The sequence below is a fragment of the Oceanibaculum pacificum genome (genome assembly GCF_001618175.1).
In the GTDB taxonomy this organism is placed as follows: domain Bacteria; phylum Pseudomonadota; class Alphaproteobacteria; order Oceanibaculales; family Oceanibaculaceae; genus Oceanibaculum; species Oceanibaculum pacificum.
Genome location: NZ_LPXN01000093.1, coordinates 1 through 49,215, shown reverse-complemented (window position 1 = coordinate 49,215; position 49,215 = coordinate 1). Strand labels below are relative to the sequence as shown.

Sequence of the window (49,215 nt, the reverse complement as noted above, 5' to 3'; positions counted from 1 at the left end):
CGGAGCTGGGTGAGGGGAGACTTGGCTCTGTCCCTCGCATTGTCCCCGTGACGATTCCGGGGTTGCTCCCGGCCCCAGGCGCGGCCGATAAGGGCTGATCAGATCCGATAGTCGAAAGCGTCTGGCCATGCAGCATTCCGATTCCTTGCCCGTGATCCGCCCGGATATCGTCCGGCTGGCCGATTCGCGGATTCGCGAAGTGGCGCATTTCGGCATGAAGCTGGGCGGGGTGACGCCGCTCTGGTTCGGCGAGCCGGATTTGCCGACGCCCGACTTCATCTGCGAGGCGGCGGCCGAGGCGCTGAAGGCCGGCCATGTGTTCTATACCGAGAGCGCCGGCGTGCCCGGCCTGCGCCAGGCGCTGGCAGACTATCTGACGCCGCTGAACGGCAGGCCGATCCATGCCGACCGCATCGTGGTCACCGCGTCGGGCATGAACGCCATCCAGATCGTCATGCAGTCGCTGGTCGATTATGGCACCAATGTCGTCACCACCAGCCCGCTCTGGCCGAATTGCGGGGAGACGGTGCGCATCATGGGCGGCGAGGTGCGGCCGGTCGAGCTGACCATGGGCAATGATGGCTGGCAGCTCGATATCGAAAAGCTGATGGCCGCGTGCGACGGCAATACCCGCGCGCTGTTCGTGAATTCGCCGAACAACCCGACCGGCTGGGTGATGCCGTCCGAGCAGCAGAAGCAGCTGCTGGATTTCGCCCGCGAGAAGGGCATCTGGATCGTCGCCGACGAGGTCTATGACCGCATGGTCTATGAGGGCAATCGCGCCCCCTCCTTCCTGGAAGTCGCGGGCGATGAGGACCCGGTTCTGGTGATTAACAGCTTCTCGAAATCCTGGAGCATGACCGGCTGGCGCATGGGCTGGATCACCGCCCCGCTCGGCATCATCCCCACGCTGCTGAAGATGAACGAGTTCAACACCGCCTCGGCCGCCACCTTCGCCCAGCATGCCGGTATCGTCGCGGTGCGGCAGGGCGAGGGTTTCATCGCCCAGTCGGTAGCAAGATACCGCGAGGGCCGCGACATCGTCTATGACCGGCTGTCGCAGCATCCGCGCATCCGCATGGTGCAGCCCAAGGGCGCCTTCTATCACTTCTTCGCGGTCGACGGCATGGACGACAGCATGGCGTTCGCCAAGCGCCTGGTGGCCGAGCAGCGCGTCGGCCTCGCCCCCGGCTCCGCCTTCGGGCCGGGCGGGGAAGGGCATCTGCGCCTGTGCTTCGCCAGTTCGCCGGCGACGCTGCATTCCTGCCTTGATCGCATCGAGGCGCTGCTGGGCTAGCGGCTATTCCGTTATCCGCAAGCCGTCGCGCTCGGCCTCGGCGAAGAGCCAGTCGCGGAAGGCGACCACCTTGGGCCGGTCGGCGGACGCCTCCGGACAGACGAAATAATAGGAATGGTGGGCGTTCAGCGAGAATTTGAACGGCTGCACCAGCTTGCCCTAGGCGATCGCCTCGCGCATCAGCGCGCTTCTTCCCAGCGCCACGCCCTGGCCGTCGATGGCGGCCTGCAGCACCATGCTGGAATGGCTGAAGGTGGGGCCGCGCGTCGGGTCGACAGTATCGACCCCGGCGGCCATCAGCCACATGCGCCAATCCTCGTGCATATGGTCGTGCAGCAGTGTGTGGCGCACCAGATCCTCCGGCGCGCGCAACGGATGCGCGCCATGCAGCAGCTTCGGGCTACAGACCGGGAAGATGCTCTCGGTCATGAAGCGCACCGAGCGCACGCCGGGCCAGCGGCCGGTGCCGTAGCGGATGCCGCAATCGATGTCCTCCTGCGTAAAATCGACTACGATGTCGTTCGCCGCGACCCACACGTCGATCTCTGGGTTCAGCGCGCGGAACCGCCCCAGTCGCGGCACCAGCCACACGGCGGCGAAGGATTGGAAGGTGGAGACAGTCAGCCGCCCGGCCTTGTCGCGCGCCTGCAGGCGCTGCGTGCCCTCGGCCAGCTTGTCCAGGCACTCGCGCACCACTGCCAGATAAGTCTGTCCCTCGTCGGTCAGGAACAGCGCGCGGCTGCCGCGCCGGAACAGCGGCAGCCCCAGCCAGCCCTCCAGACCCTTCACCTGATGGCTGATTGCCGCCTGGGTAACGTTCAGCTCGTTCGCGGCCCTGGTGAAGCTCAAATGCCGGGCGGCGGCCTCGAAGGCCCGGATCGCGGTCAAGGGCGGCAGGCGGCGGCTCATGGCGATACCTTAGAAAAACTTATCACGATCATAAAAAACTATCGTTTGTGAAATTGGTTTGAAAGGCCGATTTCTAGTGTCCAACAAAGGGTTGGTGTCACTGGATTGTCATTAGGACAATTCATTTGAATCAGGAGGCACCGATGTCGGTCCTGTCTTCGCTTACGCATTACCCCCGGATTCCCCGCTTCGGCCGTCTTTCCGCCGGCCGCCTCACCGCGCTGGTCGATCTGCTCCTGCTGTGGCAGGAGCGCGCCGGGCAGCGCCATCACCTCGCCTCGCTGGATGACCGGGCTTTGCGCGACGTTGCGCTCAGCCGGTCGGACATCCAGGGCGAGATCCGGAAGCCGTTCTGGCGCGGTTGAGACGCCCGCCCCCACGGTTTCAACCCTGTTCCCTCGAAGCCTCCGGCCAATCCCCCTCATCCCCTGCGGCCGGAGGCCCTTTTTCATCCATTGCAGCATTAGTTTATTTTGCTCATGCATGAAAAAGGATCGTTTGTGGATAAGTCAGGAAACAGGCATTTTTCAAGCGTAGACGGCAGATGCCGATCCTGGATTGTCATTAGGACAATTCAGTTAGTTAAGGGAGATGACGATGTATACCGAGACTTCCAGCCGCCTGTCCGACGTCCTGCCGGCCCTGCGGCCTGTGCGCCGCGTCGCTACGGTGCGCGGGATTCTCTTTGCCGGCTTCGCGCTGCTGATGAAATGGCAGGAGCGGGCGGAGCAGCGCTACAGCCTCGCCGATATGGACGAGCGCCAGCTGCGCGATGTCGGGCTGACCCGCCTCGACCTTCATAACGAGATCAACAAGCCGTTCTGGCAGGGCTGATCCGCATTCTGCCCCCTGACTGGACGGGCCGGACCGCCTTATGGTGGCGGCCGGCCTGTCCCGCAGCCTGAAGGGGCCCGCGTTCCGTATGACCACGAAGCCTGTTTCCGCCGGCACTCCCGATCTCGCGGCCGCGCGCCGCGAGAGCATGATGGGCGTGGGCTTCGGCCTCTCGGCCTTTCTGTTCTGGGGCATCGCGCCGCTCTACTTCAAGCTGGTCCAGCATGTCGCGCCGGTCGAGATATTGGCGCACCGCATCGTCTGGTCGGCCGGGCTGCTGGCCCTGCTGGTCTGGGTGATGGGCCGCTGGCGGGAAGTGGCGACGGTGCTGACCAGCCGCCGGCTTCTGCTGCCGCTGATCGGCTCGGCCACCATCCTGGCGGGCAATTGGTTCGTCTATATCGTGGCGGTCAATGAGGGCCATGTGCTACAGGCCAGCCTGGGCTATTACATCAACCCGCTGGTCAATGTGCTGCTGGGCATGCTGTTCCTGAAGGAACGGCTGCGCCTGCCCCAATCCATCGCCGTGGGTCTGGCGACGACCGGCGTGCTGGTCATGGTCGCGGCCGCCGGGGAGGCGCCCTGGGTGGCGCTGTTCCTGGGATTCAGCTTCGGCTTCTATGGGCTGATCCGCAAGCTGGTGCGCGTCGAATCCATGGTTGCCGTTTTTATCGAGGCGGCGGTTCTGGTGCCGCCGGCGCTGATATTCCTGGTCTATCGCGGGCAAACGGGCGGCGGCAGCTTCGGCGCGGTCGATCTGAGGACCGATCTGCTGCTGATCGCGGCCGGGCTGGTGACGCTGCTGCCGCTGGTCTGGTTCGGCGCGGCGGCCCGGCGGCTGTCGCTATCGACGCTGGGCATTCTGCAATATATTGCGCCGACCGGGCAGTTCCTGCTGGCGGTGCTGCTGTTCGGCGAAATCTTCACGCCGGTGCATATGGTCACCTTCGCCTGTATCTGGGCGGGGCTGGCGATCTACACCATCGATGCGTTGCGGCGAAGCTGACGGAGGAAGGCATGAGCGATCCCGCCTATTTCCAGACCCTGGCCGATTACAATCGCTGGGCCAATGCCCTGCTCTACGGTGCGGTGGCGCAGCTCAGCGATCATGCCCGCAAGGCCAACCGGCAGGGCTTCTTCGGTTCGATCCACAATACGCTGAACCATATCCTGGTCGGCGACCGGCTCTGGATGTCGCGCTTTCCCGGCCAGGCCGCCTATAGCTACAAGCTGGACGACGTGCCGTTCGAGGATTTCGAGGATCTGGCCAAGGCCCGGCGCGCGCAGGATGCGCTGATCGTGGCCTTCGTCGCGGCGATGGATGGCTCCACGCTGGCCGACACGCTCACCTACACCAATACGCGTGGCGAGACTTTCAGCATGCAGCGGGCGCTGATCCTGGGGCATTTCTTCAATCATCAGACCCACCATCGCGGCCAGGCGCACCATATGCTGGGCACCGCCGGGGCGGAGCCGCCGCCGCTGGATCTGATGTATTACCTGCGCGAAAAGGCGCTGGCCTAGCTAGCGCACCACGCCCACGCCGGCCAGAAAGTCGGTGAAGGTGAACAGCATCCAGATCACGCCGATGCCGGCGACCAGGATGATGAACAGCCAGATGATCGAGCGCAGGAAGATCGACATCTCGGCCTGTGCCGATCCCTGCCGCTTCTTATTCTTGAAATCGACGTCCTTTTTGGCGGCGGCGGCCGGCCTCGGCGCTTCCTTGCCCGGCGGCCGGCGCTCGGTGACGGGGCGGGTGGTGTCGTAGATGACGATCTCTTTGCTCTGGTTCGCCGCCTCGTCGTAATTGTCCTTGACGACCTTTACGCCCTCGAACTGCTTTTCCGCATAGAGCTGCTTGGCGGTGTCGAGCGCCTTATCCCGGTCGGGATAGGTCGAATCGATCATCCAGTTACCGCCTTTTAGGGTGTGCACTTCATAGAGCGTCGGCATATAGGCTTCCAAATAAACGTCCGGCGTGTGGGGCAAAGGCCGTGCCGGATTTTCATCGCATTGTCTGCAATTTACCGACGCGATCAAGTGCTGTCCCTGCTAGGCTTGTCCGTCACTGGTTAAATTGCCGTTACGATCGTTGCGACAGCCGGTTTCCGCTCCCACATCGGACGGGAAACCGCCGCCCAGAATACGAGGTTCAGCCGTGTCCCAGCAGCTCGTCGTCACCAACGCCACGCCGCCCAGCCTGTTCGACCGGGCGCTGCTGAATCTGAAGGCGGCCTGGCGCGATATCGCCGGCGGCAAGGGGGAGGCGCCGCCGGCGCTGGACGACAATGCTGTCGCCAAGCTGCGCGAGCAGATCGCCGAATGCATCGAGGCGCGCGGCGGCGAGGTTTCCGCCCGGGCGCGGGCGGCCAGCATCGGGCAAATCTATCTCAGCCTGAAGCCGGAAGGGCGCGAACGCTATCTGCGCGTTCTGGCCGAGGATTTCGACGTGGCGGAAACCGCGCTGGACGAGGCGATCGCGACCTATCGCAAGACCCGCGACGTCGCCGGGCGCCTGGCGGCGGAGGCGGCGCTGCGCGAGGTACTGGTGTCGCCGCGGATGAAGCTGCTGACCCAGTTCAACGCCCTGCCGCAGGGGGTGAAGTTCCTGGTCGACATGCGCGCCGACCTGCTGAAGCTGGATTTGAAGAATCCGCATCTGGCCGGGCTGGACCGCGATATGAAGGAGTTGCTGGCCGCCTGGTTCGATATCGGTTTCCTCGACATGAAGGTGATCAGCTGGGAATCGCCGGCCGCCTTGCTGGAGAAGCTGATCGCTTACGAATCGGTGCATGAAATCCGCTCCTGGGCCGATCTGCGCAACCGGCTGGACCGCGACCGGCGCTGCTATGCCTTCTTCCATCCGCGCATGCCGTCGGAGCCGCTGATCTTCGTCGAGGTGGCGCTGGTGAAGGGCCTTTCCGGCTCGGTGCAGACCCTGCTCGACGAGAGTGCCCCGGCGCAGGATCCAAAGCAGGCCGACACGGCGATCTTCTATTCCATCTCCAACACCCAGGACGGCCTGCGCGGCATCAGCTTCGGAAGCTTCCTGATCAAGCGCGTGGTCGACGATCTGGCCGACGATCTGCCGCAGATCAAGACCTTCTCCACCCTGTCGCCGATCCCCGGGTTCCGGCGCTGGCTGGATGCCGGCCTGGATGCGCCCGAGGAACTGATTCCCGCCGATGACCGCGCCGCCCTGGCCGAGGCGGATGAGCGCCTGGCCGATCCGGCGGCGCTGAAGGCGCTGCTCGCCGAGGGCGAATGGCAGCAGGACGAGGCCTTGACCGATGCGTTGGAGCAGCCGCTGGTCCGGCTTTGCGCGCGCTATCTGACCGGCCGCAAGAACGGCCGCGCGCTCGATCCGGTCGCCCGCTTCCATCTCGGCAATGGCGCGCGCGTCGAGCGCATCAACTGGCTGGGCGATGTCTCGGCCAAGGGGCTGCGGGAATCTTACGGGCTGATGGTGAACTATCTCTATCGCCGCGAGGATATCGAGGATAATCACGAGCTGTTCGCCCGCGACGGTACGGTTGCGGTGTCGGCGGACGTTGCCGATCTCCTCGCTCCGTGGAAATCCGCCAAGGAGAACGCCCCGAAAATCCGTGTCCGCGGCAGCCGCAACCCGCTGCGCCGCATAGCCAGCTAGAAATCCGGCCTAGCGGTTCACGAAGGGCAGCCGCCACAGCGTGTGGTCGCCATCGGCGATGCAGTCGATGCGGGTGATGCGGAGCGGGTCGATCTGGAAACGCAGCGCCTGGTCCGGCGTCAAATCGAGCGCCTGGGCGAGGGCGGCGCGGATGGTGCCGGCATGGGCGATGGCGATGACGCTGCGGCCCGGCAGGCGGGCACTTCTGGCCGCCACGCAGTGGGCGACGCGCGGCATCATGTCGGCAAAGCTCTCGCCGCCCGGCGGTCGGATGGTGCCGGGCGATTCCCAGCCCTCAGGGCCGGTTTCGGCATAGACCGAATCATAGTCCCGCCCCTGCCATTGGCCGAAATCCTGCTCGATCAGCGCCGTCTCCACGATAACGGCGGTGCGCGGTACGCCGCAGGCGGCGGCCAGGGCGTCGGCGGTCTGGTGCGCGCGCGCCAGCGGCGTCGTCATCCACACTGCCTCCGCCGGCAGCAGCGGGACCAGCCGTTCCAGGCCTTCCCGGTGCGTCAGGTTGGCCGGCGAGTTCAGCCGGCCGAGATAGACACCTTCATGCCCCTGAACCGGGGCGTGGCGAATCCACCACCAGGCGGTCACGGACGTCTCAAGCGCTGTCATGATGCCGATATTCCTTTATGCGCCCTTTGTTGCCGAGACAATCGCTTGAAACACGGTCCCATGGTCGCAAAACTGTCGTATGCTGCTACAGCACAACCGGTAGCACGAAGCGCCGGAATAAATGATGACAGGGTTGCGCGATTTCGCGGGGGCTTGAGAAAGCATGGAATATTTCGTCCAGCAATTGATCAACGGGGTCACCCTCGGATCGATCTACGGGCTGATCGCCATCGGCTATACGATGGTCTACGGCATTATCGGGATGATTAACTTCGCCCATGGCGACGTGTTCATGATCGGGGCGTTCATCGCGCTGATCTCGCTGCTGATTCTGGGCAGCCTGGGATTGACCTTCATTCCGCTGGCGCTGCTGATCGTGCTGATCGTCTCGATGCTGCTCTCCTCGGTCTATGGCTGGACGGTGGAGCGGGTGGCCTACCGGCCGCTGCGCGGCTCGTTCCGGCTGGCGCCGCTGATCTCGGCCATCGGCATGTCGATCTTCCTGCAGAATTACGTGCAGATCGCGCAGGGCGCGCGGGTGAAGCCGATCCAGCCGGTGGTGAATGGCGGCATCGTGGTGATGGAAAGCCCGAATTTCGTCGTCACGCTCAGCTACATGCAGATTCTGATCGTGCTGACCACGCTGGCGCTGATGGCCGGTTTCTCCTATCTCATCGCCAAGACGGCGCTGGGCCGCCAGCAGCGCGCCTGCGAACAGGATCGCCGCATGGCCTCGCTGCTCGGCATCAATGTCGACCGCACCATCTCGCTTACCTTCGTGATGGGGGCAGCGCTGGCTTCGGTCGCCGGCATGATGTTCGTGCTGTATTACGGCGTGATCGATTTCTTCATCGGCTTCCTGGCCGGGGTCAAGGCATTCACCGCCGCCGTGCTGGGCGGCATCGGCTCGATGCCGGGCGCGATGCTGGGCGGGCTGCTGATCGGCCTGATCGAAACCTTCTGGTCGGCCTATTTCACCATTGAATACAAGGATGTGGCCGCCTTCTCCATCCTGGTGCTGGTGCTGATATTCCTGCCGACGGGCCTGCTCGGCAAACCTGAAATCGAGAAGGTTTGAGGCGATGGCCACACATGTCCGCACGGCGGAAGGTTCCCTGGACCTGCCCGCGATCCTGAAGGATTGCCTGATGACCGGCCTGGTGGTGTTCGCGCTGGCGGCGCCGATCATCGGGTTGCGCACCATCGACACGCCCGGCGGCCTGGGCATCGATTATCGCTTCGACGATGTCGCCTTCGCCGTGCTGGCCGGCATTGTCGGCCGGTTCCTGCTGAATCTTTACTGGGCCTATGGCGGCCGGCGGCGGCCGAAGGCCAAGACCGAGGAAATCGCCGGCGGCCGAGCCGGGGCCTTCATGAAGAAGGTCGGGCTCTATGGCGGGCCGGCGGCGATCCTCTTCGCCATCGCCATGCCGATGCTGCCCTTCGCCGACCGCTACACGCTGGACGTGGCGATCCTGGTGCTGACCTACATCATGCTGGGCTGGGGCTTGAACATCGTGGTCGGGCTGGCCGGGCTGCTCGACCTGGGCTATGTCGCCTTCTATGCGGTGGGGGCCTATTCCTACGCGCTGATCGCCGCGCATTTCGACTGGTCCTTCTGGGTCTGCCTGCCGCTGGCCGGCCTGTTCGCCGCCTTCTTCGGCGTGATCCTCGGTTTCCCGGTTCTGCGGCTGCGCGGCGATTATCTCGCCATCGTCACGCTGGGCTTCGGTGAGATCATCCGCGTGGTGCTGCTGAACTGGTACGAATTCACCGGCGGGCCGGACGGCGTCTCCGGCGTGCCCCGGCCCAGCCTGTTCGGGCTGGAATTCGCCCGAAGTTCGAGCGACGGGCCGACCTTTCACCAATTCTTCGGGCTGGAATTCTCCTCCCTGCACCGCATCGTCTTTCTTTATTACGTGATCCTGGCGCTGGCGCTGATCACCAATTTCGTGACGCTGCGGCTGCGCAAGCTGCCGATCGGCCGCGCCTGGGAGGCGCTGCGCGAGGATGAGATCGCCTGCCGGTCGCTCGGCATCAACCCGACCAACACCAAGCTGACGGCCTTCGCCATCGGCGCCATGTTCGGCGGTTTCGCCGGCTCCTTCTTCGCCACCCGGCAGGGCTTCATCAGCCCGGAGAGCTTCACCTTTATTGAATCGGCGGTGATCCTGGCCATCGTCGTGCTGGGCGGCATGGGCAGCCAGATCGGCGTGGTCATCGCCGCCATCTTCCTGATCGGCGGCACCGAGGTGTTCCGCGATCTGGAGCAGTACCGCATGCTGGCCTTCGGCGGCGCCATGGTGCTGATCATGATCTGGAAGCCGCGCGGCCTGCTGGCGCATCGCGAGCCGACCCTGAGGCTGCCGCCGAGCCGAAAACCGGAGGCCGCGCCGCTGGCGGGAGGCGCGTCATGATCGGGCTGTTCGCCGACCCCCGCGTCGCGACCGCCGCCGCCGCCGCCGATGCGGCGCTGCTGTCGGTCGAGCATCTGACCATGCGCTTCGGCGGGCTGGTCGCCATCGACGATGTGTCGTTTCACGCCGCCAGGCGCGAGATCACCGCCATCATCGGCCCGAACGGGGCCGGCAAGACCACGGTGTTCAATTGCCTGACCGGCTTTTACAAGCCGACCGTCGGAAGGCTGACGCTGAATCGCGAGGGCACGCTGTTCTATCTGGAGCGGATGGAGGATTTCCGCATCGCCCAGGAGGCGCATGTCGCCCGCACCTTCCAGAATATCCGGCTGTTTCCGGCGATGAGCGTGTTGGAGAATCTGGTGGTCGCCCAGCATAACGCGCTGATGCGCGCCTCGGTCATGACGTTTGCCGGTCTCTTCGGCCTGAAGCGTTACCGCGACGCCGAGAAGGCCGCGGTGGAGAAGGCCCGCTATTGGCTGGAGCGCATCAACCTGGCCGACCGGGCGGATTGGAATGCCGGCAATCTGCCCTATGGCGACCAGCGAAGGCTGGAGATCGCGCGCGCCATGTGCACCGAGCCGGTGCTGCTGTGCCTGGACGAGCCGGCGGCCGGCCTGAACCCGCGCGAATCGGCGGAGCTGAACGAGCTGCTGCGCTTCATCCGCGACGAGCACGGCATCGGGGTATTGCTGATCGAGCACGATATGAGCGTGGTGATGGAAATCTCCGACCATGTGATCGTGCTGGATTACGGCCGCAAGATCGCCGACGGCTCGCCGGAGGCGGTGCGCAGCGATCCGAACGTCATCAAGGCCTATCTCGGCGAGGATGAGGCGGACGAGTTGCCGCCCGAGATCGTCGCCGATCTGGAGCAGAAGACGGGAGGCGAGGCATGAGCGCGCTGCTGGAGATCGCCGGCGTCGAAACCTTCTACGGCAACATCCAGGCGCTGCGCGGCGTCGACGTTTCCGTGGAGAAGGGCGAGATCGTCACGCTGATTGGCGCCAACGGCGCCGGCAAGTCGACCCTGCTGATGACGCTGTGCGGCAGCCCGCAGGCGCGCAGCGGCCAGATCACCTTCGATGGGGTTGATATCACCCGCAAGCCGACCTTCGAGATCATCCGCATGGGCATCGCGCAGTCGCCGGAAGGCCGGCGCATCTTCGCGCGCATGACGGTGATGGAAAATCTGATGATGGGCGGCACCACAGCCGATCCGGCGCATTTCGACGCCGATCTGGAGAAGGTGTTCACCCTGTTCCCGCGACTGAAGGAGCGGCAGGGCCAGCGCGGCGGCACGCTGTCGGGCGGCGAGCAGCAGATGCTGGCGATCGGCCGCGCCCTGATGAGCCGGCCGCGCCTGCTGCTGCTCGACGAGCCGTCGCTGGGCCTGGCCCCGCTGGTGGTGAAGCAGATTTTCGAGGCGATCAAGCAGATCAACCAGGAAGAGGGCATGAGCATCCTGCTGGTCGAGCAGAACGCCTTCCACGCACTGCGCCTGGCGGATCGGGGCTATGTGCTGGTGAACGGGGCGATCACCCTGGCCGGCACCGGGCGCGAGCTGCTGGCCCGGCCGGAAGTGCGCGCCGCCTATCTCGAAGGCGGTCATTAGAGGGAATCGCGATGGAACAGATACTCGGCAACGACATCCCCACCTTCATCGGCGTTACCCTGGTGCTGGCCGGCGGGGCCGCGATGCTGATGGGCAGCGCGCTGGCGCGCACCTGGCGGCCTTTCGGCCAGGGCGTGTTCTACGGCCTGCTGCTGGGCCTGGTGTCCCGCTTCATCAGCTTCAGCCTGTTCGGCGGCGAGCTGTTGTCGCTGAGCGGCTATATCGTCGACAGCATCGTCATCATCCTGCTGGCGGCGCTGGTCTATCGCGCCACCCTGGCGCGCAGGATGGTCGCGCAATACCCCTGGCTTTACGAGAGGGCGTCGCTGTTCGGCTGGCGTCTGAAGGCAGGGTGACAGCGGCCGCGCGGACGGCGGGATTCCGTTGCCAGCGGTCGTGGCCGGTCCTAGTCTGGTTGTAGTTGCAGACAGGACTGCGGCTCGGGAGAGGACCGGTTCTTCTAATCGAGTGAATTAGCAGGGAGACTGAACAATGAAAAAACTTTCTTCGCTGATCGTCGCAGCCGCCGCGCTGACGATGATCGGGGGTCAGGCACGGGCGGATATCGCCGTGGCGACCGCCGGCCCGATGACGGGCCAATATGCCAGCTTCGGCGCGCAGATGAAGGCCGGCGCCGAGATGGCCGTCGCCGACATCAACGCCGCGGGCGGCGTGCTGGGCCAGAAGCTTGCCCTGGAAGTGGGCGACGATGCCTGCGATCCGAAGCAGGCGGTGAACGTCGCCAACGACATGGTGCGCAAGAATGTCGTCATGATGGCCGGGCATTTCTGCTCCGGCTCCTCCATCCCGGCCTCCAAGGTCTATGAGGAGGAGGGGATAATCCAGATTTCCCCGGCCTCGACCAATCCCAAGCTGACCGACGAAGGCGGCCCCAACGTGTTCCGCGTCTGCGGCCGCGACGACCAGCAGGGCATCGTGGCGGGCGAGTATCTGGCGAAGAACTTTGCCGGTAAGAAGGTGGCCTTCGCGCATGACAAGACCGCCTACGGCAAGGGTCTGGCGGACGAGACGCTGAAATCCTACAAGGCGGCCGGCGGCAAGGAAGTGCTGTACGAGGCCTATACAGCGGGCGAGAAGGATTATTCGGCCCTGGTCTCCAAGCTGAAGCAGACCGGCGTCGACGTGCTTTATGTCGGTGGTTACCACACCGAGGCGGGCCTGATCGTGCGCCAGATGCGCGACCAGGGCATGAGCACCGTGCTGATGTCGGGCGACGCGCTGGTCACCGACGAATATTGGTCGATCACCGGCCCGGCCGGCGAAGGCACGCTGATGACCTTCAGCCCCGACCCGCGCAAGAATGAGAAGGCCGCGCCGATCGTGAAGAAGTTCCGCGACAAGGGCATCGAGCCGGAGGGCTATGTGCTCTACACCTATGCGGTGTTCCAGATCTTCAAGCAGGCCGCCGAGAAGGCCGGCTCCGCCGATATGGAAAAGCTGCTGCCGGTGCTGAAAAGCACGAAGTTCGACACCGTGCTGGGCGAGCTGTCTTTCGACAAGAAGGGCGACGTGACCCTGCCGGGCTATGTCTTCTATGTCTGGAAGAACGGCAAGTACGACTATCTCTAACGGGCGTTTCACCGTCCGCGACAGGGCCCGGCCGGCAACGGCCGGGCCCTTTTGCCTTGGGAACAGGCTTAACGGACAATTAAACCACTGCGGATCAAGATGCAGCGGTGTCGAATTCGTCTAGAATGATGTGACGTGCCCGCCGGGCACACGCCGTTTCGGATCGAGTATGTCGTTCAAGGAAAACTTCATAGCCTGGTGGCACGGTACGCCGCTGCCCCGGGACCGTAACGACGGACCGACGGACGACGCGGCGGCCGACTCCGATTCTGCCGCGTCGGGGCCGCAAGCGGCCGCCCCCTCCGACCAGCTGGAAGCCAGCCGCATCGAGTTGCTGCAGAAGCTGTGGGGCGACGGGCTGGTCTTCCCCGGTGGCGACGAGCATCTGATGAAGCTGGTTGCCCCCTTCGGCCTAAACCCCGCCTTCTCGGTGGCGGAGTTCGGGGCTGGGCTGGGCGGCGGCGGGCAGCGCGTGGCCGATGAATATGGCGCCTGGGTGAATGGCTATGAATTCGATCCCGAATTAGCCTCGCACGCCGAGGAGCGTACAGAGCGGCTGGGGCTGCAGCGCAAGGCGCCGGTCAATTATGTCGATCCGGATAGCCTGTCGATCCGGGAGAATGCGTTCCACTGCGCCTATTCCATCGGCTGCTTCTTCACGCTGGCCAATAAGAGCCATGTGTTGCGGATGATCGAAAAGGGGCTGCATCCCGGCGGCCAGTTCGCCTTCACGGATTACGTCGTGGCCGAGGAAGGGCGCGACGATCCCGCCCTGGCGCTGTGGCGGGAAGCGGAGCTGCCGACCCCGCACCCCTGGTCGCCCAAGCGGTACGATGCGGAGCTGACCAATATGAACCTCGATGTCCGCATCGCCGAGGATGCCAGCGAGGCGCATCAGCGCGCCATCCTGGCCGGCTGGGCGGCGCTGGTGGAAGAGCTGCGCCCCGGCGGCGTGTCGCGCCGGACCACGCTGCTGATGATCGAGGAAACCGAGAAATGGGTGCGCCGGGTAGCGGCGCTGCGCGCCGGCGGGCTGCGCTATTACCGCTTCTACGTCACCAAGCCGACGCAGTGACGACAGGCACCCGAACAGTCGTTGACAGAAGGCGGGCGGGTCCGTATGGTCCCGGCCTCTTTCAATTCGACACACAAGGATTGCCGCGATGAAGATCGTCAATTCGCTGAAGTCGATCAAGCAGCGCGACAAGAACTGCCGCATCGTGCGTCGTCGTGGTCGCCTGTACGTGATCAACAAGAAGAATCCGCGCTACAAGGCCCGCCAGGGTTAAGTGCGGTTTCGCACGGATTAGACGCGGGCCTCGGCCAGCGTTCACGACAGACCGCCGGTCCCGCAAGGGCCGGCGGTTTTCGTTTGGGGTGGCTTCGGTTCATTCCGTCCGCCGATATCCTTCGAGACGCCGCTTCGCGACTCCTCAGCATGAGGGGCGCTTTAGGACATGCCGTCGGCACCTCCTGGTGACCTCATGCGAGGAGCCCTCGCCGAAGCATCGGGCGGCTCCCTCCACCCTTCCCTCCACCTCCCCATTGCCCCCGGCCGCGCCTGCCTGTATGCAGGATGACAAATAAAAACCCAACTGGTATTACCAATCTGGGTTAAGGGAGGATGCGCCATGCAGATGCCGGAGCCGGACAAGGCCATGCTGGCCCGCCGGGCGGAGATCGTCGCCGCGCTGCGCGACATTGTGCCGGGCGAGGGGGTGATCGACGCGCCCGAGGAGATGAAGGCCTATGAGAGCGACGGGCTGACCGCCTATCGCACCCTGCCGATGATCGTGGTGCTGCCCTCGACGACCGCACAGGTGGCCGCCGTTCTGCGCTACTGCCACGAAAACAAGGTGAAGGTGGTGCCGCGCGGGGCCGGCACCTCGCTGTCTGGCGGGGCGCTGCCGCTGGCCGATGGCGTGTTGCTCGGCCTGGGCAAATTCAACCGCGTGCTGGAGATCGATTACGAGAATCGCTGCGCCGTGGTGCAGCCGGGCGTCACCAATCTGGGCATCACCAATGCCGTGCAGGATCGCGGCTTCTATTACGCGCCCGATCCGTCCAGCCAGATCGCCTGCACCATCGGCGGCAATGTGGCGGAGAATTCCGGCGGCGTGCATTGCCTGAAATACGGCCTCACCACCAATAATGTGCTGGGCGTGGAGATGGTGCTGATCGACGGCACGATCCTGCACATCGGCGGCAAGCATCTGGATGCCGAGGGCTATGACCTGCTGGGCATCATCATCGGCTCCGAGGGGCTGCTCGGCGTGGTGACGGAAGTGACCGTACGCATCCTGCAGAAGCCCGCCGTCGCCCGGGCCGTGCTGCTGGGCTTCCCGACCAGCGAGAGCGCCGGCAACTGCGTGGGGGCCATCATCGGCGCGGGCATCATCCCCGGCGGCATGGAGATGATGGACAGGCCGGCGATCCATGCGGCGGAGGATTTCGTCCATGCCGGATATCCGCGCGACGTCGAGGCACTGCTGATCGTCGAGCTGGACGGCCCGGCGGTCGAGGTCGATCACCTGATCGAGCGTGTCGCCGCCATCGCCGCCGATAATGGCGCGGTCTACAACCGGGTCAGTCAGAACGAGGCGGAGCGGCTTAATTTCTGGGCAGGTCGCAAGGCCGCCTTCCCGGCGGTCGGGCGCATCTCGCCGGATTATTTCTGCATGGACGGCACCATCCCGCGCCGTCGCCTGCCCGAAGTGCTGACCCGCATGACCGAGCTGTCGCAGCAATACGGCCTCGGCGTCGCCAATGTGTTCCATGCCGGCGACGGCAATCTGCATCCGCTGATCCTATACGACGCCAACAAGCCGGGCGAATTGCGGAAGGCGGAGGATTTCGGCGCCGATATCCTGCGGCTCTGCGTCGAGGTCGGCGGCGTGCTGACCGGCGAGCATGGCGTGGGCGTGGAGAAACGCGACCTGATGCCCGCCATGTTCACCGAGATCGACCTTGCGCAGCAGCAGCGGCTGAAATGCGCCTTCGATCCGGACGGGCTGCTGAATCCCGGCAAGGTGTTCCCGCAGCTGCATCGCTGCGCCGAGCTGGGTCGCATGCATATTCATCGCGGCCAGGTGCCGTTCCCCGACCTTCCGCGCTTCTGAGGCTGCCGTCATGAGCGATACGATGCGCCCCGAAACGCTGGATCAGCTGCGTGACGCCGTGGCCTGGGCGGTGGCCGAGGAAACCCCGCTGGAGATCGTCGCGCGCGGTACCAAGCGCACGCTGGGCCGCACCATGCAGACCGATCATACGCTGGACACCTCCGCTTTCTCCGGCATCAGCCTGTATGAGGCCGACGAGCTGGTGATGAGCGCCGGCCCGGGAACGACGCTGGCCGAGATCGAATCGGCGCTGGCCGAGCAGAACCAGCAACTCGCCTTCGAGCCGGGCGATTGGGGGCCGCTGCTGGGCCAGCCGGCGGGCATGGGCAGCATCGCCGGCACCTTCGCCTGCAACATCGCCGGCCCGCGTCGCCTGAAGGCCGGGGCGGCGCGCGACCATATACTGGGCTTCAAGGGCGTCAGCGGCCGGGGCGAGAGCTATAAATCCGGCAGCCGGGTGGTGAAGAACGTCACTGGCTACGATCTGCCGAAGCTGTTCTGCAGCGCCTACGGCACGCTTACCGTCGCCTCGGAGCTGACCTTCAAGGTGCTGCCCGCGCCGGAGAAGACCTATACCGTGCTGGTTCTGGGGCTGGACGATGAGGCCGCCGCCCGCGCCATGGCCCTGGCCATGACCAGCCCGCACGAGGTTTCCGCCGCCGCCCATCTGCCTTCCGGCATCGCCGCCGGTTCCGGCGTGTCCTATGTGCGCGAGGCGGGGGCGGGGGTTACCGCGATCCGCGTCGAAGGCCCCGGCCCCTCGGTCGAGCATCGCTGCCGCGCGCTGCGCGCCCTGCTGGCCGGCTTCGGCCAGGTGGAGGAGCTGCACACCCACAACTCGCTCCGCTTCTGGCGCGAACTGGCGGATGTCGTCCCCTTCGCCGCGCGGCCGGATCTGCAGATCTGGCGTATCTCCGTGGCGCCGCTCAGCGGGCCGGCGGTGGCGGCCGCCCTGCCGGATGCGGCCTATTACTTCGACTGGGCCGGCGGGCTGGTCTGGCTGGGATTGCCGCCTGCCCCCGACGCCCATGCCGATGCGGTGCGCGCCGCCGTGGCCGCGACCGGCGGTGGGCACGCGACGCTGATCCGGGCATCCGCCGATGTCCGCGCCGCCGTGCCGGTGTTCCAGCCTCAGCATGCGGCGCTGGCCGCCCTCAGCCGGCGGGTGAAGGAGGCCTTCGATCCGCGCGGCGTGCTGAACCCTGGCCGCCTCTATCCCGGAGCCTGACGGATGCAGACCAATTTCTCCCTGGCCCAGCTTGCCGATCCGGATATCGCGGTGGCCAACGACATCCTGCGGTCCTGCGTGCATTGCGGCTTCTGCACCGCCACCTGCCCGACCTACGCGCTGCTGGGAGACGAGCTGGACAGCCCGCGCGGCCGCATCTACCTGATCAAGGACATGCTGGAGGGCGACCGCCCCGCCACCGAAAAGGTGACCAAGCATATCGACCGGTGCCTGTCCTGCCTGTCCTGCATGACGACCTGCCCGTCCGGGGTGCATTACATGCATCTGGTCGATCATGCCCGCACTCATATCGAGCGGACCTACAAGCGGCCCTTCACGGATCGCCTGGTGCGCAATCTGCTGGCCGCCATACTGCCGCATCCCGGCCGCTTCCGCCTGGCGCTGCTGGGGGCGGTACTGGCGAAGCCTGTCGCCGGGCTGCTGCCGGCGCGGCTGCGCGCGATGGTGAAGCTGGCCCCGACCGCACCGCTCGGCCGCTCGCACACCGACCGGCCGCAGATTTTCCCGGCGGTGGGCGAACGCCGCCTGCGCGTCGCCCTGTTGAATGGCTGCGCCCAGCCGGTGCTCGCCCCCGGCATCAATGAAGCGACCATCCGCCTGCTGACACGCCATGGCTGCGAGGTGGTGGTGGCGAAGGGGGCCGGCTGCTGCGGGGCGCTGACCCATCACATGGGCAAGGAGGAGGCCGCCCACGCTTCCGCCAAGGCGACCATCGCCGCCTGGATACGGGAAGTCGAGGGTGAGGGGCTGGACGCCATAATCATCAACGCGTCGGGCTGCGGCACCACGGTGAAGGATTACGGCTTCATGTTCCGTGAGGATGCGGACTGGGCCGGCAAGGCCGCCACGATCTCGGCGCTCGCCAAGGATGTAACAGAGGTGATGGCGACCCTTGGCCTGTCTGCGCCGGTGACCGAAACCGGGCTCGATGTCGCCTACCATTCCGCCTGCTCCATGCAGCACGGCCAGAAGATCAGGACCGAGCCGCGCGCCCTACTGCAGGCGGCGGGCTTCACCGTGAAGGAGGTGCCGGAAGGCCATCTCTGCTGCGGCTCCGCCGGCACCTACAACATGCTGCAACCGGAACTGGCGACCCGCCTGCGCGACCGCAAGGTGGCGAATATCGAGGCCACGCAGCCCTCCCTCATCGCCACCGGCAATCTCGGCTGCATGACCCAGATCGGCAGCGGCACCGGCATCCCCATCGTCCACACGGTCGAACTGCTCGACTGGGCCACCGGCGGCCCGAAGCCGCAGGTGCTGGAGCCGCGGGTTTAGGCGCAAGCGGCCGTCTCAAAGGGTATCGCCGATTTTATGCTGCCCCCTTGGCGGCGCGGCGGCGGCATTCCATACTCTACTTATGAAGCGTGCTTCTCTTTTTCTCGCATTGTTGCTGGCCGCCATCCTCTGGGGCGGGGCGGCGCATGCGACGGGGGCGAACTCACGCAACGATGCGCGGCTGGAGCCGCTGTTCCAGCAATTGAAGAACGCCAAGGACCCGGCGGTCGCCAAGCTTCTGGAAGCGCAGATCTGGCATATCTGGACCTGGACCGATATCGAGGACGTGAATCTGCTGATGCGCATGGGCATCGGCGCGATGGAACGCGAGGATTACGAGGCCGCCCTGCTGCATTTCGGCGAGATGGTGCGCATCGCCCCGGATTTCGCCGAGGGCTGGAACAAGCGGGCCACCGTGTATTACCTGCAGGGCAATTACACCGCTTCGGTCATCGATATCGAGCGGGTGCTGGAGATCGAGCCGAAGCATTTCGGCGCGCTGGCCGGCCTGGGCCTGATCTATCTGCAACTCGACCGGAAGAAGCCGGCCTTGCGGGCCTTCCAGAAGGCGCTGGAAATCCATCCCAACATGCCGAACGCGCGCGATGCGGTGAAGGATCTGCAGCGCGCCGTGGAGGGCGAGCGGACGTAATAGCCTGTTATCCCTCCTGACAAGCCTTGACCCTGATGCCGACGCGCCGCATCGTGTCGCCAAATCAGAAACGGAGGACCCCAGATGAAGACCATGCCTGTTACGCCCGACGATCTGCGCCGTTCGGTGCTGGCCGTTCCGCCGCTTGCGCGCAATGCCGATCTCAGCCTGAACAAGGCGGCCAACCAGGCGCTGGTCAAGCATCTGGAGGCTGGCGGCGTCTCCACGCTGATGTATGGCGGCAATGCCAATTTCTACAATATCGGCGCCGGCGAATATCCCGCCGTGCTGGACATGCTGGAGGAGATCACCGGCGCGCAGACCTGGGTCATCCCCTCGGTCGGGCCGGATTTCGGCCGGGCGCTCGACCAGGCGAAGATCCTGCGCGATCGCGATTTCCCCACCGCGATGATGCTGCCGCTGCAATTCCCCGGCACGCCGGAAGGCTCCGAGAACGGCATCCGCCGCTTCGTCGATGCGTTCGGCAAGCCGGCGATCGTCTATGTGAAGAACGAAGGCGTGCTGAACCCGGAGAATGTCGCCCGGCTGGTCGATGACGGGCTGGTCGCCGGCATCAAATACGCCATCGTGCGCGAAGACCCGCGCAAGGATGCCTATCTGGAGGAATTGGTGAAGCTGGTCGACCGCAGCTACATCATCAGCGGCATCGGCGAGCGGCCGGCCATCGTGCATCTGCGCGATTGGGGGCTGAACGGCTTCACCTCCGGCTCGGTCTGCGTCGGCCCGGCCGGCTCGATGGCGCTGCTGCGCGCCTTGAAGGCCAAGGATTACGAGCAGGCGGAGAAAATCCGCGCCAATTACATCGCCCTGGAGGATCTGCGCGACGGGCTGTCGCCGATCCGCGTGCTGCACGAGGCGGTGACGCTGGGCGGCATCGGCGATATGGGGCCGATCCTGCCGATGCTCTCGAATATCGGCGCGGAACACCACGCGGCGATCCAGAAGGCGGCCAAGGAATTGCTCGCCTATAACGCGCAGATGCTCGCTGGGGCTGAAAAAGTACCGGCCTGACGCGATTCGACCCGGCGATATGTCGCACCCCTTCCTCCCGGCGGTATAGGGTAGAACGCAGCCCTGACTGGCTGAGAGGAAGGAAGCCGAGATTTCCGCCGAGACGTCATCGCCGCTTGATACAACCGGCTGGGATACCCGCATTCGCGCGCTCTACGATTACTGGCGCGCGCGATGCCGGGGTGACCGTCTGCCGGGCCGGGCGGATATCGACCCGTTGGATTTGCCGCGTCTGCTGCGCTGGCTCTGGCTGGTCGATATAGTTCGTGACCCGCTGCGCTTTCGCGCCCGGTTGATGGGCACGGAACATGTGATCGCCATGGGCCATGATCCGACGGGGGAATGGCTCGATATCGCCTTTCCGCATTTCCTGGGCAGCGCCAATTACCAGGATTACGTGACCGTGGCGGAAGGCCGGCCAAGCTATCGCAAAGGGCCGCCGACCTATCACATCGACAAGCAGCATGTGGTGCTGGAGCGCATCATGCTGCCGCTTGCGGCCGACGGAATTAGAGTCGACATGATCCTCGCGATCACGGTTTATTTGCGCTCCTCCGACGTATCTTCCGGAAAGGCCTGACCATGCAGGATAGTTTCGATCTTCTCGTCGCCGGCGGCATTGCCGTCACCCCGAACGGACGGGAGCGCGTCGATATCGGCATTCGCGGCGGCCGCATCGCGGCGCTGGGCGATCTGCGCAACGCCAAGGCGGCGGAGGTTTTCGACGCTTCCGGCCTGATCGTGCTGCCCGGCGTGATCGACACACAGGTGCATTTCCGCGAGCCCGGCAACGAGCATAAGGAAGATCTGGAATCCGGCACGCGCGGCGCGATCCTTGGCGGCGTCACGGCGATCTTCGAGATGCCGAACACCAAGCCATCCACCACCGACGAGGATGCGCTGGCCGACAAGCTGAACCGCGCGCGGGGCCGCGCCTGGTGCGACCATGCCTTCTTCATGGGGGCTGCGCCCGAGAATATCGGCAATCTGGTCAGCTTGGAGCGGCTGCCGGGCTGCTGCGGCGTGAAAGTGTTCATGGGGTCCTCCACCGGCTCGCTGCTGGTCGAGGATGATGCGACGCTGGAGGCGCTGCTGCTGGACGGCGTGCGACGCGTCGCCGTGCATGCCGAGGACGAGATGCGGCTGCGCGCCCGCGCGCATGTCGCCAAGGAGGCGGGGCACCCCCGCGCCCATCCCGACTGGCGCGATGTCGAAACCGCGCTGAACGCCACCCGCCGGGTCTGCAACCTTGCGCGCAAGACCGGCCGGCGCGTGCATGTGCTGCATATCACCACCGCGGACGAGATCGACTATTTGGCCGAGTACAAGGATTTCGTCACCGTCGAGACCACGCCGCAGCATCTGACGCTGGAAGCGCCGGATTGTTATGACCGGCTCGGCAGCTTCGCGCAGATGAACCCGCCGATCCGCGACGCTGCACACCGCGCCGGCCTGTGGCGGGGCATCGCCACCGGCGTGGTCGACGTGCTGGGCTCCGACCATGCGCCGCACACCCGCGATGAGAAGGCTAAGCCCTATCCCGAAAGCCCGTCCGGCATGCCCGGCGTGCAGACGCTGCTGCCGGTCATGCTGGACCATGTGAATGCGGGAAGGCTGACGCTGGAACGGCTGGTCGATCTCGTCTGCGCCGGTCCGCAGCGGCTATACGGCATCGCCGGCAAGGGCCGCATCGCGCTGGGCTATGACGGCGATCTGACGCTGGTCGACATGAACGCCAAAAGAACCATCACCCACGCCATGATGGCCAACAAATCCGGCTGGACCCCGTTCGACGGCATGGAAGTCACCGGCTGGCCGATGGCCACCATCATCCGCGGCAATATCGTCATGCGCGACGGCGAGGTTCAGGACAAGCCCCTCGGCAAGCCGGTCCGCTTCACCGAGACGCTGAATGGCTAGATTGACCCCGTGGGGTCAAACGCTAATATTGGGGTCATGAAGCAATCCTCCGGGAGGGTGACATGGCCGACGTGAAAATCCGCAAGCTGAGCGACTGGGTCGTCGAGACCCTGAAAATCCGCGCGCGCAACGCTGGCCGCAGCCTGGAGGAAGAACTGCGCCTTGTGCTGACCGAGGCGGCGATGGGACCACGACACGAGGCATTTGACAGTGCTTCCACGTTCCGGGAGGAGTTGCGCCAAAAATATGGTGAGCTCCCGGATAGCGCGCCGGATATCCGTTTGGAACGCGATCGCCTGGGATGATCGTCGTCGATGCTAGCGTTGCGGCGAAGTGGGTGTTGCCGGAGGCTCATGATCAGGCGGCGCTTAGGCTGCGAGATTATTCCGATCTGCTGATCGCGCCGAATATTGCGCGACTTGAGGTTGCATCCGCCATTACGCGCCGCCACCGCACCGCTCATTTCTCCGAGGGAGATGTGCGTGGGGCGTTGGAGCAATGGCAGAATCTTCTGGCCAAGGGCGCATTGCACCTTGTGGCGATGGATGAATTGCTGGCATCGGCGGTCGATCTTGCGCTCGCGATCCGCCATCCTTTGCCGGATTGCCTGTATCTGGCATTGGCAAAACGCTTTGACTGCCCCCTCGTCACCGCCGACCGGACGCTGATCGAGCGCGGGGCCGCCGCGCATGCGAAGCTGCGGCTGCTGGACGAATGGCCGGGCTGATCCATTTCTAGGGCGTGTCCTCTTATTGAAGGAGCGCCCCGATGATGATGCGGCAGCTGGTTCTGCTGGTGGTTTGCGTCCTGGCTATCCCCGTCACCGCCCGGGCCGAGCTGTCCGAAGCGGCGCTGTGGCAGGCGTTGCGCGACGGCGGCAAGGTGGTGATCTTCCGTCACGCCATCGCGCCCGGCGGCGGCGATCCGGAAGGGTTTCGCGTCGATGATTGCGCGACCCAGCGCAATCTGAACGACCAGGGGCGAGAGCAGGCCCGGCGGATCGGGGCCTCCTTCCGCGAGAATGGCGTGACGGTCTCGCGCGTGCTGTCCAGCCAATGGTGCCGGTCGCTCGACACCGCCCGGCTGGCCTTTGTCGAACCCGAGCCATTTCCGCCCTTGAATTCCTTCTTCGCCGGCCGGGGCGACCGGAACCAGCAGACCGAGGATACCCGTGCCGTGATTGCCGGCTATACCGGGCCGGGCACGCTGGTCATGGTGTCGCATCAGGTGAACATCACCGCGCTGACCAGCATTTTCCCGGCCTCGGGCGAGGGGGTCGTCCTGCGCCCGGCGAAGGGCAGCGACGCCGGATTCGAGGTGCTGGGGCGATTGCGGATCGGCGATTGATCGCCATTTAGTGAACAGCGATTCATTCTTGGCCTCGGCTCTCCCTCTGCTATTGTTGCGCTGCAACAGGCCGTAAGGGCCGGAACGACAATGGGAGTTCACCACCATGACCGCTTGTATCGTCGGCTGGTCGCATCTGCCCTTCGGTAAGCATGAAGGCGCTGATGTCGAAAGCCTGATCGTGAAGGTCGCCGTCGCGGCGATGGAGGATGCCGGGCTCGGCCCGGACGATATCGACGAAATCTATCTCGGCCATTTCAACGGCGGCTTCGTGCGCCAGGATTTCACCTCGTCCCTGGTGTTCCAGGCCGATGACCGCTTTCGCTTCAAGCCGTCGACCCGGGTGGAGAATGCCTGCGCCACCGGTTCTGCCGCGATCCATATGGGCCTGAACGCCATTGCCGCGAAGAAGGCGAAGCGCGTGCTGGTGGTCGGCGTGGAAAAGATGACCGAGGTTTCCGGCCAGCAGGTCGGCGAGACGCTGATCAAGGCCGGCTATCTGAAGGAAGATGGCGACATCGAAGGCGGCTTCGCCGGCATTTTCGGCCAGATCGCGCAGAAATATTTCCAGAAGCATGGCGATCAGTCCGACGCCATGGCCCGCATCGCCGCGAAGAACCACAAGAACGGCGTGTCCAACCCCTATGCGCAGCTGCGCAAGGATCTGGGCTACGAGTTCTGCAAGACCGTGTCGGAGAAGAACCCGCTGGTCGCCGGCCCGCTGAAGCGCACCGATTGCTCGCTGGTTTCCGATGGCGCCGCCGCCCTGGTGCTGACCGATGTCGATACCGCGCTGGGCATGGACAAGGCAGTGATCTTCCGCGCCGCGCAGCAGGTGAACGACTTCCTGCCGATGTCGAAGCGCGACATCACCCTGTTCGAGGGCTGCGAGACCGCCTGGAAGCGCGCCTTCGCGCAGTCCGGCCTCGGCCTCGACGATCTGTCGCTGGTCGAGACGCATGACTGCTTCACCATCGCCGAGCTGTTGGAATATGAGGCGATGGGCCTCACCCCGCGCGGCAAGGGCCATGTCGCCATTGAGGAAGGCTGGGTTGAGAAGGCCGGCAAGCTGCCGATCAACCCGTCCGGCGGTCTGAAGGCCAAGGGCCACCCGATTGGCGCGACCGGCGTATCGATGCACGTTCTCTCAGCCATGCAACTCACCGGAACCGCCGGCGACATGCAGGTGAAGGACGCCAAGCTGGCCGGCATCTTCAACATGGGTGGTGCCGCCGTCGCCAATTACGTCTCGATCCTGGAGCCTCTACGCTAAGCGGCCGCCTGACGATCACGGACAGCCCGGCCCTCGCGCCGGGCTGTTTTCGTTTATGCTGCTTTACGCATCGACCTTCGATGTCTACCTTTATAGAAAATTATCCATAGAGGTAGAAAATGGCGCTCAGCATTAAGGATGACGAGGCCGACCGCCTGGCGCGGGAATTGGCGAAGCGGACCGGCGAGAGCCTGACCGAGGCGGTAACGCAGGCCTTGAAGGAGCGTCTCCAGCGGCTGCAGTTGCAGAAGCACCGGTCTTTGGCCGACGAGCTGGACGACATCGCCTTGCGCTGCGCCCGCCTGCCCCGACAGGACGGGCGTTCCGCCGACGACATTATCGGCTATGACGAATACGGGCTGCCGCGCTGATGGTGGTCGATACCTCGGCGTTGCTCGCCATCCTGTTCGACGAGCCGGAGCGGCGAGCCTTCAACGAGCGCATCGCGGCGGCCGATGTGCGGCTGCTCTCGGCCGGCACGCTGATCGAGGCGGGGCTGGTGGTCGAGGCCAGGGCGGGCGAGGCGGCCGGGCGGGAGCTGGATCTTCTTATCCACCGCGCCGGCTTCGAGATTGTGCCGGTGGATGCCGAGCAGGCGGAGATTGCCCGCGCGGCGGCGCGGCGCTTCGGCAAGGGGCGGCATCCGGCCGGTTTGAATTTTGGCGATCTGTTCGCCTATGCGCTGGCCCGCGTCACCGGTGAGCCGCTGCTGTTCAAGGGCGACGATTTCGCCGCGACGGATATTCCCGCGCTATAGCCTTGCAATGCCGCCGCACTTCCGCTGCACTGCGGCTGCCGGCGGGGTGTGGCCGGCGACGCGACGACAGGAACCCAAGCATGAGCATTCAGGACCGGGTGGGCGCGTTCTGCCCGCATGGCGATATCCGCATCGAGGGCAAGCCGGGCGGCCCGCTATCGGGCCTTACCTTCGCGGCCAAGGATCTGTTCGATGTGGCGGGCCATGTCACTGGAGCCGGCAATCCCGACTGGCTGGCGACGCATGCGCCGGCCTCGGCCACCGCATCCGCGGTGCAGAAGCTGCTCGATGCCGGGGCGAGTCTGGCGGGCAAGGTGATTACCGACGAGCTGGCCTACAGCCTGTCCGGCGTGAACATGCATTACGGCACGCCGGTCAATGCGGCAGCGCCGGACCGGCTGCCCGGCGGTTCCTCCAGCGGCTCGGCGGCGGCGGTGGCGGCCGGGCTGGTCGATACCGCGCTGGGTACCGATACCGGCGGTTCGGTGCGCGTTCCGGCGAATAATTGCGGGCTTTACGGCATCCGCACCACGCATGGAAGGGTGGCGAAGGATGGCCTGGTGCCGCTGGCCGACAGTTTCGACACGGTCGGCTGGTTCGCCCGCGACGCGGCAATGCTGGCGCGCGTTGGCGAGGCGTTGCTGGGCCCGCGCGAGCGCATCCCGCATGGCCGCATCCTGATCGCCAGCGATTGCTTCGCGCTGGCCGACCCGGCCGCCCGCGCGGCGCTGGAGCCGGCGCTGCAACAGGCGATCAAGGCGGTCGGTCCACGCCATTACCTGACCATCAACCCCGATGGCTTTCCCGCCTGGCAGACCGCCTTCCGGCTGATCCAGGGGCACGAAGCCTGGACCACGCATGGCGACTGGATCACCCGCACCCAGCCGAAAATGGCGCCGGAAATCATGGAGCGCTTCGTCGCCGGCAGCAAGGTGACGGCGGAGGAACTGGCCAGGGCGAACGCCGTGCGCGTCCGGGTGCGCAAGCGCATCGCCGCCGTGCTGCAGCCGGGCGACGTGCTGTGCCTTCCCACCTCCAGCGGCCCGGCCGCGCAGAAGACGATCTCCAAGGAGGCGGAGAACGCCTACCGCATGGCGATGCTGCAACTCACCTGCACCGCCGGGCTTGCCGGGCTGCCGCAAGTGACTTTGCCGCTGGCCAAGCTTGACGGCGCGCCGGTCGGCCTGTCGCTCGCCGCCCTGCCCGGCAGCGACTGGCTGCTGCTGGAATTGGCCGAGCGGCTGGCGGGGTAGGCCGGTCCGGCCCTACACGTCGTATTGCGCCAGGGTCGTCACCGGCATGTCGAGCTTCGAGCGGCCGTTCAGGAAGGTCAGCTCGATGATGCAGGCGGCGGCGGGGACCACGCCGCCGACCTTGCGGATCAGGTGCGCGGCGGCCGCCATGGTGCCGCCGGTGGCCAGCAGATCGTCGACCAGCACCACCTTCTGGCCGGGCTGCACCGCGCCTTCCTGGATTTCGATGGTGTCGGTGCCGTATTCCAGGTCGTAGCTGTGCTTCACCGTAGCACCCGGCAGCTTGCCCTTCTTGCGCAGCATGATGAAGCCGCAGCCGAGTTTCAGCGCCAGCGGAGCGGAAACCAGGAAGCCGCGGGATTCGATGCCGGCCAGCAGGTCGGGCTTGTGCGGGGCCATCGCCTCGGCAAGTTGCTCCACCGTGTGACGCCAGGCGGCCGGATGCATCAACAAGGTGGAGATGTCGTAGAACAGGATGCCCGGCTTCGGGAAATCCGGCACTTCGCGGATATGGTCCTTGATGTTCATGGCGGTTTTCCGTCTGGCGGGAAGCAGGTCGCGCAACTGTATCGGCCCCGTGGGCGACAGACAATGCGCGCGCCGGGGCTTCCATGTATGATGCCCCCGCACTCGCCCCCTCCCGCAACCTTTGCCGCGTGACGGCGTTAGCCCCCTGCATGACCGACACCTATCCCACCGACGCTCCCTTCGAGATGACGGATAGCGGCAGCGGCCAGGGCCGGCTGTTCCGGCCGCTTGGCGACTGGACGCTGGACCGCGCGGCGGCGCTGGATCGCGATCTGAAGCGGTTGGAGCCGTCCGCCGGCGCGGTGCGCATCGATGGCGGCGGACTGGGCCAGCTCGACACGGCCGGCGCATGGCTGCTGGTGCGCCTGGGCCGGCGTCTGTCGGGCGATCAGGCCGAACCGGCGTTCGATAATTTCGCCCCTGCCCACGCCGTGCTGCTGGAGCGCGTGGGTGAGACCGAGCGTGAGACGCCTGCCCCGCCCGCCAAGGGCAATGGCATTGTCGACTTCGTGGGGCGCATTGGCGGCGGGGTGGTCGGCGCTGGCCAGCAGGGCCGGCAACTGATCGGCTTTCTGGGCCTGGCGACGGTGACGATGGGCCGGGTGCTGCGCCAGCCCAGCCGGCTGCGCTATACCGCGCTGGTGCATCAGATCGAGAAAACCGGGCTGGATGCATTGCCCATCGTGGGGTTGCTGACTTTCCTGATCGGCGTGGTGCTGGCCTATCAGGGCGCGGAGCAGCTGCGCACCTTCGGGGCGGAAATCTTCACCGTGAATCTGCTCGGCGTGTCGATCCTGCGCGAGCTGGGAATCCTGATCACCGCGATCATTGTCGCCGGCCGGTCGGGCAGCGCGTTTACCGCCCAGATCGGCACCATGAAGGTGAATCAGGAGGTCGACGCGATGCAGACCATGGGCCTCGACCCCATCGAGGTGCTGGTGCTGCCGCGCATGCTGGCGCTGATGGTGTCGCTGCCGCTGCTGACCTTCTTCGCCGACATCATGGGCCTGGCCGGCGGCGGGGTGATCTGCCTGTTCCTGCTGGATATCCCGCCCGACCAATATATGCGCCAGCTGGCCAATGCGACCGACATCTCGCATTTCTGGGTCGGCATGGTGAAGGCGCCGTTCTTCGCCGCGATTATCGCCCTGGTCGGCTGCTTCGAGGGGCTGCGCGTCTCCGGCAGCGCGGAGAGCGTCGGCCGGCTGACAACGCAATCGGTTGTCGAATCGATCTTTCTGGTGATCATCGCCGATGCCGCCTTCTCCATCCTGTTTCAGGTCATGGGGGTCTAGGTGGCGGCAGCGGAAAATATCATCGAGGTCACCGGCCTGCGCACCCAGTTCGGCCGCCAGGTGATCCACGAGGATCTGGATTTCGCCGTGCGCCGGGGTGAGGTGATGGGCGTGGTCGGCGGGTCGGGCACCGGCAAGTCGGTGCTGCTGAAGGAAATTATCGGGCTGATCCGCCCGGCCGCCGGCGATATCCGCGTGCTGGGCGGCGATGTGCTGAATGACGAGGCGGCGATGCGCCGGGCGCGCGAAAGCTGGGGCGTGCTGTTCCAGGATGGCGCGCTGTTCAGCTCGCTGACCGTGGCGGAGAATATCCAGGTGCCGATGCGCGAGCGCGGCGGACTGTCCCAGGCGTTGATGGACGAACTGGCGCTGATGAAGCTGGCGCTGGTCGGGCTGCCGGCCAATGCCGGGCCGAAATTTCCGTCCGAGCTGTCCGGCGGCATGCGCAAGCGCGCCGGCCTGGCGCGCGCCCTGGCGTTGGACCCGGACCTTTTGTTCCTGGACGAGCCGACCGCCGGTCTCGACCCCATCGGCGCGGCCGATTTCGACGAGCTGATCCGGAACCTGCAGCAGTCCCTCGACCTTACGGTGGTGATGGTGACCCACGATCTCGACAGCCTGGTGGCGGTGACCGACCGGATTTCCGCCCTGGTGGACAAAAAAGTCGTGGTCGGCACAATGGCCGAGCTGATGGAGCTGGATCAGCCCTGGCTTCGTTCCTACTTCCACGGCGTGCGTGCCCGGCAGGTCGCCGGCATGGCCGCCCCCGCAAGCTGACCAGAGGTAGGCCCCCCGCGTGGAAACCAAAGCCAGCCATGTGACCGTTGGCGCCTTCGTGATCGCCCTGATCGCGGGGTTCTTCGTCTTCGTGCTGTGGCTCTCCAAGATCGACGTCGACAGCAATGTGACGACCTACCGCATCTATTTCACCAGCTCGGTCACCGGATTGCAGCAGGGCGGGCCTGTGCGCTTTCGGGGCATTCCGGTCGGGCGGGTCACGGATATCCGCATCGACCCGGCCAATGTGGAGCGGGTGCAGGTGACGGTGGAAATACCCGAGGATGTGCCGATCAAGGAAGATGCGGTGGCGTCGCTGCAGATCCAGGGCATCACCGGCGCCTCCTTCGTGCAGATCGGCGGCAACAGCCAGGAGAGCCCGCGCCTGCGCCCGGCGGAGGGGCAGCGCTACGCGGTGATCCCCTCGCAGCAATCGATGATCGATCAGGTGTTCGAATCGGCACCGGAGCTGCTGGACCGTTTCCTGGTGCTGGCTGATCGGGCGACGCAGATACTGGGGCCGGAGAATCAGGAATCCTTCTCCCGCATCCTGTCCGACATCAGCACCGTTACCGGGGCCATCGCCAAGCGCAGCGACGATATCGACGGCATTCTGGGCGATGCGCGCGGCACCATGGCCGACCTGCGCCAGGCGGCGGGAGATCTGTCTGCCCTGTCGCAGAATTTGCAGGCCAGCGTCAGCGAATTGTCGGACGAGGCCGGTGCTACCTTCGCCACCATCCGCGGCACCTCGATCGGCGTGGACGAGCAGGTGCAGGGTATCGGCGGCAAGCTGCAGGCCTCCCTGGCGCAATTGAACGCGGCGGCCACCAATTTCAGCCAGGTGGCGGAACGGATGGATAATCTGGTCGGCGATAATGAGCAGGCGGTCTCCGATTTCGCCAATCAGGGGCTCTATGAATTCACCTTGTTCCTGTCGGAGGCGCGGGGGCTGGTGTCCACCTTGAACCGGCTGACCACCCGGGTGGAGCGCAATCCCGCCGGCTTCCTGTTCGGCGACACGCAACGAGGGGTAGAGGCGGAATGACACGCTTGACCATCAGCCGGCGCACCGCGCTGGCGGGCCTAGGCCTCGGAACCATGCTGGCCTCAACCGGCTGCACGCCGCTGGCCGCCGTGCGCGGCGAGCCGACGCGGCTGTTCCAACTGCATCCGGCGAAGGAATTCGCGGCCGACCTGCCGCGCCTGACCCAGCAGATCACCATCGAGGAGCCGGAGGCGGCGGCCGGCCTGTCCAGCTCGCGCATCGCGCTGACCAGACACCCGTTGCGCCTGGAATATTTCGCCCAGGCCAACTGGACCGACACGACGCCCGGCCTGATCCAGACGCTGCTGGTGGAGAGTTTCGAGAATACCGGCAAGATCATCTCGATCGGCCGCGAGGTGGTGGGGCTGCGGGCCGACTACCAATTGAAGACCGAATTGCGCGAGTTTCAGGCGGAATATTTTAACGAGGCGAAGATTCCCACCATCCGGGTGCGGATGAACGCCAAGCTGGTGCGCATGCCGCAGCGGATCATCCTGGATTCAGGCAATTTCGAATATACCGCCCTGGCCGCCAGCGACCAGTTGATTGACGTTGCGGCCGCGTTCGACACCGCCTTGATGTCCGCCTTGCGCGCGCTTGTCGAATGGACCATGCGCATCGTCGACAGCGTTGACCGGGACATCACCACCCGGCGCCGGTAAGGGCCGACCAAGGGGTTGACGGCAGGGGCCGGGCGCGCCTTGATGGCGGCGTCGAAATTGCTGCCGGAGCGTGCCGCCATGTCCCGCGTTTTTCATCGCCATACCCGTGAGGAACTGCCCTCCGCCGCCAAGGGCGAGGGGTGCTATATCGTCGATACCGACGGCAAGCGCTATCTGGACGCATCCGGCGGCGCGGCGGTGTCCTGCCTGGGGCACAGCCATCCGGCGGTGCAGACGGCAATCCGTGAGCAGCTGGAGCAGATTTCCTTCGCCCATACCGGCTTCTTCAGCAATCCGCCGATGGAGGCGCTGGCCGATATTCTGATCGACCAGGCGCCCGAGGGGCTGGAGCGCGTGTATTTCGTCTCCGGCGGGTCGGAGGCGATGGAGGCGGCGGTGAAGATGGCCCGCCAGTATTTCCTGGAGATCGGCCAGAAGCAGCGCACCAAACTGATCGCCCGCCGCCAGAGCTATCACGGCAACACGCTGGGCGCGCTGTCGCTGGGCGGCAATATGTGGCGGCGCGAGCCGTTCCAGCCGATCCTGCTGGAGAATGCGCATCATATCGCCCCCTGCTACGCTTATCGCGACAAGCGGCATGACGAGAGCGAGGAAGCTTACGGCCTGCGCGCGGCCAACGAGCTGGAGAAGAAAATCCTCGAACTCGGCTCCGACACCGTCGCCGCGTTTGCCTGCGAGCCGGTGGTCGGGGCGACCGCCGGCGCGCTGCCGGCGGTGCCGGGTTATCTGAAGCGCATCCGCGAGATCTGCGACCAGTATGGCGTGCTGCTGATCTTCGACGAGGTGATGTGCGGCATGGGCCGGACCGGCCATCTGTTCGCCTGCGCCGAGGATGGCGTGTCGCCCGACCTGTTGTGCATCGCCAAGGGGCTGGGGGCCGGCTATCAGCCGATCGGCGCGCTGCTGGTGGCGGGCAAAATCTTCAACGCGATCCAGCAGGGCAGCGGCTTCTTCCAGCACGGCCACACCTATATGGGCCACCCGCTGGCCTGCGCCGCGGCGTTGGCGGTGCAGAAGGTGATCCGCGACGAGAATCTGCTGGAGAATGTACAGCGGCGGGGGGCGGAACTGCGCGCCGCGCTGGAGGAGCGCTTCGGCAATCATCATTTCGTCGGCGATATTCGCGGGCGCGGCCTGTTCATCGGCATCGAGCTGGTGGCCGACCGGGCCAGCAAGCAGCCATTCGATCCCAAGCTGGCGCTGCACAACAAGATCAAGAAGAAGGCGATGCAGGAAGGTCTGATCTGCTATCCCGGCGGTGGCACCATCGACGGCCAGCAGGGCAATCATATCCTGCTCGCCCCGCCCTTCATCATCGACGAGACGCACATCGCCGAGATTGTCGACAAGCTGGGCCGCGTGCTCGATTCCGTGTTCGCCGAAGCCAAGGCGGTCGCGTGATGGAGGATTGGGTTCCGCTGGTCTCCGCCGTCGCCCCGAACGGCGCGCGGCGCACCAAGGTCGACCACCCCGCCCTGCCGATGACCGCCGAGGATATGGCGAAGACGGCCGCCGCCTGCCATGAGGCGGGGGCGGCGCTGCTGCATCTGCATGTGCGCGACAGGGAGGGCAAGCACAGCCTGGATGTGGACGCCTATCGCGACTCCATCGCGGCGGTGAAGCGGGCGGTCGGCGACGGTCTGATCATCCAGGCGACCAGCGAGGCGGCGGGAGTGTTCGAGCGGCCGGCGCAGGTCGCCATGGTGCAGGGCTTGAAGCCGGAGGCGGTGTCGCTGGCGCTGCGCGAGCTGTTGCCTGAGGGCTTCGACGAGAAGGAGGGGGCGGCCTTCTTCGCCTGGTGCCTGCGCGAGCGCATCCAGGTGCAATATATTCTCTATTCGGCGGCGGAAGTGACCCGCTTCGCCGATCTGCACGCCCGCGGGATCATCCCGCAGGAACATCCCTTCGTGCTCTATGTGCTGGGCCGGTACACCGCCGGCCAGCGCTCCTCGCCCGACGATCTGCTGCCTTTCCTGGAGGCGGGCAAGGAACTGAAACGCTGGGCGGTCTGCGCCTTCGGCCCGCGCGAATCGGCATGCGCGTTGACGGCCGTTGCGCTGGGCGGGCATAGTCGCGTGGGGTTCGAGAATAACCTCCAGGCGGCGGATGGCAGCCAGGCCGCCGATAATGCGGCCCTGATCGCCGGCGTATCCGCAGGCGCGCGGGCGATGGGACGGCCCTTGGCGGATGCCGCGACGGCGCGTCATCTGCTGGCCGATTAAGGCGACGACCAGCCGCGACAAGGGGTTGTCTTCGGGGTAAAAAGCCGTAGTAAAGGCATCCGCTGATCGATTCGATCACACGAAACAAGAACGACGGAGCAGACAGATGAAGAAGCTCACCTCCCTTTCCTTCGCCGCCGCGCTCGCGGCCGGCGCCCTCGTGATGGCGGACGGTGCCGCTGTCGCGCAGCAGAAATTCTTCACCATCGGCACCGGCGGCGTGACCGGCGTCTATTATCCGGCCGGTGGCGCTATCTGCCGCCTGGTGAATGCCGGCCGCAAGGACCATGGCCTGCGTTGCTCGGTCGAGAGCACCGGCGGCTCGATCTACAACATCAACGCCATCGGCCAGGGCGAGATGGAAATCGGCATTGCCCAGTCCGACTGGCAGTACCATGCCTATAACGGCACGGCCGGCCAGTTCGAGGGCAAGCCGATGAAGGATCTGCGGGCCGTGTTCTCGCTGCATCCCGAGCCCTTCACCGTGCTGGCGCGCAAGGATGCCGGGATCAAGAATTTCGACGATCTGAAGGGCAAGCGCGTCAATATCGGCAATCCCGGCTCCGGCCAGCGCGGGACGATGGATGTGGTGCTGAAGGCCAAGGGCTGGACCGTCAGCGACTTCTCGCTGGCCTCCGAGCTGAAGCCGGCCGAGCAGAGCCAGGCCCTGTGCGACAATAAGGTCGACGCCATCGTCTACACCGTCGGTCATCCGAACGGCTCGATCCAGGAAGCCAGCTCTTCCTGCGAAACCGTGCTGGTGAATGTCGACGGCCCGGCCATCGACAAGCTGCTGGCGGACAATCCCTATTATTCCAAGGCGGTGATTCCGGGCGGCATGTACACGGGCAGCGCCAACGACACCACGACCTTCGGCGTCGGCGCCACCGTCGTGTCCTCGGCCAAGGTCGACAATGACGTCGTCTACCAGACCGTGAAGGCGGTGTTCTCGAACTTCGACGAGTTCAAGAAACTGCATCCGGCCTTCGAGGTGCTGAGCAAGGAAGGCATGACCAAGAATGCCATCTCCGCTCCGCTGCATGACGGCGCGATGAAGTACTACAAGGAAGCCGGCCTGGTTAAGTAAGGCCGATAGTCCATATCGGGGAAACGGGGCCGTTCATACGGCCCCGTTTTTCGTTTTCCGGGATTATGTCGGCAGCGTTTCATTTTCTGCCGCACTCTTCTACAGTCGACGGACAAAACCGATAAGCGAGGGGCAGATGTCTGAGGCAAACACCGGCCGCAAGGGCATGACCGACGCGGAACTTCAAGACCTCGTCGCCCAGACAGACACCGGGTCGCGCAGCCCGGCGGGGCCCGTTGGCAAGCTGCTGCTGTGGACGGCGGTGGCCTGGTCCCTGTTCCAGCTGTGGTACGCCTCGCCGCTACCCTTCATGTTCAACATCTTCATTCTGAACGACACCGAGGCGCGGTCGATCCATCTCGCCTTCGCGCTGTTCCTGGGCTTCATGGCCTATCCGGCGCTGAAGCGATCGCCGCGCGACTATGTGCCGATCCAGGATTGGGTCATGGCCGTGGTGGCCGCCTTCTGCGCCGCCTATATCTTCATCTTCTATCGCGAGCTTGCGGGCCGGCCGGGCCGGCCCACCGATCTCGACTTGATCACCGCCGCCATCGGCATGCTGCTGCTGCTGGAGGCGACGCGCCGGGCGCTTGGCCCGCCGCTGATGATCGTCGCCATTGTCTTCCTGGTCTACACCTTCGCCGGCCCCTACATGCCGGACGTGATCGCGCATAAGGGCGCGTCGCTCCAGCGCACCATGGACCAGCAATGGATTTCGACCGAGGGCGTGTTCGGTATCGCGCTGGGCGTATCGACCAGCTTCGTCTTTCTGTTCGTGCTGTTCGGCTCCCTGTTGGATAAGGCCGGGGCGGGCAATTACTTCATCAAGGTCGCCTTCGCGCTGCTCGGCCATCTGCGGGGCGGCCCGGCCAAGGCGGCGGTCGTCTCCTCGGGTCTGACCGGGCTGATCTCCGGCTCCTCCATCGCCAATGTGGTGACCACCGGCACCTTCACCATCCCGCTGATGAAGCGCTTCGGCTTCAAGCCGGAATTCGCCGGCGCGGTGGAGGCGGTGGCCTCGACCGGCGGGCAGATCATGCCGCCGGTGATGGGGGCCGCCGCCTTCCTGATGGTCGAATATGTCGGCATTTCCTATGTCGAGGTGATCAAGCACGCCTTCCTCCCGGCGATCATCTCCTACATAGCGCTGCTCTACATCGTGCATCTGGAGGCGCTGAAGCTGGGGCTGAAGGGGCTGGACAAGCCGAACCCGAAACCCTGGCAGCAAACCCTGATCACCACCGGCATCACCATCGCCAGCTTCATCATCCTGTGCGGCGTGGTGTATTACGGCATCGGCTGGATCAAGGGCGTGTTCGGCCCGGCATCGGGCTGGATCGTCGCGGTGCTGGTGACTGGCAGCTATATCGGCCTGATCTGGTATTCGACGACGGTGCCGGAACTGGAGATGGACGATCCGAACGCGCCGTTGCTGGTGCTGCCGGAAACCGCGCCGACGGTGAAATCCGGCCTGTTCTTCCTGCTGCCGGTCGCGGTGCTGGTCTGGTGCCTGATGATCGAGCGGCTATCGCCCGGCCTGTCGGCCTTCTGGGCGACCGCCTATATGATCTTCATCCTGGTGACCCAGCGCCCGCTCATTGCTTTCTTTCGCAAGACCAATATCGGACAGTCGCTGCGGCAGGGCTTCTGGGAGCTGATCGACGGGCTGGCGACGGGTGCGCGCAACATGATCGGCATCGGTATCGCCACGGCGGCGGCCGGCATCATCGTCGGCACCGTGTCGCTGACCGGCATTGGCCTGATCATGGCGGAGTTCGTGGAGTTCATCTCCGCCGGCAATCTGATGCTGATGCTGATCTTCACCGCCATCATCAGCCTGATCCTGGGCATGGGCCTGCCGACCACGGCGAATTACATCGTGGTCTCCACCCTGATGGCCCCGGTCATCGTGGAGCTGGGCGCGCAGAGCGGGCTGTTGGTGCCGCTGATCGCGGTGCATCTGTTCGTGTTCTATTTCGGCATCATGGCGGATGTGACGCCGCCGGTCGGCCTCGCCTCCTTCGCGGCGGCGGCGATTTCCGGCGCCGACCCGATCAAGACCGGCCTGGTCGCCTTCTATTATTCGATGCGCACGGCGATCCTGCCCTTCATCTTCATCTTCAATACCGAACTGCTGCTGATCGATATTGGCGGCCCGTTCCATTTCGCCATCACGGTGACGGCCGCGGTGATCGCCATGCTGGTCTTCGCCGCCGGCACGCAAGGCTTCTTCCTGGTGCGCAGCCGGATTTGGGAATCGGTGTTGCTGGTGCTGGTCGCCTTCACCCTGCTGCGGCCGGGCTTCTGGATGGACATGATCTATCCGCCCTATGACATCATCCAGCCGACGCAGATTCAGGAGGCGCTGGGCGACCGCCCCGCGGATTCCAATGTGCGGATGATTGTGGAGGGCGAGACGCTGGACGGCGATTTCGTGACCAAGACCGTGCGCCTGCCGCTCGGCCCCGTCGCCGATGGCGAGGCGCGGCTGGAGCATGCCGGCCTGATCGTGCGCGAGGAAGGCGACAAGCTGTTCGTCGACGACATCGTCTTCGGCGGCCCGGCGGAAAAAGCCGGCATCGATTTCGACTGGGAGATCAAGCTGGTCGAAATGCCGGCCGAGCAGCCGGACAAGCAGTGGATGTTCATCCCGGCGTTGCTGCTGCTGGCCGGGATCGTGCTGCTGCAGCGCCGCCGGCGCGAGCAGCCCGGCCGACCGGCAACCGCCTGATCAAGGAGGAAAAGATGTACAAGCACATCCTTTTCCCGGTCGATCTGGGCCAGCAAGCCTCCTGGCGGGCGGCGCTGCCGGTGGCGGTCAATCTGGCCCGTCAGTTCGAGGCCAAGCTGCATGTGTTGGCGGTGGTGCCGGATTTCGGCATGTCCATCGTCGGCCAGTTCTTCCCGAAGGATTTCGAGAAGAAGGCGCTGGAGGCGACCAACAAGGAACTGCACGCCTTCGTCGACCGGGAGATTCCGCAAGACGTGCCGGTGCAGCACATCGTCACCGACGGCACGGTCTATGAGCAGATATTGCAGCTTGCGGAAAAGCTGAAGATCGACCTGATCGTCATCGCCGCGCACCGGCCGGAGCTGAAGGACTACCTGCTGGGTCCGAACGCCGCGCGGGTGGTGCGCCACGCCAATTGCTCGGTCCTGGTGGTGCGCGACTAAACGGAATTTGCCGGAGGGGGCGGGGATTACTGTCCTGCGGCTTCCAGATAGGCGATCAGGTCGGCGATCTCCTGGTCTTTTTTAAGCCCGACGAAGGCCATTCGGTTGCCGGGGATGAATTCCTTCGGCTCCTTCATGTATTTGGCGAGGTTCTCCTCGGTCCAGGTCAGGCCGTTGTCGCCGGCCGTCTTCATCGCATCGGAATATTTGAAATTCTCCACGCTGCCGGCCTTGCGACCGATCACATCGGCCAAATGCGGGCCGACCCTGTTTGTCGTCTTGTCGGCGACATGGCAGGCGCGGCATTTGTTGAAAATTTTCTGACCGGCCGCCGCGTCGCCGGCGGCGAGGGCGGGAGCATTGGCGGCGGCGGTGGCTGCCATCATCGCGAGCGCGATCAGGGCTGGCTTCCTCATGGACTATCTCCGGTTGCGGTTATCACGGGCGGTTCCAGAGGTGGAATTTGAGCGCGCGGGCGGCACCGGCCCAGTGCGCGAATGGTCGCATATGACGGGAGGGGCGGCCGGATTGCCCGGATTGCAGGTATGGGCCGGTAGGCGCATAATGTCGTGACGCCTGGTTTCAGTAATTTGCGGTAACAGCGGTGACCAAGACACCCGAAAGCTCTTCCGGCATCACCAAAGCCGATGTGGCGCGTCTGGCGACGGATCCGTCGCCGACGGCGCGGCGCGTGACCGTGGAGAAGCTGGCCGAGACCTATGCCGGCGGCAACCTGACCGAGCAGGACCGCATTCTGGCGATGGAAGTGTTCCGGGTTTTTGCCCGCGATGCCGAGCAGCGGGTGCGCGAGGCGCTGTCCGCCAGCCTGAAGGCGCTGCCCGACCTGCCGCACGATCTGGCGCTGACCCTGGCGCGCGATGTCGCCGCCGTGGCGACGCCGATCCTGGAGGAAGCCTCGGTACTGACCGTCGAGGATCTGATCGGCATCGTGCAGGCCGGCGATGCGGGCAAGCAGGTTGCCGTCGCCAGGCGCAAGCATGTGCCGGAGAAACTCGCCGAGGCCTTGATCGACAGCGGCAGCGAGGATGCGGCCGCCGCCGTTGTCGCCAATCCTGGCGCGGAGATGGGAGAGCAGACGCTGAACCGGGCGATCGCCGCCTATCCCGGTAGCGAGGACGTGCAGCGCGGCCTGGTGAGCCGCCCGAGCCTGCCGGTTGCTATCGCCGAGAAGCTGGTCACGCTGGTGTCGGAGAAGCTGCGCGAGCATCTGGTGACTCACCATGCGCTCTCCCCGGATCGCGCCACCGACCTGATATTGGAGACTCGCGAACGCGCCATCATGGGATTGTTGCAGGGCGAGGGTGGCGGCGTCGAGGCGGAGGCGCTGGCGCATGAGCTGCATCGCAATGGCCGGCTGACCGAATCGCTGTTGCTGCGCGCCGCCTGCCTGGGCGATATCGACTTCGTGGAAGCCAGCCTGGCGGCCATCGCCAAGGTGCCGGTGGAAAATGCCCGCCGCCTGGTGCATGACGCCGGCCGCCGCGGCCTGGTCTCGCTGTTGCAGAAGGCGAAGTTGCCGAGCCGCGTCGCCATCGTGCTGAAAAGCGCCGTCGAGGTGGCCGAGGAGACCGGCTATGACGGGCTGGAACACGACCGGGAACGTTACGCTATCCGCATGGCCGAGCGCGTGCTGACCGCCCTGGACGAAAGCGGCGACGATGTCTCCGGCGAGGATCTCGACTACCTCATCCGCAAAATGGACAGCCTGCGCGCCCAGGCAGCTGCTTAACGGCGATTCTGACGGCGTGGGATAGGCGCGGCCGCGCTTACCCCGGCAGCAGATCGGCGAAGAAGTCGTTGCCCTTGTCGTCCATGATGACGAAGGCCGGGAAGTCGACCACTTCGATGCGCCAGACCGCTTCCATGCCGAGTTCGGGATATTCCAGCACCTCGACCTTGGTGATGCAATCCTGCGCCAGCCGCGCCGCCGAGCCGCCGATGGAGCCCAGATAGAAGCCGCCGTAAGTCTTGCAGGCGTTCTTCACCTGGGCGGAGCGGTTGCCCTTGGCCAGCGAGATCAGCGAGCCGCCATTTTTCATCATCACGTCGGCGTAGGAATCCATCCGCCCCGCCGTGGTCGGGCCGAAGGAGCCGGACGCATAGCCTTCCGGCGTCTTGGACGGCCCGGCATAATAGACGATGTGCTGCTTGAAATAGTCGGGCAGCCCTTCGCCGCTGTCGATCCGCTCCTTCAGCTTGGCGTGGGCGATGTCGCGCGCCACGATCATCGGACCGGAGAGCGACAGGCGGGTCTTGATCGGATAGGCGGAAAGCTGCTTGCGGATCTCGTCCATCGGCCGGTTCAGATCGACCTGGACCACCTCGCCGCCCAACTTTTCGTCTGTCACCTCCGGCAGGTACTTCTCCGGATGGCGCTCCAGCGCCTCCAGGAACACGCCGTCCTTGGTGATCTTGCCGACAGCCTGGCGGTCGGCCGAGCAGGAGACGCCAAGGCCGATCGGCACCGAGGCGCCGTGGCGCGGCAAGCGGATGACACGCACATCGTGGCAGAAATACTTGCCGCCGAACTGCGCACCGATGCCCATCTGCCGGGTCATCTCCAGAATGATCCGCTCGGTCTCGATGTCGCGGAAGGCGTGGCCGGTCTCGCTGCCCTCGGTCGGCAGCCCGTCGAGATAGCGCGCCGAGGCCAGCTTCACCGTCTTCAGGTTGATCTCCGCCGAGGTGCCGCCGATCACGATGGCCAGGTGATAGGGCGGGCAGGCCGCCGTTCCCAGCGTCTTGATCTTCTCGTCCAGGAAGGCATAGAGCTTTTCCGGGTTCAGCACGGCGGGCGTCTGCTGGAACAGGAAGGCCTTGTTGGCCGAGCCGCCGCCCTTGGCCATGAACAGGAATTTGTAGGCGCTGCCCTCGGTGGCATAGAGCTCAATCTGCGCCGGCAGGTTGGAGCCGGTGTTCTTCTCCTTGAACATGCTCAAGGGCGCGAGCTGGCTGTAGCGCAGATTGGTCTCGGTGTAGGTCTTGAACACGCCGCGGGCGATGGCTTGCTCGTCGCCGCCGCCGGTAAAGACGTTCTGGCCCTTCTTGCCCATCACGATGGCGGTGCCGGTGTCCTGGCACATGGGCAGGATGCCGGCGGCCGCGATGTTGGCGGTCTTCAACAGGTCGAAGGCGACATATTTGTCGTTATCCGACGCCTCGGGATCGTCCAGGATGGCGCGCAGCTGGCCCAGATGGCCGGGGCGCAGCAGGTGCTGGATGTCCTTGAAGGCTTCGTCGGTCAGCAGGGTCAGCGCCTGCGGGTCCACCTTCAGGATTTCCGTGCCGTCCAGATCGACGGTGGAGACGAAGTCGCCGGTGAGCTTGCGGTAGGGGGTGGTGTCCTCCCCCGTCGGGAACATGTCCTGATAGACGAAATCGACCATCGCGTGCCTGCCTCGATTGCGGTGCTGGGCCGGGGCGCACAGGCCACCGGCCGGGCGGTTCCGGGTTCGGCGCAACTGGTAGCAGGCTAGGGCCGGGAGGTCCAGCCGGCGCGCGGCCGGGCGTGCATCAAGCGGCGTATACGCGGGCGGCTATTTCTTGCGGAAAGTGTCCAGCGTGACGACGTTGGCGCCGGCATCGGCCGGCGGCTCCTCGGTCGGCTCCGCGGGCTTCGGCCCGGCCTTGGCGGCCTTCGCCTTCTTCGTCGGCTTTTCCGCCGGCGCATCCCCGTCGCCACGCCCGGCGGCGGGCACCAGCGGCGTCACGCCGTTGCTGCCGGCGGGCGTTTCGGTCGCCAGGACGGGCTTTGCCTCATCCTCCTCCGACTGCACCTGGAACTGCAGGCCGAACTTCACCGAAGGATCGACGAAGCCGGTGATCGCCGCATAGGGGATGGCCAAGCGCTCATGCACGTCGTTGAAGCTGAGCAGAACCTCGAAACCGTCGGCATCGGCCTTCAGCCCCCAATATTGGTGCTGCAGGACGATGGTCATCTCGTCCTCGTATTTCTGCTTCAGATAGACGGGGATTTCGACGCCCGGATAGCGGGTCTTGAAGGTGATGTAGAAATGGTGTTCGCCGGGAAGACCATTCTGCGCCACTTCGTTCATGGCCGTGCGAACGACGCTGCGCAGCGCCTCTTCCACCAGCCGGTCATATCTCAATTGATCCTGCACGTATCGCTATCGCCGTCCGGTGCCAAGCCTGGCTGTTGATGAAGGGCGGAGTGGCCCGCGAAGTGGGGGGCTTCTGTTGCCCGGTGCCCCCCGAACCGCGCCTTACCTTAGCAAGATAAGGACTTAAGGGTGGTTACCCAGAACCGCAATTAAGCGGCGAGGGCGACCTGCTTGGAGTTGTCATTCGCAACTACTAGCTTGGTCCGATAACGGTGGTACCATGCCGGGAGAAACTTACGCCTTTACCACACACGTCGATCCTGTTTCGCCCCCAGGGTGATGCGTTGCCAACGCATCGGGAATTGGTGGAGGCGCCGGGTACCGCCCCCGGGTCCGTAATGCTTATTCCGCGAAAGGTTTATCCCCATAGTCGGTTGCCCGACGCCTTAGATAATAGGTAGTCGGAGGCCAGAGTGAAAGGGGCTAACGCTTGCGCCTAATGGATATTGTGCCATGTGCCCTACTATATATAGTAGGGCTTCTCAGCATCGCCCCTCCGGGTTAGAGTTTCGCCATGCAGCAATATCTCGATCTCCTGCGCCATGTGCGCGCCCACGGGGCCTATAAATCGGACCGCACCGGCACCGGCACCTACAGCGTGTTCGGCTATCAGATGCGTTTCGATTTGGCGGCCGGCTTCCCGCTGGTCACCACAAAGAAGCTGCATGTGAAATCGATCATCCATGAGTTGCTGTGGTTCCTGCAGGGCGACACCAACATCGCCTATCTGAAGCGTCATGGCGTGTCGATCTGGGACGAATGGGCGGACGAGAACGGTGATCTCGGCCCCGTCTACGGCCATCAATGGCGCTCCTGGCCCACGCCGGACGGCGGCAAGATCGACCAGATCGCCCAGCTCATCCAACAGATCCGGACCAACCCGGATTCCCGCCGGCTGATCGTCAGCGCCTGGAACGTGGCGGAGGTTGGCCAGATGGCCCTCCCGCCCTGCCATTGCCTGTTCCAGTTCTATGTCGCCGAGGGCAAACTTTCCTGCCAGCTCTACCAGCGCTCAGCCGACATTTTTCTCGGCGTGCCGTTCAACATTGCCTCCTATGCGCTGCTGACCCTGATGGTGGCCCAGGTGACCGGCCTTAAGCCGGGCGCGTTCATTCACACGCTGGGTGACGCCCACCTCTACGCCAATCATGTCGAGCAGGCGGATTTGCAGCTGACCCGCGATCCCCGCCCCCTGCCGACCCTGCGCCTGAACCCCCAGGTGCATGAGTTGCTCGACTTCGTCTATGACGATTTCACCCTGGAGGATTACGCCCCCCACCCGCATATCAAAGCCCCGGTGGCGGTATAAAAAAGCAACTGTTGTATATACAGAAGTAGATGCGTATCTTTGTTTTCGAAGGGGGGTGAAAAGCTTCACCCTTATTTTCTATCTGCGTCTCCTTGATCGTCTCATGGTCAAGTCATGAACGGATCGGAGGACGCAGATGGAATTCGAATGGGACGATGCCAAGCGTTATTCGAATATCGAAAAGCACGGCATCGACTTTATCGCGGCAAAGGATGTGTTTCTAAGTTTCACTTTGATCGTCGAAACCTCCTATCGCCGCCTGGGAGAGCGCCGGTTTTTAGCGATCGGTCCATTGGAAGGCATTTTTGTCGTGGTGGTTTTCACCGAAAGAGGTCAAGTCCGTCGGCTGATATCGGCCAGGAGGGCAAGCGATTATGAAGAAAGACTCTACAATCAAGCGCTACAAGCTTGGTGATCGGGCCGGCGATATGACCGATTGGTCACGGGTCGATGCGCTTACCGACGCGGACATCGAGAAGGCCATCGCGGAAGACCCCGACGCAGCCCCCCTGCTGGACGAGGAGTGGTTCGCCAAGGCGCGGCTGCTCTATCCGCAGGAGAAGGCGGCGATCTCGATCCGGCTGGACCAGGACATTGTCGATTATTTCAAGAGTCAGGGCCGTGGCTACCAGACGCGGATCAACGCGGTGCTACGGGCCTATATGGATGCCGAAAAATCCCGCAAGGTCGGCTGACCGCCCATGATCGTCTCGGCGATTGTCGCCATGTCCCGGAACCGGGTTATCGGACGCGATGGCGGGTTGCCGTGGCGGCTGCCGGAGGATTTGAAATTCTTCAAGCGCACCACGCTGGGCAAGCCGGTGGTGATGGGGCGCAAGACGTATGTCTCCATCGGCCGGCCACTGCCGGGGCGGCCGAACATCGTGGTGACGCGCGATAGCGGCTTCCGGGCCGAGGGCGTGACGGTGACGCACGATATCGATGCCGCGCTTGCGGCGGCGGAGACGCAGGCGCTGGCCATCGGCGCGCAGGAGATCATGGTGATCGGCGGCGCGGAGATTTACGCGCAGGCGCTGCCCCGCACCGACCGCATCTATCTCACTGAAGTCGCGGCCGACATTGAGGGCGACGCCTTCTTTCCCGCCCTGGAGCCCCGCGTCTGGCGGGAGGCAGCCCGCACGAAACCGGTTGTGGATGACGCCTCGGGTTTATCCTACTCTTTCATAACCCTAGAACGCGTAGGGCTTTAAGCGTTTCCCGAAAGGCGTCGGTCATGGCGCAGTCAGGCCCCGGCCACGCGGCAGGCCGGCATTGGAATTTATACATCCCCAAGCTGGTGACCAGCTTGCGGGAAGGCTACCGGTGGGATGATTTCCGGCATGATGCCATTGCCGGACTGACAGTCGCCATCGTGGCCTTGCCGCTGGCCATGGCCCTGGCGATCGCCAGCGGCACCACGCCTGAGCGCGGCCTCTATACCGCCATCGTGGCCGGCTTCCTGATCTCCGCCCTGGGCGGCAGCCGGTTCCAGATCGGCGGGCCGACCGGGGCCTTCGTCGTCGTCGTCTTCACCGTGATCGAGCGGCACGGCTATGACGGGCTGGTGCTGGCGACGCTGATGGCCGGCGCGATGCTGCTGCTGTTCGGTCTGTTCCGCCTGGGCACCTACATCAAATATGTGCCGCAGCCGGTGGTGACCGGGTTCACGGCGGGCATCGCGGTCATCATCTTCTCCAGCCAGGTGAAGGATCTGCTGGGGCTGCGGATCGACCAGCTGCCGGCCGATTTCCTGCATCAATGGCAGACTTATCTGAGCCATCTGGGCAGCGCCAACCCGGCCGCCATCGGCATGGCGGCGGGCACGCTGGGGATTATCCTGGCGTTGCGGCGCTGGCGGCCGAAGCTCCCGGCCTTCCTGATCGGCGTGTTGGTCGGCACGCTGGTCGTGGTGGCGCTCGGCTTGCCGGTGGAGACCATCGGCAGCCGGTTTGGCGAGATTCCCGCCACGCTGCCCAGCCCGACGCTGCCGGAGATATCGCTGGAGCGCGTCCGCCTGCTGCTGCCGGACGCCTTCACCATCGCGCTGCTCGCCGGCATCGAATCCCTGCTGTCGGCGATGGTGGCCGACGGCATGACCGGCCGCCGCCATCGTTCCAACTGCGAGCTGGTGGCCCAGGGTGTCGCCAATCTCGGCTCGGCGCTGTTCGGCGGCATTCCGGCGACCGGGGCCATCGCCCGCACCGCGACCAATGTGCGTGCCGGCGCGCGCACGCCGGTGGCGGGCATGCTGCATGCCGTCTTTCTGCTGGCCTTCATGCTGTTGCTGGCGCCGCTGATGGAATATGTGCCGCTGGCCTGCCTGGCCGCCGTGCTGGTGGTGGTGGCCTGGAACATGAGCGAGGCGCACCGCTTCCGCCATCTGCTGCGCGCGCCGCGCGGCGACCGGGCGGTGCTGCTGCTGACCTTCGGGCTTACGGTGCTGGTCGATCTGACGGTGGCGATCCAGCTCGGCATCGTGCTGGCGGCGCTGTTGTTCATGGTGCGCATGGCGGACGCGGTGGAGATTCGCAGCGACTTGGCCGAGCCGGAGCAGGACGAGGAGACTTTGCCGGCCGACGATAATGCGCGCGAAGAGCTGCCGGCCAGCGTGGAGGTGTTTCAGATACGCGGCCCGCTTTTCTTCGGCGCGACCGCGCGACTGACCGATGTGCTGGACCGGATCGGCGTGGTGCCGGCGGTCTTTATTCTGCGGCTGCGCCACGTGCCGATGATCGATTCCAGCGGCGTCGAGGCGCTGTCGATTTTCCTGGAGCGCTGCCGCCGCCAGGGCACCATCGTCATCCTGTCCGGATTGCAGCGCCAGCCGGCAAAAATACTGTCCCGGATGGGCGTCACCGGCGAGCGGTCCGGGATCGTGCTCGCCGAGGATTATCCCGCTGCGCTGAGCCGGGCCCGGGCGCTGATCGACAGTTAGGCCATAACGGGCGCGGCGGTAGAGCGAATCTCATTGAAAACATGAGATCGCGGCCAATATCGGGAAGGTCCGACCGGCATGCGCCGGCGGGGGCGCCGTTTTGTGCCGCGGAAGCGGCCGGTCTTCCTAGAAACCGGCCGCAGGATCGCGTATGCATGACGGCCGGGGAACATCAGCTCAACGACAGGCAGGGAAACAGGGATGCCTTGGAATAATAATCAGGGCGGCGGCCCCTGGGGAGGCGGCGGCGGAGGCGGCGGTAGCCCCTGGGGCAGGCCGGGCGGTTCCGGCGGCAGCGGCGGTGGCGGAGGCGGCGGTGGTCCTCAGCCGCCGAACATCGAGGAGCTGCTGAAGAAAAGCCAGGAGCGCTTCAAGACGATGATGCCGGGCGGTTTCGGCAACGCCCGCGGCATCGTGCTTATCATTCTCGTCGCCATCGCGGTCTGGGCGGCCAGCGGCTTCTATCGCGTGCAGCCGGACGAGCAGGGCGTGGTTCTGCGCTTTGGCGAGTGGGTGCGCACCACCGGTCCGGGCCTGAATTACCATCTTCCCAGCCCGATCGAGAGCGTGATGACGCCCAACGTCACCCGTGAAAACCGCATCGAGGTGGGCTTCCGGTCCGCCGGCGACAGTTCCGGGCGTACCGGCACGGTGCGCGACGACGCCGAAGAAAGCCTGATGCTGACCGGCGACGAGAATATCGTCGATATCGATTTCGTCGTGTTCTGGCGCATCAAGGATGCGGGTCAATTCCTGTTCAATCTGCGCAACCCGGACCTCACCGTTAAGGCGTCGGCGGAAAGCGTGATGCGCGAGATCATCGGCCAGACGCCGATCCAGGTGGCGCTGACCGAAGGCCGTCAGTTCATCGAAGTGCGCGCCACCGAACGTACCCAGGCCCTGCTGGACGAATACCAGGCCGGCGTCGAAGTGCGGCAGATTCAGCTGCTGGCGGTCGATCCGCCGAATTCGGTCATCGACGCCTTCAACGAGGTGCAGCGCGCCCGCGCCGACAAGGAGCGCGTGCGCAACGAGGCCGAGGCCTACCGCAACGACATCGTGCCGCGCGCCCGTGGTGATGCCGAACGGCTGATCCAGGAGGCCCGCGCCTACCGGGAAGAGGTGGTGAACCGCTCCCAGGGTGATGCGCAGCGCTTCCTGTCGGTTTACGAGGCCTACGCCAAGTCGCAGGACGTGACCACGCAGCGCATCTATATCGAGACCATGCAGGAAGTGCTGGGCAACGTGAACAAGGTGATCGTCGACGATAAGGACGGGGCCAGCGGGGTCGTACCCTATCTGCCGCTGCCCGAACTCCAGCGCCGGACGCAGCCGCGTCCCGCGCAGCCGGCGCAGTAAGGGGGACGCGACATGTCACAACGTTTTCTCGCGATCCTGGGCGGCCTCGTCATCCTGATCGGCGTGGTCGCCACCAGCGCGCTCTTCGTGGTCGAGCAGACCCAGCAGGCCCTCGTGCTGCAGCTGGGCGAGCCGAAGCGCGTGGTGAAGGAACCCGGCCTGCATGTGAAGATTCCCTTTATCCAGAATGTGGAATATTTCGAATTGCGGGTGCTGGATCTCGATCCGCCGCGCCAGCAGGTCATCCTGGTCGATCAGAAGCGCCTGGACGTCGATTCCTATGCCCGCTTCCGTATCACCGATCCGCTGCAATTCTACCAGTCGGTCGGCAATGAGTTCGGCGCCCGGCAGCGTTTGACGGCGATCGTCAACTCCTCGCTGCGCCGCGCGCTCGGCAACGCCACGCTGGCCGACATCCTGTCCGAGAAGCGGCAGGCGATCATCAGCCAGATGACGGCCGAGGTGAACCAGTCGGTCGAACGGCTGGGCATGCGCATCGTCGATGTCCGGGTGCGCCGCGCCGATTATCCGGAGCAGACCAGCCAGGCGATCTACAACCGCATGCGCTCCGAACGCGAGCGCGAGGCCAAGGAGGCGCGCGCCGAGGGCTTCGAGCTGGGCCAGCAGATCCGCGCCGATGCCGACCGCCAGCGCATCGTCATCGTCGCCAATGCCGAACGCGAGGCGCAGATTCTCCGAGGCGAAGGCGATGCGGAGGCGATCAATATCTACGCCGAGGCCTTCGGCCGCGACCGGGAGTTCTTCGCCTTCTACCGCTCGATGGAGGCGTACCGCGAGGCGCTGGGTAAGGACGGCACCACCATGGTGCTTTCCCCGAACAGCGATTTCTTCCGCTTCTTCAACGATATCCGGGGCGGGGCCAGCGGGCAGGGCGGCATGCCGGCGGCGCGCTGATCGAGCCTGCGTTTCGACCTTCCACAAAAGGGGCGGCGGTGCATCAACCGCCGCCCTTTTTCATGCCCGGCCAGACGCAAGACACAGCGCCGTCCCGCACCGGCGCGAGGCAAGCAAGGGCGGGGGCGCAGCCCATCTTAATTTCACCATATATCGACGCTTCCTTTCGGAGGCGACAGGAAGCGTCAACCCATCGCCAATCGCGTCGCCAAATGGCATTCTAGATGTCTGCCCGGCTTGGATGTGGCGAGAAACGCCCCATTTGGAACATGGCCCCACACAGGAAGAAAGACGAGAGAAGCACCCTATGAGCAATCGTCTCGCTCCCCCATCCGACGCTCCCCGGTTCGGCGCTCCCCGTTTCGGCGCTCCCCGATTTAGCGCTCCCCGGTTCGGCCTGGGCGCGCGCCGCCTGGCCGCTGCCCTGCTGGTCGCGCTGCTGAGCGTGCCTGTCTTGCCGGCGGCGGCCCGCACCGCGCCGGAAAGCTTCGCCGACCTGGCGGAGAAGCTGCTGCCGGCGGTGGTCAATATCTCGACCACCCAGAGCGTGCAGCCGAGCCAGGAAGTGCCGGAGATGCCGCAATTCCCGCCCGGCTCGCCGTTCGAGGAATTCTTTAAGGATTTCTTCGAGCGCAATCAGCCCAACCAGTCGCGCCGCGCCACCTCGCTGGGATCCGGCTTCGTGATCGACGCGGCCGGCCTGATCGTCACCAACAACCATGTCATCGCCGACGCCGACAAGATCACGGTGCGCTTCCATGACGACCGTGAGTTCGAGGCCGAGCTGGTCGGCCGCGACCCGAAGACCGACATGGCGCTGCTGCGCATCAAGCCAGGCGACTACAAGCTGCATGCCGTGCCCTGGGGCAACAGCGACGCCGCGCGCGTCGGCGACTGGGTGGTGGCCATCGGCAACCCGTTCG

Annotated in this window: 54 protein-coding genes and 1 other RNA gene; 46 read left to right on the top strand and 9 right to left on the bottom strand. The window is 65.1% G+C overall.

Annotated features, from left to right (window positions below; all coding sequences use genetic code 11):
- Window positions 1-127 precede the first annotated feature (127 nt).
- Window positions 128-1,297, top strand: a complete 1,170-nt coding sequence (locus AUP43_RS06630) for a pyridoxal phosphate-dependent aminotransferase (RefSeq protein WP_067554080.1) — start codon at window positions 128-130, stop codon at window positions 1,295-1,297.
- 3 nt (window positions 1,298-1,300) lie between these two features.
- Here the strand turns inward: AUP43_RS06630 and AUP43_RS19550 are convergent, their stop codons facing one another.
- The gene (locus tag AUP43_RS19550) at window positions 1,301-1,447 is read right to left on the bottom strand and encodes a hypothetical protein (protein ID WP_269746867.1); all 147 of its coding nucleotides are present in this window, start codon (window positions 1,445-1,447) and stop codon (window positions 1,301-1,303) included.
- Window positions 1,448-1,456: 9 nt separating this feature from the next.
- Window positions 1,457-2,206 carry a transcriptional regulator GcvA gene (locus tag AUP43_RS06625; RefSeq protein ID WP_269746866.1) on the bottom strand — a complete coding sequence of 250 codons (750 nt, stop codon included), beginning with the start codon at window positions 2,204-2,206 and terminating at the stop codon, window positions 1,457-1,459.
- 143 nt (window positions 2,207-2,349) lie between these two features.
- Here AUP43_RS06625 and AUP43_RS06620 point away from each other — a divergent pair, with 143 nt between their 5' ends.
- The 4 genes from AUP43_RS06620 to AUP43_RS06605 all read left to right on the top strand — a co-directional run bounded on the left by AUP43_RS06620 (window position 2,350) and on the right by AUP43_RS06605 (window position 4,564).
- Entirely contained in the window at window positions 2,350-2,571 is a 222-nt protein-coding gene (locus tag AUP43_RS06620; protein WP_084462615.1) for a DUF1127 domain-containing protein, read from the top strand.
- 232 nt (window positions 2,572-2,803) lie between these two features.
- The gene (locus tag AUP43_RS06615) at window positions 2,804-3,040 is read left to right on the top strand and encodes a DUF1127 domain-containing protein (RefSeq protein ID WP_067554077.1); all 237 of its coding nucleotides are present in this window, start codon (window positions 2,804-2,806) and stop codon (window positions 3,038-3,040) included.
- A gap of 88 nt (window positions 3,041-3,128) precedes the next feature.
- A complete protein-coding gene (gene rarD, locus AUP43_RS06610) occupies window positions 3,129-4,046 on the top strand; it encodes an EamA family transporter RarD (protein ID WP_067554095.1) in 918 nt (305 codons plus the stop codon).
- An 11-nt stretch (window positions 4,047-4,057) separates the two neighbouring features.
- On the top strand, window positions 4,058-4,564 hold the full coding sequence (locus tag AUP43_RS06605; RefSeq protein ID WP_067554074.1) for a DinB family protein: 507 nt from the start codon (window positions 4,058-4,060) through the stop codon (window positions 4,562-4,564).
- On the opposite strand, the gene AUP43_RS06600 is transcribed toward AUP43_RS06605, so the two are convergent.
- Window positions 4,565-4,996, bottom strand: a complete 432-nt coding sequence (locus AUP43_RS06600) for a hypothetical protein (RefSeq protein ID WP_157089265.1) — start codon at window positions 4,994-4,996, stop codon at window positions 4,565-4,567.
- Window positions 4,997-5,201: 205 nt separating this feature from the next.
- On the opposite strand from AUP43_RS06600, the gene AUP43_RS06595 reads away from it, so the two are divergent.
- The gene (locus tag AUP43_RS06595; protein ID WP_232314897.1) at window positions 5,202-6,692 is read left to right on the top strand and encodes a malonyl-CoA decarboxylase; all 1,491 of its coding nucleotides are present in this window, start codon (window positions 5,202-5,204) and stop codon (window positions 6,690-6,692) included.
- Between the two features lie 9 nt (window positions 6,693-6,701).
- Here the strand turns inward: AUP43_RS06595 and AUP43_RS06590 are convergent, their stop codons facing one another.
- Window positions 6,702-7,316: a histidine phosphatase family protein gene (locus AUP43_RS06590; protein WP_067554068.1), complete on the bottom strand. Its 615-nt coding sequence runs from the start codon at window positions 7,314-7,316 to the stop codon at window positions 6,702-6,704.
- A gap of 163 nt (window positions 7,317-7,479) precedes the next feature.
- Here AUP43_RS06590 and AUP43_RS06585 point away from each other — a divergent pair, with 163 nt between their 5' ends.
- From AUP43_RS06585 to AUP43_RS06480, 22 genes are all read left to right on the top strand, one after another.
- A complete protein-coding gene (locus AUP43_RS06585) occupies window positions 7,480-8,394 on the top strand; it encodes an ABC transporter permease subunit (protein WP_067554065.1) in 915 nt (304 codons plus the stop codon).
- Window positions 8,395-8,398: 4 nt separating this feature from the next.
- A complete protein-coding gene (gene livM / locus AUP43_RS06580; RefSeq protein WP_067554062.1) occupies window positions 8,399-9,733 on the top strand; it encodes a high-affinity branched-chain amino acid ABC transporter permease LivM in 1,335 nt (444 codons plus the stop codon).
- A complete protein-coding gene (locus tag AUP43_RS06575) occupies window positions 9,730-10,632 on the top strand; it encodes an ABC transporter ATP-binding protein (RefSeq protein WP_067554060.1) in 903 nt (300 codons plus the stop codon). Before livM ends, AUP43_RS06575 begins: the two co-directional genes overlap by 4 nt.
- A gap of 5 nt (window positions 10,633-10,637) precedes the next feature.
- On the top strand, window positions 10,638-11,348 hold the full coding sequence (locus tag AUP43_RS06570; protein WP_067554089.1) for an ABC transporter ATP-binding protein: 711 nt from the start codon (window positions 10,638-10,640) through the stop codon (window positions 11,346-11,348).
- A gap of 11 nt (window positions 11,349-11,359) precedes the next feature.
- The gene (locus AUP43_RS06565; protein WP_067554057.1) at window positions 11,360-11,704 is read left to right on the top strand and encodes a DUF6867 family protein; all 345 of its coding nucleotides are present in this window, start codon (window positions 11,360-11,362) and stop codon (window positions 11,702-11,704) included.
- Between the two features lie 136 nt (window positions 11,705-11,840).
- Window positions 11,841-12,938 carry a branched-chain amino acid ABC transporter substrate-binding protein gene (locus tag AUP43_RS06560; protein ID WP_067554053.1) on the top strand — a complete coding sequence of 366 codons (1,098 nt, stop codon included), beginning with the start codon at window positions 11,841-11,843 and terminating at the stop codon, window positions 12,936-12,938.
- Window positions 12,939-13,107: 169 nt separating this feature from the next.
- A complete protein-coding gene (locus AUP43_RS06555; RefSeq protein WP_067554050.1) occupies window positions 13,108-14,013 on the top strand; it encodes a class I SAM-dependent methyltransferase in 906 nt (301 codons plus the stop codon).
- 88 nt (window positions 14,014-14,101) lie between these two features.
- On the top strand, window positions 14,102-14,227 hold the full coding sequence (ykgO, locus tag AUP43_RS06550; RefSeq protein WP_067554047.1) for a type B 50S ribosomal protein L36: 126 nt from the start codon (window positions 14,102-14,104) through the stop codon (window positions 14,225-14,227).
- A 342-nt stretch (window positions 14,228-14,569) separates the two neighbouring features.
- The gene (locus AUP43_RS06545) at window positions 14,570-16,057 is read left to right on the top strand and encodes an FAD-linked oxidase C-terminal domain-containing protein (protein WP_067554044.1); all 1,488 of its coding nucleotides are present in this window, start codon (window positions 14,570-14,572) and stop codon (window positions 16,055-16,057) included.
- A gap of 10 nt (window positions 16,058-16,067) precedes the next feature.
- Window positions 16,068-17,285, top strand: coding sequence for an FAD-binding protein (locus tag AUP43_RS06540; protein WP_067554042.1), 1,218 nt, complete (start codon window positions 16,068-16,070; stop codon window positions 17,283-17,285).
- 3 nt (window positions 17,286-17,288) lie between these two features.
- Window positions 17,289-18,584, top strand: coding sequence for a glycolate oxidase subunit GlcF (glcF, locus tag AUP43_RS06535; protein ID WP_067554039.1), 1,296 nt, complete (start codon window positions 17,289-17,291; stop codon window positions 18,582-18,584).
- 82 nt (window positions 18,585-18,666) lie between these two features.
- Complete coding sequence (locus AUP43_RS06530; RefSeq protein ID WP_084462612.1) at window positions 18,667-19,236, top strand: tetratricopeptide repeat protein; 570 nt, start codon at window positions 18,667-18,669, stop codon at window positions 19,234-19,236.
- Between the two features lie 84 nt (window positions 19,237-19,320).
- Window positions 19,321-20,268, top strand: coding sequence for a dihydrodipicolinate synthase family protein (locus AUP43_RS06525; protein WP_067554033.1), 948 nt, complete (start codon window positions 19,321-19,323; stop codon window positions 20,266-20,268).
- A gap of 67 nt (window positions 20,269-20,335) precedes the next feature.
- The gene (locus AUP43_RS06520; RefSeq protein WP_084462611.1) at window positions 20,336-20,848 is read left to right on the top strand and encodes a PAS domain-containing protein; all 513 of its coding nucleotides are present in this window, start codon (window positions 20,336-20,338) and stop codon (window positions 20,846-20,848) included.
- A 2-nt stretch (window positions 20,849-20,850) separates the two neighbouring features.
- Entirely contained in the window at window positions 20,851-22,188 is a 1,338-nt protein-coding gene (locus tag AUP43_RS06515) for a dihydroorotase (protein WP_067554028.1), read from the top strand.
- Window positions 22,189-22,250: 62 nt separating this feature from the next.
- Window positions 22,251-22,493, top strand: a complete 243-nt coding sequence (locus AUP43_RS06510) for a FitA-like ribbon-helix-helix domain-containing protein (RefSeq protein ID WP_067554025.1) — start codon at window positions 22,251-22,253, stop codon at window positions 22,491-22,493.
- A complete protein-coding gene (locus AUP43_RS06505) occupies window positions 22,490-22,915 on the top strand; it encodes a type II toxin-antitoxin system VapC family toxin (RefSeq protein WP_067554022.1) in 426 nt (141 codons plus the stop codon). The genes AUP43_RS06510 and AUP43_RS06505 overlap by 4 nt, the downstream gene beginning before the upstream one ends.
- Before the next feature lie 41 nt (window positions 22,916-22,956).
- Window positions 22,957-23,535 carry a histidine phosphatase family protein gene (locus AUP43_RS06500; RefSeq protein ID WP_232314896.1) on the top strand — a complete coding sequence of 193 codons (579 nt, stop codon included), beginning with the start codon at window positions 22,957-22,959 and terminating at the stop codon, window positions 23,533-23,535.
- Between the two features lie 106 nt (window positions 23,536-23,641).
- Window positions 23,642-24,808 (top strand): acetyl-CoA acetyltransferase, encoded by a 1,167-nt coding sequence (locus AUP43_RS06495; protein ID WP_067554019.1) that lies wholly within the window; start codon window positions 23,642-23,644, stop codon window positions 24,806-24,808.
- A gap of 119 nt (window positions 24,809-24,927) precedes the next feature.
- Window positions 24,928-25,179, top strand: a complete 252-nt coding sequence (locus AUP43_RS06490) for a type II toxin-antitoxin system VapB family antitoxin (protein ID WP_067554016.1) — start codon at window positions 24,928-24,930, stop codon at window positions 25,177-25,179.
- Window positions 25,179-25,565: a type II toxin-antitoxin system VapC family toxin gene (locus tag AUP43_RS06485; protein WP_067554013.1), complete on the top strand. Its 387-nt coding sequence runs from the start codon at window positions 25,179-25,181 to the stop codon at window positions 25,563-25,565. The genes AUP43_RS06490 and AUP43_RS06485 overlap by 1 nt, the downstream gene beginning before the upstream one ends.
- 80 nt (window positions 25,566-25,645) lie before the next feature.
- Window positions 25,646-26,818 (top strand): amidase, encoded by a 1,173-nt coding sequence (locus tag AUP43_RS06480; RefSeq protein ID WP_067554010.1) that lies wholly within the window; start codon window positions 25,646-25,648, stop codon window positions 26,816-26,818.
- Between the two features lie 12 nt (window positions 26,819-26,830).
- Here AUP43_RS06480 and AUP43_RS06475 read toward each other — a convergent pair whose 3' ends face one another.
- On the bottom strand, window positions 26,831-27,346 hold the full coding sequence (locus AUP43_RS06475) for an adenine phosphoribosyltransferase (RefSeq protein ID WP_067554007.1): 516 nt from the start codon (window positions 27,344-27,346) through the stop codon (window positions 26,831-26,833).
- A gap of 149 nt (window positions 27,347-27,495) precedes the next feature.
- On the opposite strand from AUP43_RS06475, the gene AUP43_RS06470 reads away from it, so the two are divergent.
- The 9 genes from AUP43_RS06470 (at window position 27,496) to AUP43_RS06430 (ending at window position 37,632) form a co-directional block, all read left to right on the top strand.
- Complete coding sequence (locus AUP43_RS06470) at window positions 27,496-28,641, top strand: ABC transporter permease (RefSeq protein ID WP_067554005.1); 1,146 nt, start codon at window positions 27,496-27,498, stop codon at window positions 28,639-28,641.
- The gene (locus AUP43_RS06465) at window positions 28,642-29,418 is read left to right on the top strand and encodes an ABC transporter ATP-binding protein (protein WP_067554002.1); all 777 of its coding nucleotides are present in this window, start codon (window positions 28,642-28,644) and stop codon (window positions 29,416-29,418) included.
- 19 nt (window positions 29,419-29,437) lie between these two features.
- Window positions 29,438-30,466 carry an MlaD family protein gene (locus tag AUP43_RS06460; RefSeq protein ID WP_067553999.1) on the top strand — a complete coding sequence of 343 codons (1,029 nt, stop codon included), beginning with the start codon at window positions 29,438-29,440 and terminating at the stop codon, window positions 30,464-30,466.
- Window positions 30,463-31,128, top strand: coding sequence for an ABC-type transport auxiliary lipoprotein family protein (locus tag AUP43_RS06455; RefSeq protein ID WP_084462610.1), 666 nt, complete (start codon window positions 30,463-30,465; stop codon window positions 31,126-31,128). Before AUP43_RS06460 ends, AUP43_RS06455 begins: the two co-directional genes overlap by 4 nt.
- 78 nt (window positions 31,129-31,206) lie before the next feature.
- The gene (locus AUP43_RS06450) at window positions 31,207-32,550 is read left to right on the top strand and encodes an aspartate aminotransferase family protein (RefSeq protein ID WP_067554083.1); all 1,344 of its coding nucleotides are present in this window, start codon (window positions 31,207-31,209) and stop codon (window positions 32,548-32,550) included.
- Window positions 32,550-33,371 carry a BKACE family enzyme gene (locus tag AUP43_RS06445; RefSeq protein ID WP_067553993.1) on the top strand — a complete coding sequence of 274 codons (822 nt, stop codon included), beginning with the start codon at window positions 32,550-32,552 and terminating at the stop codon, window positions 33,369-33,371. Before AUP43_RS06450 ends, AUP43_RS06445 begins: the two co-directional genes overlap by 1 nt.
- A 106-nt stretch (window positions 33,372-33,477) precedes the next feature.
- Window positions 33,478-34,458, top strand: coding sequence for a TAXI family TRAP transporter solute-binding subunit (locus tag AUP43_RS06440; protein ID WP_067553990.1), 981 nt, complete (start codon window positions 33,478-33,480; stop codon window positions 34,456-34,458).
- A 136-nt stretch (window positions 34,459-34,594) separates the two neighbouring features.
- Complete coding sequence (locus AUP43_RS06435; protein ID WP_067553987.1) at window positions 34,595-37,189, top strand: TRAP transporter permease; 2,595 nt, start codon at window positions 34,595-34,597, stop codon at window positions 37,187-37,189.
- A 14-nt stretch (window positions 37,190-37,203) separates the two neighbouring features.
- On the top strand, window positions 37,204-37,632 hold the full coding sequence (locus AUP43_RS06430) for a universal stress protein (protein WP_067553984.1): 429 nt from the start codon (window positions 37,204-37,206) through the stop codon (window positions 37,630-37,632).
- A 26-nt stretch (window positions 37,633-37,658) separates the two neighbouring features.
- Here AUP43_RS06430 and AUP43_RS06425 read toward each other — a convergent pair whose 3' ends face one another.
- On the bottom strand, window positions 37,659-38,048 hold the full coding sequence (locus tag AUP43_RS06425; protein ID WP_067553981.1) for a c-type cytochrome: 390 nt from the start codon (window positions 38,046-38,048) through the stop codon (window positions 37,659-37,661).
- A gap of 188 nt (window positions 38,049-38,236) precedes the next feature.
- On the opposite strand from AUP43_RS06425, the gene AUP43_RS06420 reads away from it, so the two are divergent.
- Window positions 38,237-39,382 carry a DUF2336 domain-containing protein gene (locus AUP43_RS06420; protein WP_067553978.1) on the top strand — a complete coding sequence of 382 codons (1,146 nt, stop codon included), beginning with the start codon at window positions 38,237-38,239 and terminating at the stop codon, window positions 39,380-39,382.
- 37 nt (window positions 39,383-39,419) lie between these two features.
- On the opposite strand, the gene AUP43_RS06415 is transcribed toward AUP43_RS06420, so the two are convergent.
- The 3 genes from AUP43_RS06415 to ssrA all read right to left on the bottom strand — a co-directional run bounded on the left by AUP43_RS06415 (window position 39,420) and on the right by ssrA (window position 42,197).
- Complete coding sequence (locus AUP43_RS06415; protein WP_067553976.1) at window positions 39,420-41,039, bottom strand: fumarate hydratase; 1,620 nt, start codon at window positions 41,037-41,039, stop codon at window positions 39,420-39,422.
- Between the two features lie 150 nt (window positions 41,040-41,189).
- Entirely contained in the window at window positions 41,190-41,774 is a 585-nt protein-coding gene (locus tag AUP43_RS18600) for an SspB family protein (protein WP_232314895.1), read from the bottom strand.
- 61 nt (window positions 41,775-41,835) lie between these two features.
- Window positions 41,836-42,197: a transfer-messenger RNA gene (gene ssrA / locus AUP43_RS06405) on the bottom strand.
- 91 nt (window positions 42,198-42,288) lie between these two features.
- Here ssrA and AUP43_RS06400 point away from each other — a divergent pair.
- From AUP43_RS06400 to AUP43_RS06365, 8 genes are all read left to right on the top strand, one after another.
- A complete protein-coding gene (locus AUP43_RS06400; protein ID WP_067553973.1) occupies window positions 42,289-43,083 on the top strand; it encodes a thymidylate synthase in 795 nt (264 codons plus the stop codon).
- A 136-nt stretch (window positions 43,084-43,219) separates the two neighbouring features.
- A complete protein-coding gene (locus AUP43_RS06395) occupies window positions 43,220-43,498 on the top strand; it encodes a BrnT family toxin (protein WP_067553971.1) in 279 nt (92 codons plus the stop codon).
- A complete protein-coding gene (locus tag AUP43_RS06390) occupies window positions 43,458-43,778 on the top strand; it encodes a BrnA antitoxin family protein (RefSeq protein ID WP_067553968.1) in 321 nt (106 codons plus the stop codon). Before AUP43_RS06395 ends, AUP43_RS06390 begins: the two co-directional genes overlap by 41 nt.
- A 6-nt stretch (window positions 43,779-43,784) precedes the next feature.
- Entirely contained in the window at window positions 43,785-44,294 is a 510-nt protein-coding gene (locus tag AUP43_RS06385; RefSeq protein WP_067553965.1) for a dihydrofolate reductase, read from the top strand.
- Between the two features lie 23 nt (window positions 44,295-44,317).
- A complete protein-coding gene (locus tag AUP43_RS06380) occupies window positions 44,318-46,018 on the top strand; it encodes a SulP family inorganic anion transporter (protein ID WP_067553963.1) in 1,701 nt (566 codons plus the stop codon).
- Window positions 46,019-46,219: 201 nt separating this feature from the next.
- Window positions 46,220-47,377, top strand: coding sequence for an FtsH protease activity modulator HflK (hflK, locus tag AUP43_RS06375; protein ID WP_067553960.1), 1,158 nt, complete (start codon window positions 46,220-46,222; stop codon window positions 47,375-47,377).
- Window positions 47,378-47,389: 12 nt separating this feature from the next.
- Window positions 47,390-48,292, top strand: coding sequence for a protease modulator HflC (hflC, locus tag AUP43_RS06370; RefSeq protein ID WP_067553957.1), 903 nt, complete (start codon window positions 47,390-47,392; stop codon window positions 48,290-48,292).
- Window positions 48,293-48,599: 307 nt separating this feature from the next.
- The coding region (locus AUP43_RS06365) for a trypsin-like peptidase domain-containing protein (protein ID WP_198154836.1) at window positions 48,600-49,215 on the top strand (616 nt) is incomplete at its 3' end.

What these genes read in the sequence shown, in the direction of transcription:
- AUP43_RS06630 (WP_067554080.1), top strand. Translation starts at nt 128, where the DNA reads ATGCAGCATTCCGATTCCTTGCCCGTGATCCGCCCGGATATCGTCCGG.
- AUP43_RS06625 (WP_269746866.1), bottom strand. Translation starts at nt 2,206, where the DNA reads ATGAGCCGCCGCCTGCCGCCCTTGACCGCGATCCGGGCCTTCGAGGCC.
- AUP43_RS06620 (WP_084462615.1), top strand. Translation starts at nt 2,350, where the DNA reads ATGTCGGTCCTGTCTTCGCTTACGCATTACCCCCGGATTCCCCGCTTC.
- AUP43_RS06615 (WP_067554077.1), top strand. Translation starts at nt 2,804, where the DNA reads ATGTATACCGAGACTTCCAGCCGCCTGTCCGACGTCCTGCCGGCCCTG.
- rarD (WP_067554095.1), top strand. Translation starts at nt 3,129, where the DNA reads ATGACCACGAAGCCTGTTTCCGCCGGCACTCCCGATCTCGCGGCCGCG.
- AUP43_RS06605 (WP_067554074.1), top strand. Translation starts at nt 4,058, where the DNA reads ATGAGCGATCCCGCCTATTTCCAGACCCTGGCCGATTACAATCGCTGG.
- AUP43_RS06600 (WP_157089265.1), bottom strand. Translation starts at nt 4,996, where the DNA reads ATGCCGACGCTCTATGAAGTGCACACCCTAAAAGGCGGTAACTGGATG.
- AUP43_RS06590 (WP_067554068.1), bottom strand. Translation starts at nt 7,316, where the DNA reads ATGACAGCGCTTGAGACGTCCGTGACCGCCTGGTGGTGGATTCGCCAC.
- AUP43_RS06585 (WP_067554065.1), top strand. Translation starts at nt 7,480, where the DNA reads ATGGAATATTTCGTCCAGCAATTGATCAACGGGGTCACCCTCGGATCG.
- livM (WP_067554062.1), top strand. Translation starts at nt 8,399, where the DNA reads ATGGCCACACATGTCCGCACGGCGGAAGGTTCCCTGGACCTGCCCGCG.
- AUP43_RS06575 (WP_067554060.1), top strand. Translation starts at nt 9,730, where the DNA reads ATGATCGGGCTGTTCGCCGACCCCCGCGTCGCGACCGCCGCCGCCGCC.
- AUP43_RS06565 (WP_067554057.1), top strand. Translation starts at nt 11,360, where the DNA reads ATGGAACAGATACTCGGCAACGACATCCCCACCTTCATCGGCGTTACC.
- AUP43_RS06560 (WP_067554053.1), top strand. Translation starts at nt 11,841, where the DNA reads ATGAAAAAACTTTCTTCGCTGATCGTCGCAGCCGCCGCGCTGACGATG.
- AUP43_RS06555 (WP_067554050.1), top strand. Translation starts at nt 13,108, where the DNA reads ATGTCGTTCAAGGAAAACTTCATAGCCTGGTGGCACGGTACGCCGCTG.
- ykgO (WP_067554047.1), top strand. Translation starts at nt 14,102, where the DNA reads ATGAAGATCGTCAATTCGCTGAAGTCGATCAAGCAGCGCGACAAGAAC.
- AUP43_RS06545 (WP_067554044.1), top strand. Translation starts at nt 14,570, where the DNA reads ATGCAGATGCCGGAGCCGGACAAGGCCATGCTGGCCCGCCGGGCGGAG.
- AUP43_RS06540 (WP_067554042.1), top strand. Translation starts at nt 16,068, where the DNA reads ATGAGCGATACGATGCGCCCCGAAACGCTGGATCAGCTGCGTGACGCC.
- glcF (WP_067554039.1), top strand. Translation starts at nt 17,289, where the DNA reads ATGCAGACCAATTTCTCCCTGGCCCAGCTTGCCGATCCGGATATCGCG.
- AUP43_RS06530 (WP_084462612.1), top strand. Translation starts at nt 18,667, where the DNA reads ATGAAGCGTGCTTCTCTTTTTCTCGCATTGTTGCTGGCCGCCATCCTC.
- AUP43_RS06525 (WP_067554033.1), top strand. Translation starts at nt 19,321, where the DNA reads ATGAAGACCATGCCTGTTACGCCCGACGATCTGCGCCGTTCGGTGCTG.
- AUP43_RS06515 (WP_067554028.1), top strand. Translation starts at nt 20,851, where the DNA reads ATGCAGGATAGTTTCGATCTTCTCGTCGCCGGCGGCATTGCCGTCACC.
- AUP43_RS06510 (WP_067554025.1), top strand. Translation starts at nt 22,251, where the DNA reads ATGGCCGACGTGAAAATCCGCAAGCTGAGCGACTGGGTCGTCGAGACC.
- AUP43_RS06505 (WP_067554022.1), top strand. Translation starts at nt 22,490, where the DNA reads ATGATCGTCGTCGATGCTAGCGTTGCGGCGAAGTGGGTGTTGCCGGAG.
- AUP43_RS06500 (WP_232314896.1), top strand. Translation starts at nt 22,957, where the DNA reads ATGATGATGCGGCAGCTGGTTCTGCTGGTGGTTTGCGTCCTGGCTATC.
- AUP43_RS06495 (WP_067554019.1), top strand. Translation starts at nt 23,642, where the DNA reads ATGACCGCTTGTATCGTCGGCTGGTCGCATCTGCCCTTCGGTAAGCAT.
- AUP43_RS06490 (WP_067554016.1), top strand. Translation starts at nt 24,928, where the DNA reads ATGGCGCTCAGCATTAAGGATGACGAGGCCGACCGCCTGGCGCGGGAA.
- AUP43_RS06485 (WP_067554013.1), top strand. Translation starts at nt 25,179, where the DNA reads ATGGTGGTCGATACCTCGGCGTTGCTCGCCATCCTGTTCGACGAGCCG.
- AUP43_RS06480 (WP_067554010.1), top strand. Translation starts at nt 25,646, where the DNA reads ATGAGCATTCAGGACCGGGTGGGCGCGTTCTGCCCGCATGGCGATATC.
- AUP43_RS06475 (WP_067554007.1), bottom strand. Translation starts at nt 27,346, where the DNA reads ATGAACATCAAGGACCATATCCGCGAAGTGCCGGATTTCCCGAAGCCG.
- AUP43_RS06470 (WP_067554005.1), top strand. Translation starts at nt 27,496, where the DNA reads ATGACCGACACCTATCCCACCGACGCTCCCTTCGAGATGACGGATAGC.
- AUP43_RS06455 (WP_084462610.1), top strand. Translation starts at nt 30,463, where the DNA reads ATGACACGCTTGACCATCAGCCGGCGCACCGCGCTGGCGGGCCTAGGC.
- AUP43_RS06450 (WP_067554083.1), top strand. Translation starts at nt 31,207, where the DNA reads ATGTCCCGCGTTTTTCATCGCCATACCCGTGAGGAACTGCCCTCCGCC.
- AUP43_RS06445 (WP_067553993.1), top strand. Translation starts at nt 32,550, where the DNA reads ATGGAGGATTGGGTTCCGCTGGTCTCCGCCGTCGCCCCGAACGGCGCG.
- AUP43_RS06440 (WP_067553990.1), top strand. Translation starts at nt 33,478, where the DNA reads ATGAAGAAGCTCACCTCCCTTTCCTTCGCCGCCGCGCTCGCGGCCGGC.
- AUP43_RS06435 (WP_067553987.1), top strand. Translation starts at nt 34,595, where the DNA reads ATGTCTGAGGCAAACACCGGCCGCAAGGGCATGACCGACGCGGAACTT.
- AUP43_RS06430 (WP_067553984.1), top strand. Translation starts at nt 37,204, where the DNA reads ATGTACAAGCACATCCTTTTCCCGGTCGATCTGGGCCAGCAAGCCTCC.
- AUP43_RS06425 (WP_067553981.1), bottom strand. Translation starts at nt 38,048, where the DNA reads ATGAGGAAGCCAGCCCTGATCGCGCTCGCGATGATGGCAGCCACCGCC.
- AUP43_RS06415 (WP_067553976.1), bottom strand. Translation starts at nt 41,039, where the DNA reads ATGGTCGATTTCGTCTATCAGGACATGTTCCCGACGGGGGAGGACACC.
- AUP43_RS06400 (WP_067553973.1), top strand. Translation starts at nt 42,289, where the DNA reads ATGCAGCAATATCTCGATCTCCTGCGCCATGTGCGCGCCCACGGGGCC.
- AUP43_RS06395 (WP_067553971.1), top strand. Translation starts at nt 43,220, where the DNA reads ATGGAATTCGAATGGGACGATGCCAAGCGTTATTCGAATATCGAAAAG.
- AUP43_RS06390 (WP_067553968.1), top strand. Translation starts at nt 43,458, where the DNA reads ATGAAGAAAGACTCTACAATCAAGCGCTACAAGCTTGGTGATCGGGCC.
- AUP43_RS06385 (WP_067553965.1), top strand. Translation starts at nt 43,785, where the DNA reads ATGATCGTCTCGGCGATTGTCGCCATGTCCCGGAACCGGGTTATCGGA.
- AUP43_RS06380 (WP_067553963.1), top strand. Translation starts at nt 44,318, where the DNA reads ATGGCGCAGTCAGGCCCCGGCCACGCGGCAGGCCGGCATTGGAATTTA.
- hflK (WP_067553960.1), top strand. Translation starts at nt 46,220, where the DNA reads ATGCCTTGGAATAATAATCAGGGCGGCGGCCCCTGGGGAGGCGGCGGC.
- hflC (WP_067553957.1), top strand. Translation starts at nt 47,390, where the DNA reads ATGTCACAACGTTTTCTCGCGATCCTGGGCGGCCTCGTCATCCTGATC.